We start from the raw sequence: 55901 nt of genomic DNA, 5'->3' as shown, positions 1-55901 counted from the left end.
GGCCAGCGTCGCGGCCGCCACACCCACGACCAGCGTGCCGGTGCCCTTGAACGAAACCGCTGCCAGCACGCCCAAGCCGTTGCCGGAAACCGCGTCCGCGCGGCCGGCCGCGACGCCGGCACCGGCCAGCACTGCTGCGGTCACCACGCCGGCAGCCGCAAGCGCCGCCAAACCGGCGGCCAGCGCGGCCGCCGCACCGGCCGTGGCCGACACCACCCGTTACATCCTGCAGGCCGGTTCGTTCGGCGCCTCGGGCGATGCGGAGTCGACCAAGGCCAAGCTGGCGATGATGGGCCTGGCCGCACGCGTGGAGTCGGCCGACATCGCTGGCAAGACGGTCTACCGTGTGCGCATGGGGCCGTATGGCAGTGCCGGCGAATTGGCCGAGGCCAAGCAGAAGCTCACCGGCAGTGGGCTGCCGGCCATCGCCATCAAGGCGCAGTAAACACCAGTGATGCGCCGGGTCGCCGCGCTGCTGCTGTGGGGGCTGATCGGCACGGCGCACGCCACCGAGCAGATTCCCGACCGCATCCAGATCGATGGCCGCGATGCAGCGCTGCTGGCCGAACCGTTATCTGCGGTGCTCGACGACCAGGCCACCTGGCAGCGTTTCGTCGCCCATGCGCACCAGGCGCTGGGCGGTTGCAGCGCCAACTGGCGTGGTTACCAGGCCTATTGGCGACTGGACGGCGTGCGCCTGCTGCTGGATCGCGTGGTCATCGGCGCCTGTGCCGAAACACCGCCGAACTTGCCGCTGCAGGTGCTGTTTCCGCAGCGCCAGGCGCCGCTGTTGGCAGACTGGGTCGACGGCGAACTGCTCATCGCCCTGCCTGATGAGCACGCACACGACGTAGCGGCGGCTCCTGCACAGGCCAGTTCGAAGTCGTTGCCGTATCTGCTGTTGCACGTCCAGCACGGCCAGGTCACCGCGCGCGAACCGCTCAGCGCGGCGATGTTGGAGGCGCGGCGCGCCGCCGCCGATGCGCAACGTGCCGCTCCCCATCCCTGACCCATGTCCCCAGGAGTTCCCCCATGTCCAAGACCGTCCTGATCACCGGCGCCACCTCCGGATTCGGCAGTGCCGCCGTCCGCCGTTTTGCCGCAGCCGGCTGGAACGTCATCGCCACCGGCCGGCGTGCCGACCGCCTGCAGGCGCTGGCCGCTGAACTCCCCGCAGGCCAGGTGCACACCGCCGCCTTCGACATGCGCGATGCACAGGCCCTGGGCGCTGCCATCGACGCGCTGCCGGCGGACTTCGCCAACATCGACGTGCTGGTCAACAACGCCGGCCTGGCGCTGGGCACCGCACCGGCGCAGCAGGCCGACCTGACCCAGTGGCAGCAGATGATCGACACCAATGTCACCGCGCTGGTGACGCTCACCCATCGCCTGCTGCCGGCGCTGATCGCGCGCCGCGGCGCCATCATCAACATCGCCTCGGTCGCGGCGACCTACCCCTACACGGGCGGCAATGTGTACGGCGGCACCAAGGCGTTCGTGCAGCAATTTTCGCTGGGCCTGCGCTCGGATCTGCACGGCACCGGCGTGCGCGTGACCTCGATCGAACCGGGCATGGCCGAAACCGAATTCACCCTGGTGCGCACCGGCGGCAACCAGGCCGCCTCGGACACGCTGTACCGCGGTGCCACACCGATGACGGCCGAGGACATCGCCGAGCAGATCTTCTATGTGGCCAGCCTGCCGCCGCACTTGAACATCAACCGGCTGGAGATCATGCCGGTGACGCAGTCGTTTGCAGGCTTCCAGGTGGCACGCGACGCGCAGTGAGGCGGTGATGCGTGCGGTCAGGCGAGCATGGTTTGCATGCCAAGCGCATTGCCGGTGATCACGCTGCCGCACTGCGCTGCGTGGGCAGAACGAACGCCGCGTTTGCGGCGTGTTGAAGCCGTGCCGGTGCATGGCCGTGGCTGCACATGCTCTCGTCCATGAACGCGACTGCTGAAGTCAGAAAGCCGCGCATTGCGCGGCTTTCTTCATTCGCGTCGATACATCGAGAGATCGGTGGGTTGGTCGATCGGTGGCCGCTGCTTGTTGGCGCGATGCGGACAGACACAGCGCACGGCTGCGCGCGTTCGGCCAACAACGGTATAGCGCATACCCAGCACAGGAGCGCCAACGCGGTGCACCTCGCTATGCCGGCTCGGCCACCACGGCCGAACTGCGCCGGCGAAGCACCCTGCCGCGCAGGCACAGGAAGGGCCGCTCCACCGCGTAATGCAACAGCGCCCCGGCCAACAGTGCGCAGACGCCGTAAACGGCAAACGCGAGGATGCCGCGCCCGTCCAGCGCCTCTCCCAGCCAGGTCTGGGTGACATGGAACACCGCCTTGTGGGTCAGGTACAGGCTGTACGAAATGCCCGCCAGCCAGGCCGCGCCCGGTACATGCAGCCTGCCAAGCGCGCTGTTGGTGGCGGTACCGGCCAACACCAAGCATGCCAGGCCCAGCGACAACACCGGCCAGCCCACTGCATTGCCGAGCAGGCCGGTTCGGTCGCGGAACAGCCACAGGGCCAGCGCCATGACCGCCACGCCGGCCAGCGCGAAGGCGTTGCCGCGCTGCTGCAGGCGCTGCCAGGTATGCGGGCGGAACACCTTCACCACCGCCAGCACCACGCCAGCCAGCAGGCCGTCCAGACGGTTCCAGGTGGGGTAATAGATGTCTTCGATAAACCAGTTGCGTTGCAGCCCGGCGCCGGCTGCATCCAGCGCGCTGTCATGCAGCCACACCCCCGCACGCAGCGCGATGCCTGCCGCGACCACCACGACGCACAGCACACCAAAGCGCAACGCCGACGGACGCCGCAGCAGTACCGTGGCCAGCAGCGGAAACACCAGATAGAAATGCTCTTCCACGCACAACGACCACGCATGCGAAAACGCGGCGTCACGGCCGTAATCGACCAGCAGATTCAGCGTAAAGGTCACAAACATCCACCACGGCGCCAGGCCCGGCGACTCGCGGAATCCCGGCCATGACAGGTACACCGCCAGCACCACCAGGAAGGCCGGCAAGATGCGGAAAGCGCGGCGCAGGTAGAAGTCGGTGAAATCCAGACGCTGCCCACTGGCCAGCGGCATCAGCACCTGCGTGCCGATCAGAAACCCGCTCAGCACGAAGAACAGATCCACGCCCATCCAGCCGTAGCGCGACAGCCATGCCCATTCCGGCCCCAGACCACCGACCACGAACGCGTGGAACAGCATCACCCACACGATGGCGATACCACGCAACAGATCGAGAGCCGGATAGCGCATGCGGTAGGGGCGGTCGGGAGAACCCCGATTGTGCCCTAACCATCGCGGCGTTACGGATGGGTGCGCATGCATTGGCGCAGACGCCCCGGCACGCAGAGGAATGCACTACCGATGTTAGCGACGCACGTGCATGTGGCAATGCGCCGCAAGTGCATGCATGTCTGGATCGGAGGACGTCTGTGCACGCTTGAAAGACACCCCAATGCGCACATCGCGCTGCCAGCGCGCATCCGATGCTGGCGATCGCGCGCCAACTGGCGGCCCAGCATGACGGGCGAATGATGCAAAGCAACGCAGTGCCGATGTCAGCGGCGCACGTTTGCTTGGACACTGGTCGCGAGCGCATGCATGGAGCAGACGGCGGATACAGAAACGTACTGCACCGCCGCATCACGCGGCCAAACATGAAGACACAGCCAGTGGCCCGATGAACCCTGATGGCTCGCAGTGCTCTCACGTTAGATGGCCTTGCCTGCGCATGGATCCAGCACGCAGCGCAGGCACACCTCCCACACCCAACAAGGAACAGAATGCGTACACGGTGGCCAATTGATGCGTGCGCTATAGCCTTGCGAACAGCACCGGCGCTTCAGCGGGCAGACAAACGTGCCTGCTGCGGCAATGCATTGCGGCACTGCTCCCATCAGCACCGCCATGCCGATTGCCATCGTGCCTCAGGCCATCGCCGGCTGCGCACTCTGCGCATCCGCACTCACGGGCGCGCCGGCCTCCAGTAACGCCCACGCCTCCAGCTGGTCCACGGCCCGGCGGATGCCGTCTTCGTCGCGAATGCGTTGGCCCAGCGCAGCTGCGGCCGCACGCATGGCCGGCGTGCTGGCCTGGTCGATGGCATCGGCCAGGGTCTGCGGCAGCAACCCGTTACGTGACAACGCCGGCGGCGCCACACCGCGCTGGGCCAGGCAATGCGCCCAGAACGGTTGGTCGTAGCCGAACGGCAGCACCACCGACGGGATCCCCGCGGTCAGCGCCGCACCGGTGGTGCCGGCGCCACCGTGATGCACGGCCACCGCCACGCGTGGGAACAACCAGTCGTGTGGCGCCTGCTCCAGATGGAAAAAGCGCGTGGCATCGTCGTCGGCGTCTTCCCCGGCCGCCAGCCCGCCCCAGCCGCTGGCCAGCAGCGCACGCTGGCCGGTCAGGCGCACCGCCGCCTTGACGGTGGCGGTGAGTTGCGCGGCATCGTTGCTGGTCATGCTGCCGAAGCCGATGTACAGCGGTGGCGGCCCGGCTTGCAGAAACGCCTGCAGCGCCGCCGGCGGTTGCCACTGCGGCTGCGGCAACTGCCAGAAGCCGCAAACCTGCGCGCTCTCCGGCCAGTCAGGCGGACGCGGACACAGGTGCGCGCTGTAGCCGTATAGCACCCGCAATGCACTGCGATCGGGCCCGCTCCACGGGTACGCCGGCAACCCCAATGCCGGGCGCACCACCTCGTTGAGCGCCGGGCGCATCAACTGCCAGCCGGCAAAGCGCACCACATGATGCAGCGCCACGCTCACCAGCCCGGGCAGGCGCACGGTGGGCATTACCATCAACGGCAGATGGCGCGAGGCGGTCAGCGGCTGCAACTGCGCGAACACCACCGGCAGGCCATACCGCTGGCCCAGGCTATGGGCCAGGAAACTGGCGCTGCCCACGCCAAGAATCAGGCCGGCATCGGCGCAGGCGGCGCGGCCTTGGTCGGCCCAATCGCGCGCCCACTCCATCAGCTGCGCACGCAATTTGCCCCAGATGCCACGCCAGCCGCCACGCATCTCGGCGATGTCCGGATGCCCCTGCAACAGCTTCTGGTGATCGCCGCTCAGCGGATAGAACTCCAGCCCGTTGGCAAGAATCAACGCGGCAAAGTTGGCGCTGGTCAGCACCCGTACCCGATAACCACGCTGCTGCAGGCCACGGCCCAGCGCGATGATCGGGCGAACATCGCCATGCGTGCCCAGCGTGGCGATCACCACCGGGCGCTGGGATGACGCTGTGGAGGACTCAGGCATATTCGGCCACCCCGTCGCTGCTGGCGGTGGTGATGCAGCCGTCGGTGCGCGCGGTTTTCGCGGTCGCCGCATGCAGCAGCGTGCTGAGCGTGGCCGAGTGCGCAGGCGACAGCATCGAGTGGTGATCGCTCTCCAGGGTGTGCAGCTGCAGGGTGCGCACATACGGGCGCCATGCCTGCGGCCGGTAGTCCACCCAGAGCGCATCGTCGCCGCCGGAGGTCATGCGCACGCTGGCTTCGACGAACAGCACATCCTGCGCCAATGCACGCGGCTGGTAGCGCCGTGCCAGGTGCAGGTGATGCTGGGTCACCGCGCCCAGATCATCCAGCAGCGTGGGGCGTTGATCGAGCAGCTGGCGCACCGCCGGCACCGACATCAGCCCGTAGTGATCGCACAACAGGCTGGCGAGTTCGGCCACCGTGGTCGGCATGGGTTGTCCGTGCGCCAGGTTCAGATTGAGCGCATGCACCGAGGCACGCACGCCTTCGGATTCCGGCAGCGCGGCGGCCTGCTGGCGATGCGGGTAACTGTCGAGCATGGCCAGCACCTCGACTTCCTCGCCAAGCGCATGCAGCTCGGCGGTGATCGCATGGGCGATCAGCCCACCCAGCGACCAGCCCATCAGGCGATAGGGCCCGTGCGGCTGCACTGCGCGTAGCCGCGCCAGATAATCGCGCGCAATCGCCTCGATGCTGTCCGGGCGGTGCAGCGGGTCGCTCAGGCCAGGCGACTGCAGCGCATACACCGGCCACTGCGGGTCGAGCTGCCCCAACAAGGTCAGATACGACCAGCCAAGCCCCACCACCGGGTGGATGCAGAACAACGGCGTAACGCCTGCGGTGCCGGCACGCAGCGGCAGCAGCACGCCCAGTGGATCGTTCGGCGTGTGCGTGCTGCGCCGGACCACCTCGGCCAGCCCTGCAATGGTCGGCGCATGGAACAGCGTCCCCAGCGGCAGTTCCACCCCAAACAGCTGCGGAAAGCGTGCCGCCATTTCCGCAGCGCGCAGCGAGTCGCCGCCAAGCTCGAAGAAGTTGTCGTCCACGCCCACCACGGCAATGCCCAGCACGTCCTGCAGCATCGCTGCCAGCTGATGTTCGAGTGCATCGCGCGGGGCCAGATGCGCACGCTGCGGCACAGCGCCCGGCGCCGGTAACGCGCGGCGATCGAGTTTGCCATTGGCCGTGAGTGGCAGCGCCTGCAACTGCATCCACAGCGTGGGAATCATCGATGCCGGCAGGCGCTGCTGCAGATGCGCGCGCAGCAGCTCGGTGGACGGTGCGGTGCCGTGCTTGCCAACCACGTAGGCGAGTAGCTGCAACGCGTTGGCGCCATCGTGATGCCCCACCACCACCGCCTGCGCCACCTGCGTATGCAGCAGCAGTGCGTTTTCGATTTCCGCCGGCTCCACGCGGTGACCACGGATCTTCAATTGCCCGTCCGCACGGCCGATGAATTCCAGCAGGCCGTCGCGGCGCTGACGCACGCGATCGCCGGTGCGGTACATGGTGCTGCCGTCATCGGCAAACGGGTCGTGCACAAACCGCTCGCTGGTGAGCTGCCGCTTGCCGCGATAGCCCTTGGCCACGCCCGCGCCCCCGATGTACAGCTCGCCGACCGCGCCGGTCGGCAACGGCTGCCGCTGCGCATCGAGCACGTACACGCGTGTATTGAGCAACGGCCGGCCGATGGGCGGCGCCGCCGCGTCGCTCAGCTGCAGCGGCATGATGGTCGACCAGATGGTGGTTTCGGTGGGCCCGTACAGCTGGGTCAAACGGCCCACGCGGCTCAGCAGTTGCGCGGCCAGTTCGGGCACTAGGGCCTCGCCGCCGACCAGCGCATGCACGCGGTCCAGCGCCAGCTCCTGGTTGGCCAGCAGGATGCGCCACAACGACGGCGTGGCCTGCACCACGCTGATCTGTTCGTTGGCGATCAGGCGCGAGAGGCTACGTGGATCGTGCGTAATCCCCGCAGGTGCAATGACCACGCGCGCGCCGGTCAGCAGCGGCAAATACAGTTCCAGCCCGGCGATATCGAAGGTGATGGTGGTGACCGCCAGCACGCGATCGCGCGGGCGCAATGCCAGTTCCTGCTCCATCGCATGCAGGAAATTGGCCAGGTTGCGATGGCTGACTTCTACACCCTTGGGCACACCGGTCGAGCCGGAGGTGTACAGCACGTAGGCGGTGCCATCCGGCTGCGCCAGCGGGGCGATCGCGGCGGGCAAGACGGCCGGGCGCGGGTCAAGCCAGACCATGCCGCCGAGCAGATAGCGCTCGCACAACGCAGGCTCGCAGACCAGCGCGATGGCACCGGAATCGTTGAGCATCTGCCGGTTACGCGCGGCCGGGCTTTCCGGGTCCAGCGGCAGATACGCCGCCCCGCTCCACATCACCGCCAGCAATGCCACCAGCAACTGCTCGCTGCGTGGCAACGCGATGGCGACCACATCGCCCGGGCGCACACCATCGTCCACCCATTGCGCGGCGATGCGCGCGGCCAGCTCGCACAGCGTGGCGTAATCCAGCGTGCGGTTGTCGTACTGCACCACCACCGCAGCGGGCATCAGCTCGGCACGCTGCAGCATGCCGTGCAGCAAGGTGCTCGGCTGCGGCAATGGCGCGGCAGTGGCGTTCCAGGTGTGCAGCAGACGCTGGCGCTCGGCATCGCCCAGCACATCGACCTGACCAAGCGCGCACTCCGGATCGGCGAGCACGGCATCGGTCAGATGGGTCAGGCGGCGGCAATGTTCGGCCAGCTCGTCGCTGTCATACAACGCCGGGTTGGCATCCAGATCAAAGCGTAACGCTGCACCGTCGCCACGCTCGTAGCAGAAGATGGTCAGATCATCGGCCGGGCCATTGCACAGGTTATGCGGCACCGCGTAGGCCTCGCCAAAGCGCAGTGCATAGTCGAAGGCTTCGATATTCACGGCCAGGCGTGCGAACTTCTGCTCGATGCCGAACAGGCCCAGATCGCGGCGCACATCCTCGAAGCGATATTGCTGGTGCCGCAACGCGCTTCTGACCACGGAGGCCACCTGTGCGAACAGTGCATGTACCGGCTGCTGCGGGTCCATCTTCAGACGCAGCGAAATGACATTGGCCACCAACCCGGCGGCCTGCCGGTAGCGTGCATTGATCCGGCCAGTCACCGGCATGGCCAGCACCAGGTCTTCTGCGCCGGTGCAGCGGTAGTAATACGTGGCAATCAGCGCAATCAACATCTGCGGCAGGCTTGCACCGTAGTGCTTGCCCAGCGCACGCAGCTGCACCACCTGCTGCGGGGAGAATTCCCCGGTACCACGCAACAACCCGGTGGACAGGTGGTTGCCCGGGCGCGCCAGGGTCGCCGGCGGTGGCAGGTCGGCCAGCTGCTCCATCCAGTAATTGCGATCACGCTGAAAGCGATCAGAGTCGCGGTACTGCTGCTCCAGCTCGATCAACGACAGCGCGCTGCCGTACTCGGCAGGTGCCGGCTCGCACCCGGTGGCGTAGGCGGTATACAGCACCGCCATGCGCTGCATCATGATCGAAGCGCAATAGCCGTCCATCACCAGATGGCTCACGCATTGCACCCACATGTGATGGTCTTCACCCAGACGGAAGACTGCACATCGCCACAACGGCCCGTTCTGCAGCTCCTCCGGCTTGCGGATCTCCTCTTCCACCCAATGCTCGGCCGCATTCCGTGGCGCAGGATCGTCGCTGAAGTTGAAATAATGGATCGGCGCGGTGTACTCGGGCATCACCACCTGACTGGGCACGCCGTCGTGCTCGACGATGCATAGCCGCAGCGTGTCGAACTCGCGCGTGAGCTGCAGGCTGGCACGGAGCAACACTTCAGGATCGAGCGGGCCGAACAACTCCAACGCTTCGGACAACATCAAGGTGTTGTCAGTATGCAACTTACTGGCCACCCACAGCCCGCGCTGCGCTCTGGTCAGGGGATACACCGGGGACGAGTCAGCGTGCATTGACGTGCATTCCTTGTTGTTGGCGCGCAGTGATGCAGCGCATCCTCACCGCAATGCGGTATCAGGACGCGGGCAAGACCGAGCCGCCTTTTAAGAATCGTGGGGTAAGCAACACCACCGATCACCAGCATCTGCCGGCAATACGCGATGGAAACGCACAATAGAGACGCACACTGACGCGACGCACAGTCGCTCGCATGACAGCTGACTGATAAAGCCCCTTGCGTCGCTGCAAGTTAATAAACACTAACAATCTGCGTGCACAATGAACCGTGCAAAAATCACGATTTTCGCGTCGTGCGCAAATATTTTTACCGAAGCGTGATTTGAACTAGTGTTCTTGATGCATAGGTAGCGCGCGCGCATATCGCGATGGCTGCTGCCGCAGAAGCGCTTGATAAAGGCCGCATTCGTGCATTTAAGCGTCTAAGCACACTCGGAATCTTCATCCATCGCAACGCATCGAATGCAGGCGCTGATAAGACCACTTTGCGTAAAGCTATTGGTATAACTGCGCCGCAGACCGAATCACTTACCGAAATCGGACTGGCTCCAGAGAGCGGCGAACGTTTTTAGCAAGCACGGCGTGTCCTCGCACGATCACCACAGTCGCCGAACTGTCATCAGCAGGCAGCAGCCTTCGGGAACAACGCGCAGCGATTGTCTACGCCTTCTCGGCACACGCATGCGGCCAATGGCAGGCCTTACGCACAAGAAAGTGCGGCCTTGGTCACTCTAATCGGTCGATGCGCATCGCGCGTGGCGCGGGCGTTTGAATGCATTACCCGGCTTAGAGAACGCTGACAAGTGCACCCCGCTCCGTGACAGGCCTGCGCACACACCACCCCACTGCGCTGCGGCACTGGCCGCAGCGCAGCTGCCCATCAGCCCAACGGTTCGTCGGACAGATAGGTGTAGCCGGTCAGGCCGGCTTCCAGGGCGTCGTGCAATTCCTGCGCGCGCTCGGGTGGCAGCTGTGCCGCGGCGATACGTTCGGCGTAGGTGGCACGCAGGGTGTCCAGCTGATAGCCCACGTAATCCAGCATCACATCGGTGGTATCGCCACGGCGCTGCTGCGCAATGCGGTAGCCGGTGCCGTCCACCGCCACTTCCACCGCATCGGTATCGCCGAACAGGTTATGGATGTCGCCCAGGATTTCCTGGTAGGCACCCACCAGGAAGAAGCCAATGCGATAGCTCTCGCCGGGGTTCAAGCCATGCAATGGCAGCGAGCTGTCCAGGCTTTCGTTCTCGACGTAGGTCTTGACCATGCCGTCGGAATCGCAGGTCATGTCGGCGATGATGCCGCGCCGCTGCGGCGCCTCGTTCAGGCGCTCGATCGGCACGATCGGGAACACCTGATCGATCGCCCACACATCCGGAATCGATTCGAACACGCTGAAGTTGACGAAGTACTTGTCCACCAGCCGCTCGTTGAGCTCGTCCAGCACCGGGCGGTGGCTCTTTTCGTCGAAACTCAGGCGCGCACGCACGCCGTGGGCGATGGCGTAGAACAGGTCGTCGATGCGCGCACGGTGGGTTAGATCGATCTGGCCCAACGCGTAGGCGCTCAGCCCTTCGGCATGGAAGTGCTGCGCTTCCTGGAACAGTTCCACCGCCGGGCGCACATCGAGCTCGTCGTGGATCTCGCGCAGGTGACGGATCGCCGCCGGCTCGTCGTCGTGCGCATCCGGCACGCGGCCTTCCGGCGCCTGCTCCACTTCCGAGACATTGGCGATCAGCACCGCATGGTGCGCGGTCATCGCGCGGCCGCATTCGGTGACAATGCGCGGCGGGGTCAGGCCGTGTTCTTCGCAGGCGCTGGCCAGCGGCTGCACGATGTTGCTGGCGTACGAATGCAGGCCGTAATTGATCGAGCAATAGCTGCGCGAACGGGTGCCTTCGTAGTCGATGCCCAGGCCGCCGCCCACGTCCACATGGCTGATCTTCGCGCCCAGGCGCGAGAGTTCCACGAAATACCGGGTGGCCTCGCGCATGCCGTTGGCGATGTCGCGCACGTTGGAAATCTGCGAGCCCATATGGAAATGCAGCAGGTTCAGGCTGTCTGCGTATTCGGTGTCGCGCAGCGACTTCCACAGGTCCAGCACCTGGCGCGGCGACAGCCCAAACTTGGCCTTGTCGCCACCGCTGTTCTGCCACTTGCCCGCGCCCAGCGACGCCAGCCGCATGCGCACGCCCAGGCCCGGCTTGACGTCCAGCGCGCGCGCCTCTTCCAGCACCAGGTTCAGCTCGGAGGGCTTTTCGATGACGATGAAGGTCTGCAGGCCGAGCTTGCGGCCGATCAGCGCCAGGCGGATGTACTCGCGGTCCTTGTAGCCGTTGCAGACGATCAGCCCACCCGGACGCGACAGTGCCAGCACCGCCATCAGCTCGGGCTTGCTGCCCGCTTCCAGGCCGAAGCCCTCGCCATGGTGGCTGGCCAGCGTGCCGGCCACGCCACGGTGCTGGTTGACTTTGATCGGGTACACCGCGGTGTAACCACCGGCGTAGTCCCAATCGGCCTGGGCCTGGGCAAAGGCTGCCTGCAGCTTGCCCAGGCGCTGGCCCAGGATGTCGGGGAAGCGCACCAGCAGCGGCAGCTTGGCGCCCGCCGCACGCGCGGCATCCACCACTTCGGGCAGCGACACCGCAGGGCCGTCGGCGGTCGGTTTGACCACCACATGGCCGGCGTCGTTCACATCGAAATACCCATCGGCCCAATGCGGGATCGAGTAGGTCTTGCGGGCTTGGTCGAGGGACCAATCGCTCATTTCGTTGTCTCGGCTGGGGCAAAAGGGCGTGAATTGTAACGCCTGGCATGCCGAGGGTCCGTTACAATCCGCGCCGATCTGACGCCCTGTTCCCGATGGAAACGGGGCTGACGAGGGCTCGGACCTGGCCATCAGCCGCATGGCTGCACCAGGCTGCGCCCCGACCCTCACCTGGCGCCGTGCGCCACCTTCTCCTGCCGGGAGCAGGAACAGCCCGTTTCTTTTCGATTAGGACGTCCGCATGAGCACCAACGACAACTGGTACATCGAACACTTCCAGCCCACCGGCTCGGCCATCGGCTACCGCATCAGCGGCAAGCTGGACGAGGTGCAGTCCCCGTTCCAGAAGATCGAGATCTACCAGACCACCGATTGGGGCAAGCTGATGATCATCGACGGCGCGGTGATGCTCACCAGCCGCGACAACTTCTTCTATCACGAGATGATCAGCCACCCGGCGCTGTTCACCCATGCCGCCCCCAAGCGCGTGGTGATCATCGGTGGCGGCGACTGCGGCACGCTGCGCGAGGTGCTCAAGCACCCCGGCGTGGAAAGTGCCACCCAGTGCGATATCGACGAGCAGGTCACCCGCATGTCGGAGAAGTACTTCCCCGAGCTGTGCGACTCCAATGACGATGCGCGCGCCGAGCTGCTGTTCGACGACGGCGTGGCCTACATGGCCAATTGCCCGGCCGGCAGCGTGGATATCGTAATCGTGGATTCCACCGATCCGGTGGGCCCGGCCGAAGGCCTGTTCAACAAGTCCTTCTACGAGAGCTGCTTCAAGGCACTCAAGGACGACGGCATCCTGGTGCAGCAATCCGAATCGCCGCTGGCGCTGCTGGACCTGATCAAGGAAATGCGCACGGAAATGGGCAAGGCCGGCTTCCAGTCGTTCAAGACCCTGCCGTTCCCGCAGCCGTGCTACCCCACCGGCTGGTGGAGCGTGAACATGGCCAGCAAGCAGGCCAACGCGGATTTCGCCTTCCGCCAGGCCGACGCGCAGGCCAAGGGCTTCGACACGCTGTACTACACCGCACATCTGCACACCGGCGTGCTGGTGGCACCGCCGTTTGTGGCCAAGGCGCTGGGCGAGTAAGCGTCATAAGCGCCGGCAATGGAGTACGCGCTTGCCGGCGTCGTGTGAAACGAGAACGGGGCGGATGTTGTCATCCGCCCCGTTGCCACATCTGCAGTTCCGACGCGCGTCTGATCAGAAGCGCACTTCGGCACCAACGTTCAGCACTTCTGCGCGATTGATGGTGATGTCTTCATCCGAGTAGTAGTAATCGTTGGCGTACACATAGTTCGTATAGAGCACGCTCAAGCTCGCGTGCCGGCCGAGGTCGACGCCAACGCCCGCACCGGCATAGCCGCCGGAAACGCGCTCGTTCGAGTCGCCCTGTGAATTAGCCGACCAGTATCCCAGCCGCACGACGGCAAACAGTGGGCTGTCGCCGAAGTTGAAGCGCGCCATGCCGCCCAGACTGCCGAATTCCACGCTAGGAACGTAGTAGCCGTCGTGATCACTGATACGGGCCAGCTTTCCAACTGCGGCCTCGAGGCCGATCAACGTCACCGGACCTGCCCGCCACCGATAACCGGCGTTGAGGCCAAGCATGTCCTGGTCGATGCTTTCGTACACCTTGCCCTGGCCGCCCTGCACACCAATAAACGCACCACTCTTCAGGCGTTGTTCTTCCTGGCGTGGTGGCGGTGGTGCATACGCTGGTGCTGGTGTCGGGTCCACGACCGGGTACGGCGCAGTGGCGGTAGTCATTCCATCGCTGGCGGTCCCGCTCGCATCGGCAGACTGCGCCGACGTGCCGCGTGTTTGCTGCGTACTTGAGGCAGGCGCCTCCGCACTCTGCGTACCGGCCTGCTGCTGCTTTTGCTGCTGGCGGTAGCTGTCCCAGCCGCGCGATAACGATTGCGCCGAGGCCTGTGCCGTGACGCCAAGCGCCGTGCAGGCCAACAGCAGTGTTGCGGTCCTTTTCATCGCATCCCCATGTGTGGAACTCCATCGTCTTCCGCATCCTTGCGCGCGCAGGCATGGCCCAACGGCGTCCGGAAGTGGCGCAGTTGCCGTCAGTAGCTGGAGGCGTTCCCCACATCACCGCATGGCACGCGGCGCGCACGCCTTCGCATGCGCGCGGGTGATGCAGCCCCCTGACCGCAGCGGCACAGTGCCTGGAGTCTCATTTGCGGTCAAGACGTTAAGTGACCGGTTTCCGATGGACGGTTGAGGCGCGATGCCGCTTCTGCCTGGCTGTCAGTTGTGCCTCGTCTCAACATAGCCGTTGTGCTGCGCCTCCTCGGCATTTACTGCCAGCAACCGCCTGCACCTGCGCGATCGCCCAAGTGACTGATCTGGCAGAGCGTTCCACCTCCGGAACATTTCATTTTTTTAACAAATCTAATTTCAGAACTTGGAAGTTCTAAAATTGTCCGGTCCCGATCTAATGATCACCGTGGACCTGCAGACGCGTGACCACTCCCGCGCCCTCAGGGTCCGGAGAGCCGTCATGCACTACCAAGCGCTGGATACCGCCAGCCTGACCATCGCCACCCCCGTGCTGCTCAAGCAAGGCACCCGCCTGCTCGAGCCCACCGTCTACCGCACCCATCTGGATGGGCAGCTGGCGGTGGTCAAGGACTACAGCCGCTACCGGCGCACCCTGCTCGCGCCGATCGCGCGGCTGATGGTGCGCCACGAGGCCAACATGCTGCGGCGCCTGCAGGGCTGGAAGCATGCGCCGGCCTTGCTCGGCACCTTGGGCGGCCTGGCGCTGGGCATGGAGTTCATTCCCGGCGACACGCTCAGCGCCAGCGCGGTGGTAGGGCAGGAAGTCTTTCAGCAGCTGCAGCACGCCTTGCGCCGCCTGCATGCAGTGGGCATCACCCATAACGACCTGCACGGCACCAACGTGGTGGTCAGCGCCGGGGTGCCGGTGCTGATCGATTTCACCTCGGCGTGGCGGTTCCCGCGCTGGTTACGCCGCAGCACGCTGTCGCGGCAGCTGCAGCGCAGCGATGTGGCGAACTTCCAGAAGATGCGTCGGCGCCTGGTCGGCATCGCGCCCAGCGACGCCGAAGCTGCGCTCACTGCCGAACCGGGCTGGGTGCGCGGCGTGCGTAACGGCTGGAAGCGGCTGTATCGGCGGCTGAAGGGTGGCGCTGCCTGAGACCCGGCAGGGGTGGGCTTGCGGTGCGTTGTTGATCGCAGGCTGGTGGGATCCACAGGATTGGCCGTGGACTGCGGACTGCGGACTGCGGACTGCGGACTGCGGACTGCGATAAGTATGTGCCCGTAGATAAGTCGGGCTGCTGCGGTCGTCCGCCGACGCTCACATCCAGATGCACGTGCATGCGCGCATGGCAGCGCCGTCGATCACGTCGTGGCGAGGTCCACCAGCGCCTCCACCCACTGCTCAGCACCAAGCACTACTGGGAGCGTGGCATTCGCCTTACGGACGAACGTGCCTTACAGCGCGTCGCCGTCCAGTTCGCCGGTGCGGATGCGCACCACGCTGCCCAGGTCGTAGACGAACACCTTGCCGTCGCCGATCTTGCCGGTGCCGGCCGCCTTGACGATGGCTTCCACCACCTGCTCGGCCTGGTCGTCGGTCACCGCCACTTCGATCTTCACCTTGGGCAGGAAGTCGACCACGTACTCGGCGCCGCGATACAGCTCGGTGTGGCCCTTCTGGCGCCCAAATCCCTTGACCTCGGTCACCGTGATGCCCGCGACGCCGCAGCCGGCGAGTGCTTCGCGCACATCGTCCAGCTTGAACGGTTTGACGATGGCCATGATCATTTTCATCGGGGGCAAGTCCCAGGAATGACGGGCGCGCAGCATACCGTGGACCGCCGCAACACTCATCCCATCCGATGGCAGGGGCCGCCACGGCCGACAGCCGAATGGGACTATCCTTACCACCTGCCGACTGCCCTGCCGATGTCCCGTATGTCCGGCCTGCACTAGGCTTCCTACGGACCTGCGGAGAACTGCCATGATCGATTTCAACCAACTCGACGACCTTGCCCGCCGCCTCAGCGACCTGGTGCCGCCGGGCCTGCGCCAGTCGCGCGAAGAACTGCAGAGCACCTTCAAGGGCGCGCTGCAGGCCGGCCTGGGCAAGCTGGACCTGGTCACCCGCGAAGAGTTCGATGTGCAGCGTGCGGTGCTGCTGCGCACACGCGAAAAACTCGACGCGCTTGAGCAGACGGTCGCAGCGCTGGAAGCGCGCAGCGGCACCGCGCCGCCCACCTCCCCAACCCCCTGACCCAAGGCCGCCCCCATGAGTCTGGCGCTGGTGCACAGCCGTGCCCGCGTGGGAGTGCACGCGCCTGAAGTCCGGGTGGAAGTGCATCTCTCCGGCGGCCTGCCTTCCACCCAGATCGTGGGCCTGCCCGAGGCTGCGGTGCGCGAGTCACGCGAACGGGTCCGTGCCGCCTTGCTGTGCGCACAGTTCGAATTCCCCGCACGCCGCATCACCATCAACCTGGCGCCGGCGGATCTACCCAAGGACGGCGGGCGCTTCGACCTGCCGATCGCGCTCGGCATCCTTGCGGCCAGCGGGCAGATCGACCGCCAGGCCCTGGCCGACTACGAATTCCTCGGCGAGCTGGCCCTCACCGGCGAGCTGCGCGGCATCGATGGGGTGCTGCCTGCGGCCCTGGCCGCCGCGCAGGCCGGGCGGCGCCTGATCGTGCCGCTGGCCAACGGCGCCGAGGCGGCCATCGCCGGACACGTGCAGGCCTTTACCGCGCGCACCTTGCTGGAAGTGTGCGCCGCACTCAACGGCACCCAGCCACCACCGGCCGCCGAACTGGCGATCGTCGCGCTCGGCGCCCGCGCGCTACCGGACATGGCCGACGTGCGCGGACAGCCGCATGCGCGCCGGGCGCTGGAGATCGCCGCGGCCGGCGGCCATCACTTGCTGCTGGTCGGCAGCCCTGGCTGCGGCAAGACCTTGCTGGCCTCGCGCCTGCCCAGTCTGTTGCCGGACGCCAGCGAGGCCGAGGCGCTGGAAACCGCCGCCATCACCTCCATCAGCGGACGCGGCCTGGACCTGGCGCGCTGGCGGCAACGCCCTTATCGCGCCCCGCACCATACCGCCAGCGCGGTGGCGCTGGTGGGCGGTGGCACCCATCCGCGCCCGGGTGAGATCTCATTGGCGCACAACGGGGTGCTGTTCCTGGACGAGCTGCCCGAGTGGCAGCGACAGACCCTGGAAGTGCTGCGCGAGCCACTGGAGTCCGGTGTGGTCACCATCTCGCGGGCCGCGCGTAGCATGGACTTCCCGGCGCGGTTCCAGCTGGTCGCCGCGATGAATCCCTGCCCGTGCGGCTGGGCCGGCGATGCCAGCGGGCGATGCCGCTGCAGTGGTGACGCCATCCGCCGGTATCGCAGCCGCATCTCCGGGCCGCTGCTGGATCGCATCGACCTGCACGTCGACGTGCCGCGCCTGCCGCCGCAGGCACTGCGCAGCGGTGCGACCGGCGAGGACAGTGCCAGCGTTCGCGCACGCGTTGCCGCTGCACGCGAACGCCAGCAGGCACGTGCGCAGGTGCCCAATGCCCGCCTGGACCAGGCCGCCACCGACCGCCACTGCCGGTTGGGCAATGACGATCAGCTGCTGCTGGAACGCGCCATCGAACATCTGCAGCTGTCCGCACGGTCGATGCATCGCATTCTGCGCGTCTCGCGCACCATCGCCGATCTCGACGACAGCGCCGACATCGCCACCCGTCACCTCACCGAAGCCATCGGCTACCGCAAACTCGACCGTGCCCTTGATACCTCCAGCGCCGCATGACGTGTCTTGATGGATGGCTCTGGCAACGCGACCGGCGGTATCAGTGTGCGGGACTCATGGTGCAGGCAGATGTGTGGTCGCTGCGGTGACGCTGCTGGGCGGGTAGCCAGGCTGTTCTGCGCTGCTAGAAGTCTGCGCTGCCTGACCACACGCCTGCGTTGCACCTGGCTGCGTTGATCTGCTCGGCACGCGCACTGCGCGGCGCCTGCTCGAAAACAGCCCGCTGCGGTCAATCGCAGGAGCCCGCAACGGGCGCGTAACGCCACCCCGCACCACATGCCGACACCCGATTCATGGCGGTGCGCGTACAACTGCGGCGATCCCACTGCACAGAGGCCGCCATGAGCCGACATCCCGACCTGTCCACCGTCGCATCGTTGGACCTGAGCCGTTATCTCGGCACCTGGTACGAGATCGCCCGCCTGCCGATCCGTTTCGAGGATGCCGATTGCACCGATGTGTCTGCGCATTATTCGCTGGACGCCGACGGCGGCATCCGCGTGCAGAACCGCTGCTTCACCGCCAAGGGCGAGCTCGAGGAAGCGGTTGGGCAGGCACGCGCGATCGATGAAACGCACGCACGCCTGGAAGTCACCTTTTTGCCGGAAGGCTTGCGCTGGATTCCCTTCACCAAAGGCGACTACTGGGTGATGCGCATCGATAGCGACTACACCGCTGCGCTGGTTGGCAGCCCGGATCGCAAATACCTGTGGTTGCTGGCGCGCTTGCCGCAGCTGGACGAAAACATCGCGCAGACCTATCTGGCCCATGCACGCGAGCAGGGCTTCGATCTGGCGCCGCTGATCCACACCCCGCATACGGGGCGGCTGACCGAGCAGCCGCTCCCGTAGCGCGGCACCGCTAGTTGTTGAGGGTGCCCAGGTCCTTGGCGGCGGCCTGCGCGCCCTCCAGGCTGTCGAAGGCGACGCCGGTGTCGCCCACCACGTACTTGGTCACCTCGCCGTCGCGGGTGGCCTCCTGCATCTTGAAGATCGGCACTGCATCGGTGCCGCCGACGCGTTCTTTCTGTTGGGTCATGGGTCGTTCTCCATCGAGGGCGCCAGCATGGCGCCGAGGTGTCGGATCAGTGCAGCACTGCCGACCACCTGACCCTACCCGCTGCCCCGACGCGGGTGCGTGAACCTAACAGGGCCGGACCTCTCAACACCGACACAAGCGGCCGCGAGCATAAAAACGCGACCGCTTCGCCGAAACGCTGCCCGCAATGCACGTGTGTGTCGTACATTCGTGACGTGCAGCCTCATCTGTCACCGCCGCCCGCCATCTCCGTCCCCATGCGGCGGTGCTGCGTGGCCGAACATACGCCACAGCGCAGACCACTCTCGAGCGCGCCGTGCGCGGCTGCCCACCCTGCCATCGGCCAGCCGGCAATGCTGGCCACCCATGTCAGGATCTGAAGTGAAGCGGCACCGCATCATCAGCGTCACCGTGCTGCTTGCCCTGCTGTGTGCGGCGCTTCCCACCGGCGTGTCGTATTACCTGGCGTGGCGGTTGGCGCTCACGCGCGAGCAGGCCGAGTTGAGCAGGCTGGCCGAATTGTCGATCCGCCGCACCGACACCGCCTTCGACGAGGCGCATGGCGCGCTGCTGAGCATGGCCGCATCGACGCTGCCCTCCTGTTCGCCCGCGCACCTGGCGCAGATGCGCGCGCTGGTGCTGAGCAGCCACCACATCGTTGAACTCGGCCATTTCCAGCAAGGTCAGCTGCGCTGCACCTCGTGGGGCACGCTGGACGCGGCAGTGCCACAGACGCCTGCGGACTTCACGGTCGCGCGCGGGATCGCCGTAACCACCCGCCTGCTCCCGCTGGCCAGCCCGCAGCACCCGGTGATGGCCCTGCACCTGGGCGACTACAACGTTCTGATCAACCCCTCCACGCTCACCGACATCAACGTCCCACCCGGCCTGCAGTTGGCGATCGGCACGCCGGCCGGGCAGATCCTCAGCAGCACCGGCACCGCCGCCGAACAGTTGCTGCAGGGGCAGGCGCTGGCGGCCACCTCGCATGCCGCACCGGCCTCGGAAGTGCTGTCCGGGCGGGCGCGGCGCGGCGATTGGGTGGCCGTGGTCACCGAGCCGGCCGCCTATCTGCGCGGGCCGCTGGCGGCCTTGCGCCTGCAGCTGCTGCCGGTCGGCATCCTGGTGGCGCTGTTGCTGGTGGGCGCGGTGGTGTGGGTGTCGCGGCGGCGCCTGTCCCCGCTGGCGCGGCTGGAGATCGCCGTGCAGCGTGGCGAGTTCGTGGTGCACTACCAACCGATCATCGCGCTGGACAGCGGGGACTGCGTGGGCGCCGAAGCCCTGGTGCGCTGGCAGCAGCCCGGCGGCGCGCTGGTGCCGCCGGATGACTTCATCCCGTTGGCCGAGCACAGTGGGTTGATCCTGCCGATCACCGACCTGGTGGTGGCCGAAGTCATCCGCGACCTCGGCCCGATGCTGGCGGCCGACCGCTCCCTGCACGTGGCCATCAATGTCTCGGCCGGCGATATCAAGAGCGGCCGCGTGCAGAGCGTGCTGGCCGATGCATTGGCCGGCACCGGCGTGGACAGCGGGCAACTGTGGGTAGAAGCGACCGAGCGCAGCCTCATGGATATCGATGCGGCGCGCACCACGATCATGCATCTGCGCGGCGCCGGCCACACCGTGTCCATCGACGACTTCGGCACCGGCTATTCGAGCCTGCAATACCTGCAGGGGTTGCCGCTGGACGCGTTGAAGATCGACAAATCCTTCGTGGACACCATCGGCACGCACTCGGCCACCAGCGCGGTGACCTCGCACATCATCGAAATGGCCAAGACCCTGCAGTTGCGCACCATTGCCGAAGGCGTGGAGCGGCAGGAGCAGCTGGATTATCTGCGCGCCCACGGCGTGGACCTGGCGCAGGGCTGGCTGTTCTCGCGCGCCTTGCCGGCGGCGGGGTTCATCGCCTATCGCAATGCGCTGCGACGGGCTGGCTGAGCGTCGGATCGCTGATCTGCGCAGTGGGTCGTTGGCTCGCCAATCAGCGGACAGGCTGTGCGCTGCAAAGCCATCGCGTGCGCCTCATGCACCTGCATGCGCTCCGCAACCACCGGTTCGTACCTCGCCAAACCCATCACGCCGTCGCTTCCAGCTACTCACCAGATGACGGTGACGGCGCAGGGCTGGCTGTTCGCGCGCGCATTGCCGGCGGCGGATTCATGGCCTACCGCAATGCACTGCAGCGGACTGGCTGATCGCTGTAGCGCTAATCGGCTAATGAATTGTTGGGTCGTTGGGTCGCGATCAGCGGACATGCTGCGCGCTGAAATAGCGACACGACAGTTGTTACGCATTACCGCATGCACTCCAACGCAACCGCCCTTCCGTCCCGGCGACATCGCATCACATCGCGGTTCCAAGCAAAGCCGACAGCGATGGCGCGAGCCCTGCCACACCTGTTTCTGTTGTACGTGCCAACGAGCGCAGCTGCTCCTCAATACGGTCAGCCAAACAGTTGCGCACCCCACAAACATGATCGGCCTGCCGCACGCGCGACAGGCCGATCATTTGTATCAGGTCGCAAGCCTCAGGCGCGTTGCAGTGCGCCGTCGTTCTGCCGCACCGGTGCCGGGCGGCTCGGGAAGGCGTGCCGCACGATCCGCCACATCACCTGGCCGAACTGACGCGGCAGCGAGCCGGTGTTGTAGTGCTGGCCGTAGCGCGCGCAGATCTGCTTCACGTCGACCGCGATCTGCGCATAGCGATTGGCCGGCAGGTCGGGATAGAAGTGGTGTTCGATCTGGTGGCTCAAGTTGCCCGACAGCACATTCATCAGCTTGCCGCCGGTCAGGTTGGACGAACCACGCAGCTGACGCAGATACCAGTGACCACGCGACTCGTTGCGGATCGATTCCTTCGGGAACACTTCCGCATCGGCGGTGAAGTGGCCGCAGAAGATGATCACGAAGGTCCAGATGCTGCGCAGCATGTTCGCGGCCAGGTTGCCCAGCAGCACGGTCAGGAAGAACGGGCCGGCCAGCAACGGAAACACGATGTAGTCCTTGAGCATCTGGCGGCCCATCTTGCGGCCGACCGGCAGGAACGACGCGCGCAATTCGGCGGCCTTCATCTTGCCGGCGAACCAGCGGCCCAGGCGCAGGTCCTGGATTGCCACGCCCCATTCGAACAGCAGCGCGAACACCACCGCGATGAACGGCTGCAGCAGGTAGAACGGGCGCCAGCGCTGCTCGGGGAAGATGCGCAGCAAGCCGTAGCCGATGTCGTCATCCATGCCACGCACGTTGGTATAGGTGTGGTGCTTGAAGTTGTGGGTCTTGCGCCAGTTGTCGCCGGTGGCAACGATGTCCCACTCGTAGGTGTTGCCGTTGAGCTGCGGGTCGCCCATCCAGTCGTACTGGCCGTGCATGACGTTGTGGCCCAACTCCATGTTCTCCAGGATCTTGGACAGGGTCAGCAGCACCACGCCGGCGATCCACGCCGGGATCAACACGCTGTGTACGAAGGCGCCCAGGAACAGCAGCGCCCGGCCGGCCACGCCGGTCCAGCGCACGGCCGCAACGATGCGGCGGATGTAGCGCGCGTCGGCGGCGCCGACCTGGGTCAGCACGCGGGCACGGACGGCATCGAGCTCGTCGCCGAAGGACTGCAATTCGGCGGCGGACAGGGCGCGGTTATGGACTCGGCTCATGAGGGTTCCTTACAGATCCAGGATCAGGTCGGTGCTGGCGGCGCTGATGCACAGGCGCACCTGTGCGGTAGGTTCGCTGCTGCGCTCGCCGGTCAGCAGGTGCCGCGTGGTGCCGAACTGGCGCGCACACGCGCAGCTATTGCAGATGCCCATGCGGCAGCCGTGTTTGGGACGCAGGCCCTGGGCTTCCAGCCCTTCCAGCAGCGACTGGCCGCGCGGCAGGGTCAGCGTACGGCCGCTGCGTGACAGCTGGACCTGCACCTGGCCGGCTTCGCCGTCGTCCAGTGCCGGCACGCTGAAGGCTTCGGCCTGGAACCGGGCAACACGGTCCTGCAAGCGCTCGCGTGCGGCCTGCACGAAACCGCCCGGCCCGCAAGCCATCACATGCCGGTCCTGCAGGGCGGTGATCTGCTCCAGCGGGAAGGTGTCGATACGCGGCGCAGGCGCGGCGCCTTCGCGGGTGGTGAGCAGTTGCACGCGCAGGCGCGGATGCACGGCCGCCAGCGCTTCGAATTCGTCCAGGAAGCAGGCCTCGTCGCGCTGGCGCACCCAGTACATCAGGTCCACGTCCATCGGCATGCCTGCCGCCGCAGCGGCCTGCAGCAGCGCGCGCATCGGCGTGATGCCGCTGCCGGCCGCCAACAGCAATAGAGGTGCGGGCGTTGTGGGCAGCAGCATGTCGCCGAAGGCCGGATCCAACGAGACCACCGCACCCAGCGGCGCCTCACTGGCCAGATACGTGCTGACCAGCCCGCCGGTGATGGCCTTGACGGTGATCGCCAGGCGGCCGTCGGCCAGCACCGTGGGGCTGTAGCTGCGCAGCAGGCGGCGGCCGTCGATTTCCACGCCGATGCTGACGTGCTGGCCGGCGTGCAGGCCCTGCCAATGCCCATTGGGCTGGAACAGCAAGGTCACTGCATCCCGGCTGGCCGGCGTGCGTGCGACCAGCCGCGCCATCGGGCGCTCCAGGGTCCACAACGGGTTGATCCGGGTCGCCCAGAAGTCGAACAGCTGGGGCGACACCAGCCGGCGCGCCAGGCGCGTGGGCAGCGGGGACTTGGGCATGCGAGCAGGAGCCGAGTTCATGGGGTGCACTATACGCACGCATGCACAGGCGTGTATACAGTTGTATATCGGCCAGAGGGGCTATGATTCAGGCCCACGCCCGGCTGCCGCCTCATGACCTCCATCGCCCTGCCATCCCACGACGCGCCGCCGTCACGCAAGCCGGCGATTTCACGCGAGGACCTGATCGCCGCGGCACTGTCGTTGATTGGCCCCCACCGCAGCCTGTCCACACTGAGCCTGCGCGAAGTGGCCCGTGAGGCCGGCATCGCGCCGAACAGCTTCTACCGCCAGTTCCGCGACATGGACGAGCTCGCCGTGGCGCTGATCGATCTGGCCGGGCGCTCGCTGCGCACCATCATCGGCCAGGCACGGCGGCGGGCCACCTCCACCGACCGCAGCGTGATCCGGGTGTCGGTGGAAACCTTCATGGAACAGCTGCGCGCCGACGACAAGTTGCTGCACGTGCTGCTGCGCGAGGGTGCGGTGGGCTCGGATGCCTTCAAGCAGGCGGTGGAACGCGAGCTCAGCTATTTCGAAGACGAGCTGCGCGTGGACCTGATCCGCCTGGCCGCTGCCGATGGCGCCACGCTGCATGCGCCGGCGCTGGTCTCCAAGGCGATCACCCGGCTGGTGTTTGCGATGGGCGCCACGGCGATGGACCTGCCACCGGAGAAAGATCCCGAGCTGGTCGAACAGATCTCGCAGATGCTGCGCATGATCCTCACCGGCGCCCGCACGCTGGGCTCGCACGGCCACTGAGTGTTGCGGGACGGCGGGTGGTTCCTTGTCGGCACGCTGGATTGCGTGCGCCATTGCCGCTGTGGTGCGGCACCGGTATCCCTGCGCGAATGCGTCTTTAGTCGCCTGCAAACCGTTGATGCGTACTGGTGCATGCATTAAAGCGGCACCGCGATGCGTTGCTCACAGTGCGACCAGCTGTCGCGATTGAGCTGCGTTGAGAGCGCCCTCAGCGCGTTTTTCGCGCGCCTGCCGAGGCCGCCGTTGCAGCAATGGCCGAACACGCACGCGCACCATCGCCACCCCGTGAGCATGCCCGCACACACCGCTGGGTGATTCACGGCGTCTCCGCGGGCCGCGCCCTAGCGTCGGCTACCCGCTTGCCTTGCCGCTGCCCATGCCTGCGCACCGCATCCCTTCTGCGCCCACCACTCCATTAGCCAAGCCGGTGGACACCGTGCCCAGCGGCACCTTGACCGCGCTGCGAGCGCAGGCACAGCACTGCCGTCGCTGCGATCTCTGGAAGCCGGCCACCCAGGTTGTATTTGGCGCCGGCCCTGCCCGCGCGCCGTTGATGATCATTAGTGAACAGCCCGGGGACCAGGAAGACCAGCAGGGCCGCCCGTTCGTGGGCCCGGCCGGCCAGTTGCTGGGCACGCTGATGGCCGACGTGGGCCTGGATCCGGCGATGGCCTACGTCACCAACACGGTCAAGCATTTCAAGTTCGTCCCGCGCGGCAAACGCCGGCTGCATCAGCGCGCCACCGCCGGCGAACAGGCCGCGTGCCGGCCATGGTTGGCCGCCGAACTGTTACGGATACGCCCACGCATTGTGCTGGCGCTGGGCGCGATGGCGGCGCAGACCCTGTTCGGCAACGCGTTTCGATTGACCACCGAACGCGGGCAATGGCGCGCGCTGGATGACCGCACCACTGCGCTGGCAAGCTGGCACCCGTCCGCCATCCTGCGCATGCGTGAGCCCGAGCGCACCGCCACGCACGCGCTGCTTCGTGAGGATCTGGCCCAGGTCGCGGCCGCACTGGATTACCTCCGATGATGCCCGGAGATAATCGGCCCGATTATTTTTTTTGCATAAAGTCCTTGCACAAGAAAAACAACGCGAGTAATGTTCGCGCCCTCGGCAGGTACGCCCTGCACTTTTTGGATTCCCGCGCAGATGACCATTCATCTCCCCAGCAAACAGGACCGACTGCAACGCGCCAACCGCGTTCCGCAGACGCGTGTCGCCGTGCTGGCAGCGCGGATGCACACCTTCGATTGATCTTCAGCCACAGGAGATCGGTCACCCGATCTCCGAGGCTTGCGAACGCCCTCGGATGCTGCATCCGGGGGCGTTTTCGTTATGCGTTCGCTCAACAGGTTGGTGCGGCTGATCGCCGAAGACACCCGGGCAGGGAACGCCCGGCAACACGGAAGTTGCAGTGCTGCGAGGCGCGCAAGTGCTGTGCCCAGGTGTCGGGCACGGGCGGCAGGCGATCATGCGTACACATGGATTATCGTTCCTAAAGAACGGTAATCAGAAACAATGCAGAAAGGTTTCCAGCGGTCTGGAGTTTATTCCAGCTGGTGTGCGCGGCGTGCCGTGGCATATACCGGAAACTCCGATGCAGTTTCTGACATCGGATGTCGGCTCCTGGTGGGAGCGGTGGCGTCAGCCATAGGGTCGGTTCGATTCCGGCACATCCACCACTGGATAGCTCAGTTGGGTAGAGCAGCGGAGTCACCTCCGTGAGTCGCGGGTTCGAATCCCGCTCCACCATGACCTTTCACGTCATGCACCACGGGACGCATGTCCCAACCCCAGGAAATGCCCTTGCCTGGTGTAAGCGCATAGCCGTGCGCGGCCACCAGACAGCGGCGCTGTCGCCGGGCCTGTGGCCTGACGCTGCCTTCCCTGCAGTGCGCCTGGCCGTGCGGTTCGCCGTGTTGGTCATGTGCGGTGCGGCGGCAGCGCCAGCCCACCATGCTCCGCCACCGCGCTGTCACGGGCGTTTCCTTCTCTTTCCGCTTGCGCCGCGTTGCGTCGGCAATGGCTTCGTCCCGGTTCCGATCCGGGGGACGAGGCGTGTGTGTGTGCCCGGATCGGATCACCAGAGCCAACCCAAGGAGACATGCCATGTTCTGGACCAAGAAGGTCGTGATCGGTGACGGCGAACGCGGCCTGGTGTATCGCGACCGGCGCTTTACGCGCCTGCTCATGCCCGGCGTCTATCGCCTGTTCGACCCGTTGCATCGCCTCACCATCACGCTGCATGCGGTGGGCAATGGCGCCCCGGTAGGGGCCGAGGCCGAGCGGCTGATCGAGGCGCTGGGCCCGCAGCTGGAGACGCACTGTGTGCTCGCCGACATCCGTGCGCATCAGGTCGGCCTGCTGCTGCGCAACGGCGTCCTCGACGGCGTACTGCCGCCGGGCTCGCGCACGCTGTACTGGCGTGGGGCCACCCCCCTGTCCGTGCAGGTGCTGCCGCTCAGCGATGGGCTGCAGGTGCCAACGGATGTGCAGCGCCGGCTGCGCCAGCTCGGCACGCTGTCGAAGGTAGCCAGCTGCGTTGAGGTGCCGGCCGATTCGGTCGGCCTGGTCTCGGTGGATGGCACGCTCGCACCACCGCTGCCACCCGGGGCGTATGCGTTCTGGAATTTCCAGAACACCGTGGTGACCGAAGTGATCGACCTGCGTGTGCAATCGGTCGAAGTCTCCGGCCAGGAGCTGCTGACCCGCGACAAGGTGTCGTTGCGGGTCAACCTGGCTGCCAGCATGCGCATCACCGATGCGGTGGCGATGCGCACCCGCGTGGCCAAGGCCGGCGATTTGCTGTATCGCGAACTGCAGTACGGGCTGCGCCGTGCGGTGGCCAGCAAGACGCTGGACGAGTTGCTGGGCGACAAGGCATCGCTGGACGCCGACATCGTGGCGCATGTGCGTAGCAGCGTGCACGGCTTCGGCATCGAGGTGCTGGGCGTGGGCGTCAAGGACGTGATCCTGCCCGGCGAGATGCGCGCCATCCTCAATGCCGTGGTGCAGGCAGAGAAGCAGGCGCAAGCCAATGTGATCCGCCGACGCGAAGAAGCCAATGCCACGCGTTCACTGCTCAACACTGCAAAGTTGATCGAGGAAAGCAGCGTGCTGATGCGGTTGAAGGAACTGGAGGCCTTGGAAAAGGTCACCGAAAAGATCGACACGCTCACCGTGTTCGGCGGCCTGGATGGCGTGCTGAAGCAGCTGGTGACGCTGCGCTGATGATCGCCGTGTGCGGTGGACGGATCCGCCGCGCACGGCCCCAAAGGAATGAGAACAATGAACACACACACCTATGAATTTCTGCATGCCGAAGGCACCTCCACGCCGATCAAGGGCTGGGTGCGCGGCGTGCCGCTGGAAGAACAGGCGCATGCACAGCTGCGCAACATCGCCGCCGTGCCCTTTGTTGGGCCGTGGGTGGCGGTGATGCCCGACGTGCACCTGGGCAAGGGTGCAACCGTGGGCTCGGTGATCCCGACCCGCGGCGCCATCATCCCGGCCGCGGTCGGAGTGGACATCGGCTGTGGCATGGCCGCAGTGCGCACCACGCTGCGTGCCAACGATTTGCCCGACAACCTGGCCCAGCTGCGCTCCAGCATCGAGCGCAGCGTGCCGGTGGGCAATGGCCGTGGTGGCGAACACCGTAATCTTCCGGACAGCATCGCCACGCGCATTGCACAGTCCGGGCTGGTGCCGCGCCTGGAAGCGATCAAGCAGACCCATCGGCGCATCCGTACCGACAAGCTGGAGTGCCAGATCGGCACGTTGGGCAGTGGCAATCACTTCATCGAAATCTGCCTGGACGAAACCGATGCGGTCTGGGTGATGCTGCACAGCGGCTCGCGCGGCACCGGCAACCTGATCGGCACCTATTTCATCGAGCGGGCGCGTGAGCAGCTGGCACACCGCGTGCTGGGCTTTCATTTGCCCGACAAGGACCTGGCCTTCTTCATGCAGGGCGAGCCGTTGTTCGATGAGTACGTGGAAGCGGTGTCGTGGGCGCAGGATTACGCCCGCGAAAACCGCGAGGCGATGATGGCGCGGGTATTGGCGGAAATGCGCCACCGCCTGCCGAAGTTCCAGCTGGAAAAGCTGGCGGTGAACTGTCACCACAACTACGTGCAGAAGGAAACGCACGGCGGTGAGGAACTGTTGATCACCCGCAAGGGCGCGGTCAGTGCGCGCACCGGCGAGTTGGGCATCATTCCCGGCAGCATGGGTACGCGTAGCTACATCGTGCGCGGGCTCGGCAACGCGGAGAGCTTCCACAGCTGCAGCCATGGTGCGGGCCGAGTCATGAGCCGGACCGCCGCGCGTCAGCAGATCACGCTGGCGCAGCACCGCGAAGCCACTGCGCACGTGGAATGCCGCAAGGATGCGGCGGTCATCGACGAATCGCCGGCGGCGTACAAGTCGATCGATGCCGTGATGGCCGCGCAGCAGGATCTGGTGGAAGTGCTGCACACGTTGCGCCAGGTGGTGTGCATCAAGGGATGAGCAAGGGCCGCGCAAGCGGCCCTTTTTCATTGCGCGCGCGAAGGCAGCGAACTCATCTGTGTCTGCGCGTGCACAGTTCAGTCATGTCGTGGCCGCACTCACATCCACGCACACACGTTTCACTCCTGCGACGCCATCGTGACGCCACATTCGCGGACCTGCAGTATCAGGACGCGTCCTTGAAGCAACCCGGAGGCGACATGACCAGCTACGACAAGCAGGAACGCAAGGCAGAAGCGCAAGATCTCAACCGCGACCCGATCTCCGGCACGCCCGGCTCCCATCCGGTGGGCGTGGGCGTGGGCGGCATTGCCGGTGGCGCGGCCGCAGGCGCGCTGGCGGGCACGGTGTTTGGCCCGCTGGGCACGCTGATCGGCGCCGCGGCAGGTGTGGTGGCTGGCGCTGCCGCAGGCAAAGGCGTCGCCGAACGGCTAGACCCAACGGTGGAAACCGAATATTGGCGCCAGGAGCATCGCAACCGCCCGTACTACAAGGAAGGCACCGACTACGATCGCGACTACGCCACCGTCTACGGATTCGGCCTGCAGGCGCGCGAAACCCGCCCCACCAGCACCTGGGAAGAGACCGAAGCCACGCTGGCAGGCGAATGGCCGCGCAACCGTGGTGAATCGCGCCTGGAGTGGGACGAAGCCCGCCTCGCCGCGCGTGATGCCTGGGACCGTGCGGATCGCACTCATACCGTGTACCGCGACAACGACACCCACTACCAGAGCCGCTTCGACAGCGCGGGCTACCGCGAAGCCGATTACTCCTACGATGACTATCGCCCTGCGTACCGCTATGGCATGCAGGCGCGCCAGCAGCATGCCGGCCGCCAATGGGATGACCATCTGGAGCGCGACCTGGGCGACGGCTGGGACCGCTTCAAGGCCGATTCGCGCCTGAGCTGGGAAAAAGCCAAGCATGCGGTGCGCGAGGCCTTCGACTCGGATCGTCACGACGGCTCGGTGCGCCGCACCGATGACACCCGTCTCTAAAGGAGCGCGCTACGTGCAGCGCAATGCGTTGCACGTGGATGGCTAACAACAACGGGCCCAATGGGCCCGTTGTTGTTTTCAAGTCTTGCGAGGCTGTCTTGCTGCGCGGCGACGTGCGTGTTTTGAACCGCCTCGGCAAGTGCAACTTAGAGCGGCTAACAAAACGTAGCGAGCAGTCGTCAGGTGGGTGCGGACAGCGCGGAGAAACCGGAATGTACGTGGGTACATGCCGATTCCGAGCACCGGCCGCGCCCGCCTGACGGCTGCGCAGTAGTTTTGATAGCTGCTCTTATCCCGACGTCTTTTCCACCGCACGAATATCGCCACGAAATTCGCGCGAGCCCTGCCCCGGCAACGACACCGCGTCGCCCTGCTGTTCCTTGAGTAACTGCTTGCGTGCGGCCACCACTTCCTTGGCCAATGCGATGCGACGCCCCACCACCATCTCGGTCAGCCAATCGATCAATGCACGGGTGTATTCCTGCTGATGCTCTTTCACGCTCAACGCATGATCGGCACCGGCAATGACACGCGAGGTCAGGGAGCGCGCATTGGTGAAGGCAGTTGCATAGTTGCGCATCACCGGATGCGGCACGATCACATCGTTCTCGGCCTCCACCAGCAACACGTCGCCCTTGTATTGCGCGCACGCGGCAAGCGCCAGATTGTCACCGGGCGCAAGCGCACGCCGGCGATAATCCATCAAGTCCGGGTCGGCATTCAGGCTCACTTTCGGCTGATCCCAATGCGCATCCTTGTAGAGCGCAGGCGAGCGCAGCGCCAGCCATTCCACCGGGCGCTCGCGCGTCAGCAATGCCGAGAGATAGCCCCCATAGCTCAGGCCCACCACCGCAATCGAATGCGCATCCACATACGGCAGGCTTGCCAGCTGATCGTAGGCGGCCTTGATATCGTCCAGGTTTTGCGCACGCGTCACGCTCTGGCGCATCGAGGCATAGCCTTCGTGGCCACGCAAATCGAAAGTCATGCAGATGCAGCCCAGGCCCACGGCTTCGCGCGCGCGCACCAGGCTGTGATGCTGGCTGCCACCCCACCCGTGCACGAACAACACACCCGGCATGCCGGTCGGCGTGAGCAAGGTGCCGCTGAGTTCATCCTGGCCAACGGGGATTTCGATACTGGATAGTTTGGCTTCCATCAGTCCGTAGACACCCTCCGGTATTTGACGCGCGGCCCGGGCCCGGGCCGCTGCGCGCGGTAGTAGATCTGTGCGTCGTCCGGCGCATCGCCCTCATACAGTTCATGCGTGGAGGCGGTCACCCACTGCAGCGCCGGGTCCTGCTGAAAACTGGCAATGGCAGCGAGCTCTGCCGGCGTGGCACCACCGACGCGCCAGGATTGCTCCAGCACACCACAGACCGGGCCGGCCTGCGCGTCCTGCCCACTCACGACATCGTAATTGCGACGCGAGATCTGCAACGCAGGATACGCGGCAGTGATGAATCGATCGTACATGCAGGCCTGCGCGACCACCTGTTTTTCAAGCGGGGGCAACGCGCTGGCGGCAAGCGCTTCGAGCGAGCCGCGGTAGACGCGCAAGCTGGAACCGCCATACACCTCTGCACCATTACCATCGCGCACGCTGCACTGGGTGCCGTAGTAGGCGATTTGGATGCCGCCGATGCACAGCTCGCCCACGCTATGGGTGTGCGGCTGCACAACATTGCGCTCCAGCACCGCACCATGGGTGGCGAGATACGCAGGCGGCAAGGCGTCCAGTGCGGCATCCAGCTGCGCGGCATCGTCGATCCGCCACTGGCCGTTGCCACCCACACCGGTAGGAAGTTTCAATCGCACGCCACCGCCTGCACGCAACGCCGCTGCTGCCTGCGTGGCATCTGCACGCGAGAACACCGTGTACCCCGGCAACGTGGCGGGCATCAAGGCCGTGGCCAGGGCTTGATTCCAACCGTCCGCACGCTGCGCCGCCTCTGTGATCAACGGATGGCCGATGACCTTGGTGGCCAGAAAGGCGTAAGGCACCACGCCGCCCAACACGTCACGCGTGTCCTGAATGCCCAGCGTGCGTGCTTGTGCAATGGTCAGGGTTTCGTCGGGGATATGCAGCGTGTGCGCTGCCGCGCCGCCATCGTGTTGAACGCGCTCATTGCTGTCGGCGTGCATGGTGCGCACGCCCAGCAGGCGCGCCACTTCTGCGCACACCCAGGCATGGGTGGCACGCTCGTGACCATCGTCAGGTACGTCGCGCAGCGTGTGCCCCAGCACCTGCCGGTAGTGCGTGTGTTGCATGGCGTTCCCCTCATGGCAGGTTGATGCACGCATCGCATGCCATGCCCGCTGTCTACCGCGCCGTGTCAGCTACTTCAGCAACAGGTAGAACCCGAACACGATCAGCAGGACAACGACCAGGCTGACCAACATGCGGCCGCCACGTAGCTCCAACAGTGCGTGCCACCAGACGCGTGCTTCGGGGGTGCCGCTTGCGTGATGCGGCTTTGAACTGCGGTTATTGCTGTCCTGCATCCTGAGTGCTCTCTCCATCGCTCCAAGCGTCCACCTTAACGATCAGACGTTACACAGGTGTGGAGCGGTTCAGAATCTTCCGTGAAATGGCGCAGTGCGCGCGCTATTTCGCGCAATCAATGCAGGCGACGCGACGCTGTTGCTCCACCGCGCAGTGCGCAGTTCATCGATGCGCCGTAACGTGGCTGCAATCGGCACTGAAACGCCGCAGTGCCTGGTGGATGGTGCGGCACATGTGCACGCAAGGTGTTCGCAGGTGAGTTGCGTTGGCACGCTGTGCAGGCGCGGCGCAAAAAGCTGACCAATTAAGCAAACCCTGGCAAACGCCGCGCTGAATTGTCGCGTTCGATGATCATTTGTTGACATACCTGCAGTTACTCTGCGCGTCAAGTTTGTTTAACCCGGAACATGCAAGTCATGAGCAGAGATCCCTCCGTCATCGATGTACAAGCCGAAATCGCGCATTGGCAGGCGCGGCATGCCCAAGGCAATCTCGGCGCCGGCAAGTTCAGCGAATTGTCGCCGGTTGTGAAGATGGCCTGCGACATCTATCTGCAGGCACCGCGTTCCAGCGACCAGGAACGTTTGAGGCTGTTTCGCGACCGTCTGGAACATCACTTCATTTCGTCAAGCACGCAGTCGAACTACGAACAGTTGGCCACTGACTGCTGGCAGCGTCTGGGCAATCGCACAAGTTGATCGCAATCGTTGAGCAAGACCTGTAATCCAATGGAGATCGTCATGAAAACCCCGTATCAAGTGCAGCAGGAGCTGGAACGACTGGAGCGGCTGGTGCCGCACATCATCAGCGACCAGGGCGACCGCGCGGAGGAGATCCTTGGCTTCCATGTGGCCAGTTTGTTGGGCAGCGCACCGGCGAGCGAACACGCGCTGATCCGTGAGCGCACCGCGCACATGGCGCGGATGTGCCGGACCGGGCAGGCTGCAGCACGTGCACCTGTACCACCTCTGGGCATGCAACCCGTCGCCCAGCCGCAGTGGGCCTGATCCATGCGACACCGGAGCCGCTCAGCGGCTCCTTTGCATTTAGAGCAGCTATCAAAACTACTGTGCAGCCGCTCTTATAGGCCCATCGACGGCCGCCGCCATTCCCCCGTTCCCAGGACTTTCATGAAACTCACGCTTATTGCTGCTTCCTTGTTGGCCGTGCTCTCCCTCAGTGCCTGTGATCGCCCCGGTGGCGACGCCTCGCGGACCGCGCCGGCGGTCTCGCCCGAACCCACCGCTGCTCCGGTGAGCGGCACTGGCGCAACCGAGTTGGCCAAGGGCGACGGCGGCGCGCTGGGCGTGCTTGCGGCGATCGACGAGAACGAAATCGCATTGGCCAAGCAGGCCATCGCACAGGATCTGGGCGGCGCCAACGACGAATTCGCCAAGCAGATGCTGCACGACCACGAGGCCAATCTGGAAAAGACCAAGGCCCTGGGCGCAACCGATTCGCCGCGCGCCGATGCGATGCGTGCCAAGGGCAAGGCCGCGGTGGACGCACTGGAAAAGACGCTCACCCTGCCGGACGGCAAGGACGCGTACCGCAACGCCTTCATGCGCACGATGGTCACCGACCACGCCGACACCATCAAGATCCTGGATGCGGAGCTGATCCCGGCCGCGGAGACCGACCCGGTCAAGGCGCACCTGGAAGAGACCCGCCGCGTGGTTTCGGCGCATTTCGAGCGGGCGCATTCGGTGTCTTCTTCGCGCTGACGCGCCAGGCGGTACCTGCATCACGACGCGCCGGCTTGTCCGGCGCGTTTGCGTTTCAGGCGTGCCGCGCTTCTAGTGCATCACGCAGCCGCAGTGACAAACACGCCCCCGCACGGCTTCACTCCACTCGCGCCCGCCATCGCCTATGGTGCGGCATCGATACGGCGCACTGGAGCCTGGCAATGCATCTGCTCATCACTGGCGGCACCGGTTTTATCGGCCAGGCACTGTGTCCGGCGCTGCTGGAGGCCGGCCATCAGGTCAGCGTGCTGACCCGCGACCCGCCACGTGCGGCGCACACACTCCCCGGCGTGACCACGGTCGCCACGCTCAGCAACAGCTTGCGCGCCGATGCAGTGATCAACCTGGCCGGCGAACCGCTGGCGGCCGGGCGCTGGACCGACGCGCGCAAGCAGCGCTTCCGTGCATCGCGGATCGGCACCACCGAGCAGCTACACACCTGGATCGCCCAGCAGCCGGCCGAACAACGCCCGCGCGTGCTGGTGTCCGGCTCGGCGGTGGGCTATTACGGCGAACGCGACGATGCCGTGCTGACCGAGGCCGATGGCCCCGGCGATGACTTTTCTGCAGCGCTCTGCCGCGACTGGGAAGCCGCGGCCATGGCGATTGCCGCGCTGGGCCCGCGCGTGAGCTGCGTGCGCACCGGCATTGTCCTGGACCGCGATGGCGGCGCGCTGGCGCGCATGCTGCCGGCGTTCCGGCTGGGTGGCGGCGGGCCGTTCGGCAATGGGCGGCACTGGATGAGCTGGATCCATCGCGCCGATATGGTGGGCCTGCTGCAATGGCTGCTGGAGCACGGCCAGGCCGGCGCCTACAACGCCACGGCACCGACGCCGGTGACCAACGCAGAATTCGCGCGCACGCTGGCAAGCACGCTGCACCGCCCCGCGCTGCTGGCGTTGCCGGCTGGCGTGTTGCGACTGGGCTTTGGCGAAATGGCCGATCTGCTGCTGGTCAGCCAGCGTGTGCTGCCGCAACGCGCGCTCGATGCGGGTTTTCAGTTCCAGTACGTGCGCCTGGACGCGGCCTTGCGCGCCATCCTGCAGCGCTGAGCGCGCGTACGCGGCCACACGCGGCACCCAGCAGTGCGCGTCGTCGCGTTACTGCGCAGGGGCCAGCGCGCGCGCCAGGGTCGGCCAGAGCTCGGAGACTGTTGGGTGGATCGGCACCGCCCATTCCAGGGTGTCGATCGGCTGGTCGGCGTTGATCAGGTCGATGATGCCGTGGATGGCTTCGTCGCCGTGCAGACCCAGAATTGCGGCGCCCAGCACGCGCCGGGTCTGCGCATCGGCCACCAGTTTCATCATGCCGATGGTTTCCCCGTTCTCGCGCGCACGCCCCACCTGCTGCATCGGGCGCTGCGCCACCAGCAAGGGCCGCCCGCTGGCACGCGCCTGGGTTTCGCTCATGCCCACCCGGCCCAATGGCGGGTCGGTGAACAGCGCATAGGCCGGCACCCGCTGGCTGAGCCGGCGCTCGGCACCGTCGAGCAGATTGGCGGCCAGGATCTCGTAATCGTTGTAGGCGGTGTGCGTGAACGCGCCGCGGCCGTTGCAGTCGCCCATCGCCCACACGCCGGGCACGTTGGTGGCCAGTTGCATGTCGACCTGCACATAGCCTTGCGCATCGGTGGCGATGCCGGCGGCCTCCAGCCCCAGGTCGTCGGTGTTGGGCTGCCGCCCGAGGGCCAGCAGCACGTGGCTGGCCACGATCTGCGGCGCACCCTGCGCGCACTCCAGTTGCACGGCCGCACCATCGGCATGCGCCGCGAAGGCGATGCAGCGCGCGTCGGTGCGCACCGCGATGCCCTCGTCTTGCAGCATCTGGGCGATGGCCCCGGAGATGTCGGCATCCTCGCGCCCGATCAGGTGCGCGTGCTGCTCCACCACCGTGACCTGCGCCCCCAGGCGGCGAAAGATCTGCGCAAATTCCAGGCCGATGTAGCTGCCGCCGATCACCACCAGATGCTGCGGCAACGTGCGCAGCTGCAGGATCGAGGTGTTGTTCAACGTATTGATCTGATCAAGCCCGGGCAGCTCCGGGGTGCGTGCGCGTCCGCCCACGTTGAGGAAGATGCGCGGTGCGGTGAGTTCTTGCGCGCCGACGCGCAGCCGATCCGGCGCGACAAACCGGGCATGGCCGCGGATCAACTGCACACCCGGCGTATGCGCCAGCCACTGCTCCACGCCGGTGCGCGCCGCATCGCTGATCGCGTGCGCACGCGCCATCACCTGCGGCAGGTCGACCTCCACCGGGCCGGCAATGCGCACGCCATAGTCCCCCGCGCGCCGGGCCAGGTGCGCCACGCGCGCGCTTGCCACCAGGGTCTTGGTCGGCATGCAGCCGGTATTGACGCAGGTGCCGCCCACCAGGTGCCGCTCGATCACCGCCACCCGCTGGCCACGTTCGGCCAGGCGCACCGCCAGCGACGGGCCGGCCTGGCCCGCGCCCACCACGATGGCGTCGTAGCGCGTGGCGGTCATGGCAGCAGCACCAGGGCCACACCGCCCAGCAGCAGCGCAATGCCGTCTTCGAGCAGCCCGGCGGGACGGTCGCGCCCCAGCCGCTGTGCCGCGGCGGCGCGTGCGGCAGCGCCGCCATAGGTGCCCAGCACCGCACCGACCACACCGGCCGCTGCGCCGAGCATCCACTGCCCGGCCTGCAGGCCAATTGCCCCACCGCACAGCGCACCGCTCAGCAGCCGGGTCAGGAACTGCACCGGCACCTTGCGGCTGGGCGTGTTGGGCAATTGATCGGTGATCAGCTCACCCAGCGCCAGCAACGAGACGACCCAGGGGGTGTAGCGCCAGCCCAGCCAGCCCAGCGGCGTCCCGGCCAGGTGCACGTGGCCCAGGGCCGCGGCCCAACTGAGCAGGGCGGGCGCCAGCATCGCGCGCAGCCCGGCCACCACACCCAGCAACAACGCAGCAGGGAGAAGGTCCATGCAACCACTCCTCGTGAAATCAGCGGGATGCCGCGTCGGTGCGAGCCAGGCTCGGACACGGCCGCGATCGCCGCGAGTATAGGCAGCCCAGGCGCGCCCTCTCGCGGATGAGCCCGTTACTGCGCACGTCGATACCACTGGCCGGGCCGCCTCTGGTCTGCTGCCCAGGTTGCCCGCGGTGGCGATGCACTAATATTTGCCTAACGACCACAACCGACAGTGCTGCGGAGATCGGACTGGCCCCAGTGCCCGGCGGACCCACCATGCACCTGCTCCTCGTTGAAGACGACACCATGCTTGCCGACGCCATCTGCGACGGCGTCCGCCAGCAGTCCTGGACCATCGACCATGTCGGCACCGCCGCTGCGGCCAGGACCGCGCTGGTGGAACACCACTACACCGCGGTGTTGCTGGACATCGGCCTGCCCGGCGATTCCGGGCTCACGGTGATCCGCTACATGCGGGGCCATTACGACCCCACCCCGGTGATCGCGCTGACCGCGCGCGGCCAGCTCACCGACCGCATCCGCGGCCTGGATGCCGGCGCAGACGACTACCTGGTCAAGCCGTTCCAGTTCGATGAACTGATGGCACGCGTGCGCGCCATCGCCCGGCGCAGCCAGGGCCGCGTGGTGCCGTTGCTCACCCAGGGCGAAGTGTCGGTGGACCCGAGCAGCCGCAAGGTCACCCGCAACGGCAAATGGGTGGCGCTAAGCGCGCACGAATACCGCCTGCTGCTGGCCTTGATGGAACGCGCCGGGCGCGTGGTCACCAAGGACCAGCTCGAAGAAGGCGTGTATGGCGGCCCGTCGGAAGGCGGCAGCAACATGATCGCGGTGTACGTGCACCAGCTGCGGCGCAAGCTCGGCGATGAGGTCATCAGCACCATCTATGGCCAGGGCTACATGATCGGCCAGGCGCCCGAATGAGATCCCTGCAGGCGCGCATGCTGGCGACGCTGGGGGCAATCGTGGTGCTGAGCTGGGCAGCCTCGATCTGGATCATCGTGGCGCTGATGTTCCATGGCAAGGACAGCGCGCTCGAACACGAACTCACCCATTTCGGTGCGCAGCTGCTGGCGGCGCTGCCGGACCCGATCGAACGCCAGATCGCCACTGTCGATGCAGCGCATCTACGTGCCAGGCGCAATGCCCGCGCCCACGACCAAGCTGCCGTCGATGCCGAATCACCCCGCGCCGAACTGGAACGCACGCTCACCGCGATCGTGCTCAATACCAGCCAGCTGGCGATCCTGGGCCTGCTGATGTGGCTGGCGGTGCGCACCTCGCTGCGCCCGCTGCGCGCCATCTCGCACGCCATCGCGCAACGCAAGGGCCTGGACATGGAGCCGCTGCCTTTGCAGCAGGTGCCCGACGAAATCCGCCCACTCGTGACATCGTTCAACACGCTGCTGGCACGCGTGGAAAAGGCCGTGCAAGCCGAACGCGATTTCGTTGCCGACGCCGCACACGAACTGCGCACACCGCTCTCCGCGCTGCATGCCTACGCCGAGGTCGCCCTGCGCGCCACCACGCTGGAAAGCAAGGACGCCGCGCTGCAACGCTTGCTGGAAACCGCACGTCGCAGCAATCGCCTGGCCGAACAACTGCTGGATCTGGCCCGGCTGGATGCCGGCATGAGCTCGGCGGCGTATCACCAGGTGGAAATGGCCGAACTCATCACGCATGTGCTGGACGAATTCAGCGTGCAGGCCGAGGCACGCCATATCAATCTGCAGGTGGAAGCCGCACCGTGCGTGCTGCGCTGCGACGTGGACGCGGTAGGCATCCTGATCCGCAACCTGGTCGACAACGCCATCCGCTACGGGCGCCTGCACGGCACGGTGGAAGTGAGTTGCGGGTATTGCCTGCGCGCAGATCAGCTGCACCCATTCGTGCAGGTCAGCGACGATGGCCCCGGCGTGCCGGAGGAGGCCCGCGCCGCGATTTTCGAGCGGTTTTACCGTGTTTCCGGCAACGCGGTGCAAGGCAGTGGCATCGGGTTGTCGCTGGTGGCCGGCATTGCGCGGCTGCACGAGGCGCGCATTGAAACCTGCGAAGGCGGCGACGGACGTGGCCTGTGCATCCGCGTGCTGTTCCCGGCCGGCACCACCAGCGGCCCCGCTGCGCGCTGAACACGCAAGCACGCACGGCGCCCTCGGCGCGCGCACCAATACCGTCCCAAACAGTGCTGCCTACAGTGCCTGGAACCGCTCGCATCCAGGATGCACGCCCATGTTCCACTCCATCCGTTCTACCCCGCCCGCTCCCGCTCCGCTGGTGCTGCACGTCCCCGCAGTTGCCGCCAACGATAGTGCGCCGGCCGCCACCACCGGTCTGCACCCGGCACCGCCGTATCGCTGCCCCCGCACCGGCATCTGCAATCGCGACATCTGGAGTGCGCTGCCGGACATCCGCAGCGCGCGCGATGCGCGTCGCCTGCAGCACCGCCACTGCGGGCTGCTGTGCCTGGCGGCCACTGGTGTGCTGGTGATGGCTGCCTGTCGCTTGCTGCTGCATTGAATCCGCGTGCCAGCCGCGCTGGTGCTGTTGATCCATTCGTTGTCTCCTTCCAATCAGGTACCCCTGTATGTCGAGCTCTCCTGTTGTTCGCTGGTGCGCAGTGGCATCGGTCGGCCTGCTGCTATGCAGCTGCGCCAGCACCCGGCCACTGCCGTATAGCCAGTTGCCCTCGTCCAGCTATCTGCGTCCGCATGACGGGAGCCGCGGCGACCGCATGCCCTACGCGTATCAAGGCGATGCCGACTGGAGCCGCTACCGCGCAGCGATCGTGGAGCCGGTCAGCATCTATCGCGGACCGGATGCGCAGTTCGAAGACGTACCCGAGCAGGACAAGCGCATGCTGGCCGAGTACATGCAACAGGAATTCAGCGGCGCCATCACCCAGCGCTGGCAACGCGCCACCACGCCCCTGGCCGACACCGTGCGCATCCGCATCACCCTCACCGGTGCCAAGCCCAACAAACGGGTGATCGGCACCATCATGAAAGTGGATATCGGTGGCGGCTCCTACAACGCGGTGCAGGCCGCACGCGGCAAGGAAGGTGCGTTTTCAGGCTCGGTCAGCTACGCGGTGGAAATCTTCGATGCGCAGAGCAATCGCCTGCTGGCCGCCTACGTCGAAAAGCAATATCCAAGCGCCTTGAACATCAAGGCCAGCCTGGGCGCATACGACGCCGCCAAGGCCGGCATCCGCAAAGGCGCCGACCAGTTTGTGCAAGGCCTGCAGTGAGTGATGCCGTGACTGCGCTGCGCTGCGCAGCGCGAGGCGGCTAACGTCGACGGCGGCCTGCGCAAATGCAGTGGCGTGCCGCATCCAAACGTAGCGCTTACCTAGGCTCCGCGGCCGATGTGCGCGCAGCGTCTTGCACACCGATCAATTGGTGCGCCGCTGTCACCGCCGCCACTGACAATGAAACAGGCCGGCGCTACTGCAGCGCCGGCCTGTGGTTTTCAGCGCGTGCCGCGCGGAAGGGCCTTCTTGACCGCGGCCTTGCGCGCAACGCTGTTCTTGGCGACCACGCGCTTGGCCGGCGATGCGCTGGCGGTGGCGGCTTTCTTCAGTGGCGCCTTTTTCACCGCCACCTGGCGGGTGGCGGTCTGCTTGGCCGCGGGCGCCTTCTTGGCGATCTTCTTGGCGATCGCCTTCTTCACCGCTACCGACTTCACCTGCGCCTTCTTGGCGGCCGAGCGGGTGCCGGCCGTGGCAACCGCCGCCTTGCGCGCGGCCTTGCTGGCAGCGGTCTTGGTGCTCAGTGCCGCCGCTTCGGCCTTGGCATTGGCCTTGGCGGTTTCCAGCTTCAACTTGGTAGTGGCCTTGGTGCTGGCGATCTTCTGCTTGGCCGCGGCCTTGGTAGTGGCGATTTTCTTCTTCGCCGTGGCGGTGGTGCCAGCGATCTTGCGCTTGGCCGTGGCCGCGGTGGTTTCGATCTTGTGCTTGGCTGCCGCCGTGCCGGTCTCGATCGACTGCCGGGTCTTGGCCACGCTGCGCTTCACCGCGCTGGCGGCGGCGCCGGCTTTCTTGACCACGCGTTTTTCGACCTTGACCACGGCCTTGCGCGCCTTGCTGACCCGCTGCTTGACCTGCGTCACCGCGCCATCGGCGGCGTCCTGCACGCTGGCGACCGCGTCACTGGTGGTGCTGGCGATGCTTTGCCCCAGTTCGGTGGCCGTACTTTTCACGCTGTCGACGGCGTCGGACAGGGTTGCCGTCACACCATTGCCATTGCTCATAAGCCCTCCTTCGGGGCGTCAGTGTGGAAACCCGGGGCGGTGCGCACAGGCACGCCGTATTGCTGAATGTGGGGCTGTCCGAGCGGACGCTACGCCGGGCTCAAGCGGCTGTCAACGCAATGCCCACAAGGCCTGCGCGCAACTTTCACCAGCGGTTAAATCGCGCACTGGCATCTTCGTTCAGCTTGATTTACGCAGTCAGACGCCCTATTCCTCTTCCACCGCGTAACCCGGAATCCGTTGCATGCGACCGCTGCCCACCCTGCTGTCCCTCTCGCTGGCCGCCGCGTTCGGCGGTTTCGCTGCCAGCGGCATCAATGCCTGGCTGGACAACCGCGCCGAAGCCGCGCCCACTGCCGGTGCGGCGTTCACGCTGCCCACCGCCGCCACGTTGCCGGCGGCGGTCGCCGGGCAGCCGGTGCCCTCACTGGCGCCCATGCTGCAGCAGGCCATGCCGGCGGTGGTGAGCGTCAACACCAAGCAGGTGGTGCGCGTACGCAACCCGTTCTTCAATGATCCGATCCTGCGCCGGTTGTTTCCGGAAATTCCGCAGGACCGCATCAACGAGTCGCTGGGCTCGGGGGTGATCATCGATGCGCAAAAAGGCTATGTGCTGACCAACCACCACGTCATCGAAAACGCCGACGACGTACAGGTGACGCTCGGCGACGGGCGCACGGTCAAGGCCGATTTCATTGGCTCCGATGCCGATACCGACATCGCGCTGATCCGCATCAAGGCCGACAACCTCACCGACATCAAACTGGCTGACAGCAACGCCTTGCGCGTCGGCGACTTTGTGGTGGCGATCGGTAACCCGTTCGGCTTCACCCAAACGGTCACTTCGGGCATCGTGTCGGCAGTGGGCCGCAGTGGCATCCGTGGGCTGGGCTACCAGAACTTCATCCAGACCGATGCGTCGATCAACCCCGGCAATTCCGGCGGTGCGCTGGTCAATCTGCAGGGCCAGTTGGTCGGCATCAATACCGCCAGCTTCAATCCGCAAGGCAGCATGGCCGGCAACATCGGCCTGGGCCTAGCGATCCCGTCCAACCTGGCGCGCAACGTGGTCGAGCAATTGGTGACCAAGGGCGTGGTGGTGCGCGGCACGCTTGGCCTGGAAACCCAGAACCTCACCCAGCAGATGCTGCAAGGCCTGGGCGTGGATTCGCTGCGCGGTGCGCTGGTGACGCGCGTGCTGCCGGGTTCGGCGGCGGCAGCGGCTGGCGTGCAGCCCGGTGATGTGATCGTGGCAGCCAACGATCAACGCGTGGACAGCGCGCAGGCGCTGCACAACTACGAAGGCCTGCAGGCAGTAGGCAGTGCGGTCACGCTGGACATCCGCCGCGACGGCAAGCCGCTCAAGCTCAAGGCCACCTTGAAGGAACAGGACCGCGCAGTCACCGGCGACATGCTCGACCCGCGCCTGGGCGGCGCCACCTTCGTGGACCTGCCCGAATCGCTGCGTCAGTCCGGTGTCACCGGGGTCATGGTGAGCGAGGTCAAACGCGGCGGGCGCGCGGCTGCCAACGGGTTGGTGAGCGGCGATGTGATCGTGGCCAGCAGCGTGGGCGAGTTCGCCGACCTGGCCAGCTGGCGGGCCAATTTCCAGCGCAAGCCGCAACAGTTGGTGCTACGCATCCTGCGCGGAAACGCCCAGTACGACGCGCTCATGCGTTGATCCGGCGTGCACTGGCGAGCGCCTGCCCTAACACCCCCTACACCCTGCCGATGCTATTGCTACCGCACGACCGCACGCTTTCGCGGCTGCCCTCAACGACCGTAGGAGATATCGCATGAGCCCCACCAATACCGAACAGCTGAAGGACAACCTGAGCGAAGCCGGCACCCATTTGAAGTCCGCCGCCAGCGCAGCAGGTGAAGCGGTCAAGGGTGCCACCAGCGCCGCGGGCGATGAGCTCAAGCTGGGCCGTGCCAACGTCAAGGCCGAACTGTCCGACACCGCGCTTGCGGGCATGGCCGCTGCCGAGTTCGGTGGTGCCGCTGCCAAGGAACAGATGGACGTGCTGGTCAGCAAGGGTAACGACCTGCTCGACAGCGCCACCGATCTGATCCGCGAGCGTCCGCTGGCCGCCTTTGGTGTGGCATTTGCTGCTGGCTGGATCATCGCCAAGCTGGCCCGTAGCAACGACAACTAAGTCGTGAGCGATCAGGCCTCTACTGCTGGCGGCCCGGACGCGCACGACGCACGTCCGGAAACGCCAGGATTGGACGAAAGCGTACGTCAGGTCGGTGCTGCCGGCCGGGCGACGCTGGGATCGGCCAGAGACACCAGCCGTGCCTTGCGCCGGCTGGTGTCGGCCGACCTGCAACTGGCACGCAGCGCCTTTGGCCGCGGCCTGGCCTGGGCATGTGTGGCGGTGGTGTTTGGCGCCTCGTCCTGGTTGCTGCTGGCCGGTGCCATCATCGCGCTGCTGCAACGTGCAGGGTTGTCCTGGTTCCAGGCGATGTTCTTTACCGCGCTGGCCAGCCTGCTGGTCACCGGCCTCGCCGCATGGCGGGTGTTCTTCTACTTCGACCACACCGGCATGAATGCCACGCGCCGACAACTGGTGCGCCTGGGCATCTTCGATGACGGCAATGACGATGAGACCAGCCCGGCCTCGCCGGCAGCGCCATCGTCCACAACCGGAGGCCGCCCATGAAATTCGGCGCCATGCGTCATCGCGTTGAACGCGCCGAACTGCTGGTCGAGGGCCGCAGTGACGAAACCCGCCAGCATTGGGCGGAGCTGCGTCAGGCATGGACCAGTGGCTGGTCACCGGTGCGGATTCTGGTCGCCGGTTTCGGGCTGGGCTTTGTCGTCGGCCGCAACGAACCGCAGGCCGCGCTGGGCAGCATTGCCAGCAAGTTGGGCGGCATCCCCAAGATTCTGCAGATGATCAGCACCATCTCGGCGCTGTTTACTGCGCACCGCGCGCAGGAAGCCTCCGAGCAGGCCGAGCGCGCTGCCGACAACGCCGAAGAAGTTGCCGCCGACAACAGCGCAGGTGCTGCCATGGGCCCGGTGCCTGTAGACGAACGCACGCTGGCCACGGCCACTGTGGCGCCGGCCCAGGCGACCTACCCGCGTGGCGCACCGCGTGCGGCCGAGGCCGCTACCGAGCTCTCCGAGCATTGAATTCCCGCGCACAGTTCTGTGCGCGGCGTTGACACGTTCTGCTGATAATGGCCCACCGCCGGCACCTCGCCGGCTGCTGCCAGGGCGCGCATGAACTTCCCCGTTGACTCACTGGATGCCGCCGAACCGGCAGACTCGCTTCCGCCACCACCGGCGCCACGCCCGCGTGCACCCGCCTCGTTGGTGGTGTTGGCCACGCTGGCAGTGGGCTACACGCTCTGGGCCGCGCAAACGATCATCCTGCCGGTGATGCTGGCGGCGTTTTTCGCGCTGATCGGCAACCCCATCCTGCGCGGTCTGCGCAAGCTGTACATCCCGCGCTTTCTCGGCGCCTTGATGATCCTGTGCCTGGGCCTGGCCGGCACCGTGGCACTGGCTGCGCAATTGGCGGGCCCGGCGGCCGAATGGGTGCAGCAGGCACCGCGGCAGATGCGCCAGATCGCCCGCGATGTGCGCGACTTCACCAAGCCGGTGCAGCAGGCCAATCAGGCGGCGGAAAATTTTGCCCGCGCCGCCGGCGGTGAAGGCGCACGCGGCATCCAGATCGTGCGCACGCAGCTGGATGACCCGTACAAATCACTGACCCGCACACCCAAGCTCGCCGCCTCGGTGCTGGCGGTGGTGCTGCTGACGTTCTTCTTCATGGTGTATGGCGAGAGCCTGCAACGGCATGCGATTGCCTTGCTGCCCAATCGTCAGCAGCAACGCTTCACCACCGAAATCATGCTGGATATCGAGCGCGAGGTCTCGCGTTACGTGCTCACCATCAGCGTGATCAATATGCTGGTGGGCCTGGTATTTGCCGGCATCCTGTACGTGCTCAAGATTCCGCTGCCCGAAGCGCTGCTGTGGGGCACCGTGGTGGCGCTGCTGAATTTCGCGCCGTACGTGGGCCCGCTGATCGGCGTGATGCTGATGTTGCTGATGGGCTTTGTGGAATTCCGCACCACGTTGTCTTCGCTGCTGCCGGCCATCCTGTATCTGGCGCTGCACACCATCGAAGGCCAGGTGGTTACCCCGATCGTGCTGGGCCGGCGCATGGCGATCTCGCCACTGATGTTGATCCTGGCGTTGATGCTGTTTGGCTGGCTGTGGGGCATGGTCGGCCTGCTGCTGGCGGTGCCGCTGCTGGTCTGCATCAAGATGGTGCTCAGCCGGGTGGAAGGCATGCAGCGCTGGGCGCGGTTGTTGGAGTAGCCGGGAATCGGGAATCGCAAGAGCAGTGGCTGCGCTCTACCCATTCTCGATTCCCGACTCCCCATTCCCGGCATTACAATCTCGCGATGAGTTTCCAAATCAGCGCCATCACCATCGACCTCGACGACACGTTGTGGCCCTTCGCTCCGATCGGTGCGCGCATCGATCAGGTGTTGTACGACTGGATGTGCGAGCACAGCCCGGTCACCGCAGCGCGGTTCCCGGTGGAGGCGATGCGTGAGTTGCGTGAGCGCAGCTTTGCCGACAACCCGCATCTGCATCACGACCTGAGCGCGCTGCGCAGGCTCACCCTGGAGATGGCCTTGCGCGACAGCGGCGGCGATCTGGCGCTGCTGGAGCCGGCCTATGACGTGTTCTATGCCGCGCGCAATCAGGTGGAATGCTATCCGGATGCGCTCGATGCCTTGGCACGCATCGCCGCGCACGTGCCGGTGGCTGCGCTGAGCAATGGCAATGCCGATCTGGAACGCATCGGCCTGATGCACCATTTCGCCTTCCAGCTTGGCTCGCGCGAACACGGCAGCGCAAAACCCGACCCGAGCATCTTCCTGGCCGCATGCGCGCGCCTGCAGGCGCCGCCCGCGCAGGTGCTGCATGTGGGCGACCATGTGCGCATGGATGTGCTGGGCGCGCTCGATGCCGGCCTGCGCGCGTGCTGGATCAACCGCGAGCAGGCGCAGTGGTCGCACTCCACCCAGCAGCCGGACCTGGAGTTCGACAGCCTGACCGGGCTGGCCGATTGGCTGGACGTGCACCACACACCGGCGGCGCACGCTGGCGTGTGCGTGCCCGGCTAAACCCGGCGCCTTCTTTCCGCAGCTTTTGCGCGGCATGCCGCGCCGCATTCGAGGATTCCCATGTCCCACCTCACCGGTTTCACCGACCCCAGCGCGGCGGCGTTGCCGCTGCATGTCCTCGACCGCGAAGGGTTTGCCAGCTGGTGTGCCGACCAGCCCACCCAGGTGCTGGCATGGGCGCAGGCGCAACGCTTCGACGCCACACCCGGCAGCGTGCTGCTGCTGCCCGGTGAGCAGGGCCTGGCCGGTGCGGTGCTGGGCATTGGTGACCGCGCCGACGCCTATGCGTATGCGCATGCACCGATGGCGCTGCCGCCGGCCAGCCGCTGGATGCTGGCCACGCCGTTGAACGAAGCCGAACAGGCGCTGCTGCAGCTGGGCTGGGGCCTGGGGGCCTACCGTTTTGCACGCTACCGCAAGGTGCCGCGTGCGCCGGCCGAACTGGCCGCCGCGCCGTCTGCGCATACCCGCGCGCTGATCGAGGCCTGCCTGCAGGTGCGCGACTGGGTCAATACACCCACCGAAGACATGGGCCCGCAGCATCTGGAAGACGCCGCACGCGCGTTGGCGCAGACGCACGGCGCACAGGTCGAGGCGATTGTCGGCGAGCAGTTGCTGACGCAGAACTTCCCCACCATCCATGCAGTGGGCCGTGCCTCGCACCGGGCGCCGCGGTTGATCGTGCTGCGCTGGGGCAAGCCGGAACACCCGCACCTGATGCTGGTCGGCAAGGGCGTGTGCTTCGACACCGGTGGGCTGGACCTGAAACCGGCCGACGGCATGCGCAACATGAAAAAAGACATGGGCGGCGCCGCGCATGCACTGGCGCTGGCCGGGCTGGTGATGGCGCAGCAGCTGCCGGTGCAGCTGACGTTGCTGATTCCGGCGGTGGAAAACGCCGTGGGCCCGGATGCATTCCGTCCTGGCGAAGTGATCATCACCCGCGCCGGCGTGAGCGTGGAAGTGGACAATACCGATGCCGAAGGCCGCCTGGTGCTGTGCGATGCGCTCAGCTACGCCAGCGAGCAACGCCCGGACCTGATCCTGGATTTCGCCACGCTCACCGGCGCGGCGCGCATTGCGCTGGGCCCGGACCTGCCGGCGCTGTTCGCCAACGACGAAGCAGTGGCGCAGGCCTGGTTGGGCGCTGGCGAACGCACCCGCGACCCGGTCTGGCGCATGCCCTTGTGGCGCCCGTACCTGCGGTATCTCAACAGCCATGTCGCCGACATGGCCAACGCCGGCTCGCGCATGGCCGGCGCGGTGACCGCGGCACTGTATCTGGAACGCTTTATCGCCCCGGGCCTGGCGTGGGCGCATCTGGACGTCTACGCCTGGAACGACAGCGACCGCCCAGGCCGCCCTGCCGGCGGCGAAGCACTGGCGTTGCGCTCGGCCTTCGCGATGCTGCAGCAGCGTTACGGCGGCTGAGGCACACGGCCGGCGCGGCGCGCGCCCGGCATCGTCGGATACCGCGCTGAGACGTGCGGGACGCAGTGCAGGCGCACGCGTTGCAAGCGCCGGTCACACCGGCACTTGTCCGCGCGTTGCCAACATCACACGCTACAAGCAGCGCCCTGCGGATGATGCGGCGCAGGCGTCCTCTGCCGCGGCCATTGCGCGGCCGACCCGGGCGACCGCCACATCACCTCTCGCATCACCCGGAGCCAGCCATGTCGTTGCCACCTCCCTCGCCACACCGCGCACGCAGCCCTGTGGTGCCCTTGCTGGGTATCGCAGCGATTGCCGGCGGCATCGCCATCACGTTCGCCTGGACCGCCGGCTGGATTGGCGGCGACCGGCTCACTGCCGCACGCATGACCGACACCATCGAATCCAGCGGGCCGCCGCATCCGGGCTTCCGGCGTGCGCATACCAAGGGCGTGTGCGTGAGCGGGCAGTTCCAGTCCAGTGGCAAGGCCACCTGGCTGTCGTCGGCACGCATTTTCAGCCAGCCCAGCACACCGGTATTGGGCCGCATGTCGATTGGCGGCGGCGACCCGCATGGCGCCGACGGTGCGGCGCGCGTGCGCAGCATGGCATTGCAGCTGCGCAGCGATGACGGGCAGGAATGGCGCACCGCCATGAACAGCTTTCCGTTTTTCGTGGTGGCCACACCGGCCGGGTTTCAGGCGCTCAACGTCGCCTCCAAGCCCGATCCGGCCACCGGCAAACCCGATCCGGCCAAGCTGGCGGCGTTCGGCAAACAGTACCCGGAGGCGGCAAAATTCCAGCAGTGGGCCAAGACCGCGCCGTGGTCGGACAGCTGGGCCAATACCCAGTACAACGGCGTCAACGCCTTCCGCGCGGTGGCCGCCGATGGCCGCGAGCGCTACATCCGCTGGTCGATGCGCCCGCACACGCCGTTCAAGGGCTTGAGTGCGGAACAACGCGCGCAGGCCGATGGCGATTTTCTGGCCACCGATCTGGATGCGCGCCTGGCGCAGGGGCCGTTGCGCTGGGACATGGTGCTGACCGTCGCCGAGCCCGGCGACCCGGTGGATGACCCCTCCCAGCCATGGCCGGCGAGCCGCCGCCAGATCGTGGCCGGCACGTTGTCGCTCGACCACGCGCAGCCGCAGGCCAGCGGCCCATGCCGCGATCTCAACTACGACCCGCTGATCCTGCCCAAGGGCATTGCCGCCTCCAACGACCCGATCCTGGCGGCGCGCTCGTCGGTGTATTCGCAATCGTTCAATCGACGCGAGCGCGAGATCGCCAACGGCAAAGGCAGCGCCGCCACCGGCCAGGGAGCCCACCCATGAGCAGCCGTACCCACTTCAATCTGCCCGCACGCGTGCTGCATTGGCTGATGGCCGCGATGATCCTGACCATGCTGTTTGTCGGCGTGGGCATGGTGGCCTCGGTGACGCAGCGGCCGTGGTTGATCGACCTGCATCGCCCGCTGGGCATCGCCATTTTGATTCTCGCCGTGCTGCGGTTGATCAACCGCCTGCGGAACCGCCCGCCGCCGCTGCCCTCCGATCTGCCGGCCTGGCAGAAGGTGGCAGCCATCGCCTCGCACTGGCTGTTGTACGCGTTGATGCTGGGCATGCCGCTGATCGGTTGGGCAATGCTGTCGGCCGGTGCGTATCCGATCGTGTTGTGGCCGGGCGCGCAGTTACCGCCGATCGCGCCGCATGACCCGGCGCTCTATGCCTGGCTGCGCAGTGCGCATGGCTGGCTGGCGTATCTGTTGTTCGCCACCGTGCTGGGGCATCTGAGCGCAGCGCTGTTCCATGCCTGGGTACGCCGCGATGGCGTGTTTTCCAGCATGGCACGCGGGGAGCGCTCGGCGCGTTGATGGATGGGGGGCGCTCCCTTCTCCCGCCGGGAGAAGATGCTCCGCAGCAGGGGCGGATGCGGGTACGGGCGAAGCATCGGGTTCGCCGCCGTCTGGAGTGGCTTTGCCGCGTACCCTCTCCCCAACCCCTCTCCCGACGGGAGAGGGGCTAGCGCTGGCGTTTTGTCTTGGCCTCTGGCGCAGATGCGTCGATGCCCTTGCCGGTCGCGGCCCAGTAAATCCCGCCGTACAGATGCTCCAGATAGCGCGGGTCGTTGTAGGCCTCGGCCAGATGGCCCAATGCCGTGGCGAAGACGCGGCCGCCTTCGAAGTGGTGGTACCACGCCACCGGGTGCTGTTTGCCCATGCCCTTGGCGACCTGGCCGGGCCAGATCAAGGTGGGGTCGTAGCTGGATTCGTCCACCGTCATCAGCGTCACTAACTCATCGCTGTAAGGCGGGTCGTATTCGTACCACTCATCGGTCCACACCCAGCGCGCAGGCAAGCCGGCCGTGGCGGGGAAATTGGCGTCCACCACATCCACCATGGCGGTCTGCATGTAGGGATGGGTGCGGAACGACCGCCCGATCAAATGGTCGTACCACTCCCAGTCACCGCGCTTGATCGCAAACGCCTTGTGCACGGCAACCACACCGCCGCCGTTACGCACGTACTTCTGAAAGTTGGCGCGCTGGGCGGGATCCAGATCGGTGGCCGGTGTGTTGAGCAAGACGATCGCCGCGTACTGCGACAGATCGCCATCGAAGGCCTTGGCATTCCAGGCCCACACCAGTTCGACATAATGCTTGCGCGCCATCGCTTCGAACTGCGGCTTGGCGACGGGAATGTAGTCGTGGTGATACTGGTTGGGAATGGCCGCCACCAGAATCTTGAATTGCTCGGCAGATGCGTTGAATGCGCAGGCCAATAGCAGACCCAACAGCCACAGATGTTTCATGCAATGCGCTCGCGTTGATCACCCATCAACGAGTGTACCTGCGCACGCGTGGCATGCCTTTCCCTGCGTTTTGGAATAGGTGTCCATGCGTGTTCTGCACCACAGACGTCACCGCATTACATCGCGCGTGCAACGGCCAAACATCGCGCATGCATGCACGCGTATCAGCGCATCACTTGCTCACAACCAGCCTTTTTGCCGCGCCAGGCGATACGCTTCGATGCGATTGGCCACGCCCAGTTTGCCGATGCATTCGGACAGGTAATTGCGCACGGTGCCGTGCGACAACTGCAGCTGTTGTGCGATCTCGCTGGCCGAGCGGCCTTCGCCGGCCAGCCGCAACACGGTGCGCTCGCGCTCGCTCAAGGGGTCGGCTTCCACCCAGGCATCCATTGCCAGTTGCGGGTCGATCACCCGCCCGCCGCGCTGCACCGTGCGCAAGGCGCTCACCAATTGTTCGGCCGGCGCATCCTTGAGCAGGTAGCCGGCCACGCCGGCATCCAGGGCGCGGCGCAAGAATCCGGGGCGCGCAAAGGTGGTCACGATGATCACGCGCACCGGCAACGCCTGCCGCTGGATGCGCTGCGCCAGCTCCAGGCCGGTGAGGGCCGGCATCTCGATGTCGGTGACCAGCACGTCCGGCTGCAGGCGTTGCAGCTCGCGCCAGGCGCTTTCGCCATCGGCAGCGCTGCCGACCACCGTGATGTCGTCTTCCAGGCCGAGCAAGGCCACCAGCGCACCGCGCAGCAAGGCTTGGTCTTCGGCCAACAGGACACGGATCATCGCTCGCGCTCGCATGTATGCAACGGCTGCGCACGATAGCAGCCGGGCGCCTGGCGTGTATGCGACACGCGCACCGACCGATGCGCCGTCAGTGCGACTGTGGCATCAGTGGCACCGGCAGCGGCGGAGTGGCCGGCGCCAGCGTGGGGCGCGGCAGCGGCACGCTGGCACGCAAGCGCATGCCACGCGGCAGCGCTTCCACATCCAGTGCACCGCCCAGGCCTTGCAGGCGCGTACGCATGCCGTCCAGGCCGTTGCCGGGCACGATCACGCCACCGCGCCCGTCGTCGGTGATTTCCAGCACTGCCTGCGCGTCCTGTGCCTGCAGGCGGACCCGCACGCGTTTGGCCTGCGCATGGCGCTGCACATTGGTCGCGGCCTCGCGTACGACTAGGGCGAGCGCGGTCTCGTGTTCGGCTGGCAAGGCCAGCGTTTCCAGGTGCTGCTCCAGCACGATGCCGTCCAGGTCCAGCAACACCCGCGCCGAGGCCAGTTCGGCCACCAGCCCGGCCGCACGGATGCCAGTAACCGCGCGCCGCACCTGTGCCAGCGCATCACGCGAGATCTGCGCCACCGCATCGATCTCGCTGCGCGCCGCCTGCGGATCACGCTCGATCAGGCGCGCGGCCAGATCCGACTTGAGTGCCACCAGCGACAAGGTGTGCCCGAGCAGATCGTGCAGATCGCGGCCAATGCGCTCGCGCTCGGCAGTGGCGGCCAGCCGCCGCACTTCATCCTGCGACAGCCGCAGCAGCATGTCCTTGCGCTCGTTGACGCTGTACACCGCGCCAACCGCCGCCATGCCCAGCACCGAAACCGGCAACCACACCAGCGATTGCCAGCCCAGCCCCAGCCAACGCGCCCAGGCCAGGTAGAGCAGGTTCATCAGCACCAGCATGCCGAAGTGCCGCCACAGTGCGTGCCGCGTGGAGGGGCGCAGGCTCAGGCAGGCAAACACGAAATAACTGATGCCGGAGGAATACACCGGCAGCAAGGCCGCGCTGAGCACGCCCATGGCCCAGGCGTAGCGATACAACTGGCCGCGCGGGGCAAGCAGCATGCGCGCGTACAACAGCAGGAACACCGGATACGACAGCAGCGTGCACAGCAGCCAGGTGGCATCGTATCCACGCGAAGAAAACACCGGCACCACAAAGATCCAGGCCGACCACAGCAGGTGCACGCAATCCATCCAGGGCGACTGCCCTTGCGCAAGGCGTGCGCTGACCTGCGAGTTGGCGGCGGGGCGTAACCAGGCAGGAAGCGGAAAGCGCATCTGGATGAGTCCGGTGAGGAAGCTGGAGTCTGCCACTGCGGTGCGCGCAGTGGACTGGAACAGTTGAGCACGCAGCCGGTCTGTAAGGCACGGCCCGCTTGTCGCGTGCGCCAATGCGTACACCTGCGATGCGACGGGCGCAGCGCTGGCACCGCATGCCTGGCGAACACGACAGCCTGGCACGCGCCCAGCATCGCCCACTGCCACCGCCGCGCCCAGTTGCCGCTGTCATGTGCGGCAGGTGACAGCTGTCACTGGCGGGCACGATGCAGCGGTTGCATGCTGCGCGGCACCAACCCCGTTGGTCGCCTTCGTATTGCTGGTGACTTCCGGCAGCTTGCGGCACGGCGCCCGGCCGGTCACATTTCGCGCAGCACCCCGTCACGGTCAACGATGAACACTTCCGCCGATCTGCTCAAGCAACTCCGTATCGATCGCCAGACCCCACCACCGGCCCCGTCCCGGCGTGGGCTGTGGATCGGCCTGGCCATCGTGCTCGTCGTCATCGTTGCCGCCGCGTTGTGGTGGTTCAACCGGCGCCAGGTCATCGAAGTGCAGACCGCACCGGTGGTGGCGATCAGCGCCGGCAGCAGCAGCGCCTCGGTGCTGGATGCTTCCGGTTATGTGGTGGCACGGCGCATGGCCACGGTGTCGGCGCAGGTCACCGGCAAGGTGCGCGAGGTGATGATCGAAGAAGGCATGCGCGTGGAAGAAGGCCAGGTGATGGCCACGCTCGACCCGCTGGACGCCGATGCGCAACGCACCTTGTCCGCCTCGCAACTGTCGGCCGCACGCAGCCAGGTGGACAACATGCAGGCGCAGCTGGCAGTGGCCAATGCCGATGCCTCGCGTCTGCAATCGCTGGTAGGGGCGCAACTGGTCTCGCGCTCGCAGTACGAGCAGGCCACCGCGCAGCGCGATGCCTTGCGTGCGCAGCTGCAGAATGCGCAGCGCAATGTGCAGGTGGCCTCCAATCAACTGGCGATCTCGGCGATCCGCTCGGACTTCAACGTGGTGCGCGCGCCGTTTGCCGGTGTGGTCACTGCCAAGGCCGCGCAGCCGGGCGAAATCGTCTCGCCGCTGTCGGCCGGCGGCGGCTTCACCCGTACCGGTATCGGCACCATCGTCGACATGGAATCGCTGGAAATCGAGGTGGAAGTGGGCGAGTCCTACATCGGCCGGGTGCAGCCGAAGATGCCGGTCGAAGCGGTGCTCAATGCCTACCCGGAGTGGAAGATTCCCGGCGAGGTGATTGCCATCATCCCCACCGCCGATCGCGGCAAGGCCACGGTGAAGGTGCGCGTGGCATTGAAGGTCAAGGACCCGCGCATCGTGCCGGAAATGGGCGTGCGAGTGAGCTTTTTGGAACCGGCCAAACCGCAGGAAGCGGCCACGCCGCAAGGTGTGCGCGTGCCCGCCGCCGCGCTGGTGGAGCGCAATGGCGCCACGGTTGCCTTCGTGGTCGATGCGAAAAACCGCGTGCAGGCGCACACCGTCACCCCCGGCATCACCCTGGGCGAGGACAGGCAGGTCAGCAAGGGCCTCGCCGCCGGCGACAGCGTGGTGTTGCAGCCGCCGGCGCAGTTGAAGGATGGCGACACGGTGGCCGAGGTGGCCGCCGAGAGCGAGTGACGCACGCGATGGCGCCTTTGCACTAAGAGCGGCTAACAAAACGTAGCGAGCAGTCGTCAGGTGGGTGCGGACGGCGCGGAGGAACCGGAGTGTACGGGGGACATGCAGATTCCAAGCACCGGCCGCGCCCGCCTGGCGGCTGCGCAGTCGTTTTGATAGCTGCTCTAAGCAGACGCAACCTGGTTGCAGCGCAGCGCTGCGGCGTTTGTCGAAATCAGCAGCTGCCGAACGTGGTGTGCTGTGTGTCTTGCTGTGTCGTGCCCGCCGTTGAATTGCTGGATCGCGCTGTGCGCCGTGTTTGCCGTTGTGGCGCTGCATCGCGGCCACCGTGTGTAGCACCAGTTGGCCGCAGCGCGTAGCCGCGGTGTTGCACCGTCGTCCTGCCATGCGTTGTCGCTTTGCCTTGCCGTTTCATTCCCGCCATTGCCCCGTCAGGAACCGTCATGACCGCCCTTGTCACCCTGCGCAACATCACCAAGACCTACCAACGCGGCCCGGAAAAAGTGCAGGTGCTGCACGGCATCGACATGGAAATCGCCCGCGGCGATTTCGTCGCCATGATGGGGCCCTCCGGCTCCGGCAAGACCACCCTGCTCAACCTGATCGGCGGGCTGGACACGCCTAGCGGCGGCGAAATCGAGATCGAAGGCGAGCGCATCGACCGCATGAGTGGCGGCCAGCTCGCCACCTGGCGTAGCCACCATGTCGGCTTCGTGTTCCAGTTCTACAACCTGATGCCGATGCTCACCGCGCAGAAGAACGTGGAGCTGCCCTTGCTGCTCACCTCGCTCAACGCCGCCCAACGCAAGCGCAATGCGGAAATCGCCCTGACCCTGGTCGGCCTGCAGGAACGCCGCAACCACAAGCCCAGTGAATTGTCCGGCGGCCAACAGCAGCGCGTGGCGATTGCACGCGCAATCGTGTCCGACCCCACCTTCCTGATCTGCGACGAACCCACCGGCGACCTGGACCGCCACAACGCCGAGGAAATCCTGCGCCTGCTGCAGGAACTCAACCGCGAACACGGCAAGACCATCGTGATGGTCACCCACGACCCGAAGGCCGCCGAATACGCCACCCACACCATCCACCTGGACAAGGGTGAGCTGGCCGACGCGCCCCTCGCGCTGTAAAGGAGCGCTGCCATGAAGTATCTCTCGCTGGTGTGGGCGCAACTGTTCCGCAGCAAGACGCGCACGTTGCTGACGCTGCTGTCGGTGGTGGCGGCGTTCCTGTTGTTCGGCATGCTCGATTCGGTGCGCGTGGCGTTTACCTCCGGTGGCAATGTCAGCGGCGTGGACCGGCTGGTGGTGGCCTCGCGGCTATCGATCACCCAATCGCTGCCGATCCGCCTGGAAAACCAGATTCGCAGCGTGCCGGGCGTGCGCGATGTGACCTCGGCGATGTGGTTCGGCGGCATCTACCAGGACCCGAAGAATTTCTTCCCGAACTTTTCGGTGGCGCCGAACTTCTTCGACG

At 66.2% G+C, this 55901-nt stretch carries 53 protein-coding genes, 2 other RNA genes and 1 pseudogene (2 of these 56 running past the window's edge); 35 read left to right on the top strand and 21 right to left on the bottom strand.

The genetic code is table 11. The features are described from left to right. The 3 genes in view from QRM89_RS00995 to QRM89_RS00985 are tightly spaced (at most 23 nt apart) and all read left to right on the top strand, a layout consistent with a single transcriptional unit that may run on beyond the window. A protein-coding gene (locus QRM89_RS00995) for an SPOR domain-containing protein (RefSeq protein ID WP_228443081.1) crosses the window boundary here: on the top strand, positions 1-445 show its 3' portion. The gene continues 416 nt to the left of window position 1, outside the view; the window shows 445 of its 861 coding nt (coding positions 417-861); its start codon lies off the left edge, out of view; its stop codon occupies positions 443-445. Between the two features lie 6 nt (positions 446-451). Further along, positions 452-1009, top strand: coding sequence for a hypothetical protein (locus QRM89_RS00990; protein ID WP_285447081.1), 558 nt, complete (start codon positions 452-454; stop codon positions 1007-1009). A gap of 23 nt (positions 1010-1032) precedes the next feature. Next, a complete protein-coding gene (locus QRM89_RS00985; RefSeq protein WP_012439460.1) occupies positions 1033-1788 on the top strand; it encodes an SDR family NAD(P)-dependent oxidoreductase in 756 nt (251 codons plus the stop codon). A gap of 363 nt (positions 1789-2151) precedes the next feature. Here the strand turns inward: QRM89_RS00985 and QRM89_RS00980 are convergent, their stop codons facing one another. The 3 genes from QRM89_RS00980 to QRM89_RS00970 all read right to left on the bottom strand — a co-directional run bounded on the left by QRM89_RS00980 (position 2152) and on the right by QRM89_RS00970 (position 9261). Continuing rightward, complete coding sequence (locus QRM89_RS00980; protein WP_285447080.1) at positions 2152-3276, bottom strand: acyltransferase; 1125 nt, start codon at positions 3274-3276, stop codon at positions 2152-2154. A 674-nt stretch (positions 3277-3950) separates the two neighbouring features. Continuing rightward, on the bottom strand, positions 3951-5285 hold the full coding sequence (locus QRM89_RS00975; RefSeq protein ID WP_285447079.1) for a glycosyltransferase: 1335 nt from the start codon (positions 5283-5285) through the stop codon (positions 3951-3953). Then, positions 5278-9261 (bottom strand): amino acid adenylation domain-containing protein, encoded by a 3984-nt coding sequence (locus QRM89_RS00970; RefSeq protein ID WP_285447078.1) that lies wholly within the window; start codon positions 9259-9261, stop codon positions 5278-5280. The genes QRM89_RS00975 and QRM89_RS00970 overlap by 8 nt, the downstream gene beginning before the upstream one ends. Before the next feature lie 372 nt (positions 9262-9633). Here QRM89_RS00970 and QRM89_RS00965 point away from each other — a divergent pair, with 372 nt between their 5' ends. Then, positions 9634-9837: a hypothetical protein gene (locus tag QRM89_RS00965; RefSeq protein WP_285447077.1), complete on the top strand. Its 204-nt coding sequence runs from the start codon at positions 9634-9636 to the stop codon at positions 9835-9837. 308 nt (positions 9838-10145) lie between these two features. On the opposite strand, the gene speA is transcribed toward QRM89_RS00965, so the two are convergent. Continuing rightward, positions 10146-12032: an arginine decarboxylase gene (gene speA / locus QRM89_RS00960; RefSeq protein WP_285447076.1), complete on the bottom strand. Its 1887-nt coding sequence runs from the start codon at positions 12030-12032 to the stop codon at positions 10146-10148. A 241-nt stretch (positions 12033-12273) separates the two neighbouring features. Between speA and speE the strand changes: the two genes are divergently transcribed. Next, a complete protein-coding gene (gene speE / locus QRM89_RS00955; RefSeq protein ID WP_285447075.1) occupies positions 12274-13131 on the top strand; it encodes a polyamine aminopropyltransferase in 858 nt (285 codons plus the stop codon). A 114-nt stretch (positions 13132-13245) separates the two neighbouring features. On the opposite strand, the gene QRM89_RS00950 is transcribed toward speE, so the two are convergent. Next, entirely contained in the window at positions 13246-14031 is a 786-nt protein-coding gene (locus QRM89_RS00950; protein WP_042595601.1) for a hypothetical protein, read from the bottom strand. Positions 14032-14557: 526 nt separating this feature from the next. Here QRM89_RS00950 and QRM89_RS00945 point away from each other — a divergent pair. Next, positions 14558-15217 carry an RIO1 family regulatory kinase/ATPase gene (locus QRM89_RS00945; RefSeq protein WP_014506282.1) on the top strand — a complete coding sequence of 220 codons (660 nt, stop codon included), beginning with the start codon at positions 14558-14560 and terminating at the stop codon, positions 15215-15217. Positions 15218-15516: 299 nt separating this feature from the next. Here QRM89_RS00945 and QRM89_RS00940 read toward each other — a convergent pair whose 3' ends face one another. Beyond that, positions 15517-15891, bottom strand: coding sequence for a P-II family nitrogen regulator (locus QRM89_RS00940; protein ID WP_200900803.1), 375 nt, complete (start codon positions 15889-15891; stop codon positions 15517-15519). Positions 15892-16045: 154 nt separating this feature from the next. On the opposite strand from QRM89_RS00940, the gene QRM89_RS00935 reads away from it, so the two are divergent. The 3 genes from QRM89_RS00935 (at position 16046) to QRM89_RS00925 (ending at position 18705) form a co-directional block, all read left to right on the top strand. Further along, positions 16046-16318 (top strand): accessory factor UbiK family protein, encoded by a 273-nt coding sequence (locus tag QRM89_RS00935; RefSeq protein ID WP_040941985.1) that lies wholly within the window; start codon positions 16046-16048, stop codon positions 16316-16318. 15 nt (positions 16319-16333) lie between these two features. Continuing rightward, positions 16334-17854 (top strand): YifB family Mg chelatase-like AAA ATPase, encoded by a 1521-nt coding sequence (locus tag QRM89_RS00930; protein WP_116670835.1) that lies wholly within the window; start codon positions 16334-16336, stop codon positions 17852-17854. Between the two features lie 341 nt (positions 17855-18195). Beyond that, a complete protein-coding gene (locus QRM89_RS00925; RefSeq protein ID WP_014506278.1) occupies positions 18196-18705 on the top strand; it encodes a lipocalin family protein in 510 nt (169 codons plus the stop codon). 10 nt (positions 18706-18715) lie between these two features. Here QRM89_RS00925 and QRM89_RS00920 read toward each other — a convergent pair whose 3' ends face one another. After that, on the bottom strand, positions 18716-18892 hold the full coding sequence (locus QRM89_RS00920; RefSeq protein ID WP_012439469.1) for a hypothetical protein: 177 nt from the start codon (positions 18890-18892) through the stop codon (positions 18716-18718). A 381-nt stretch (positions 18893-19273) separates the two neighbouring features. Between QRM89_RS00920 and QRM89_RS00915 the strand changes: the two genes are divergently transcribed. Then, on the top strand, positions 19274-20833 hold the full coding sequence (locus QRM89_RS00915) for an EAL domain-containing protein (RefSeq protein ID WP_050911777.1): 1560 nt from the start codon (positions 19274-19276) through the stop codon (positions 20831-20833). A gap of 405 nt (positions 20834-21238) precedes the next feature. On the opposite strand, the gene QRM89_RS00910 is transcribed toward QRM89_RS00915, so the two are convergent. From QRM89_RS00910 to QRM89_RS00900, 3 genes are read right to left on the bottom strand one after another with little or no spacing between them, the layout of a single operon-like run. Further along, positions 21239-21403 carry a hypothetical protein gene (locus QRM89_RS00910; protein ID WP_161960963.1) on the bottom strand — a complete coding sequence of 55 codons (165 nt, stop codon included), beginning with the start codon at positions 21401-21403 and terminating at the stop codon, positions 21239-21241. Positions 21404-21422: 19 nt separating this feature from the next. Further along, on the bottom strand, positions 21423-22544 hold the full coding sequence (locus tag QRM89_RS00905) for an acyl-CoA desaturase (protein ID WP_115531235.1): 1122 nt from the start codon (positions 22542-22544) through the stop codon (positions 21423-21425). 9 nt (positions 22545-22553) lie between these two features. Further along, the gene (locus QRM89_RS00900) at positions 22554-23630 is read right to left on the bottom strand and encodes a ferredoxin reductase (protein WP_285447074.1); all 1077 of its coding nucleotides are present in this window, start codon (positions 23628-23630) and stop codon (positions 22554-22556) included. Between the two features lie 93 nt (positions 23631-23723). On the opposite strand from QRM89_RS00900, the gene fabR reads away from it, so the two are divergent. From fabR to QRM89_RS00875, 5 genes are all read left to right on the top strand, one after another. Further along, a complete protein-coding gene (gene fabR / locus QRM89_RS00895; protein WP_011038955.1) occupies positions 23724-24371 on the top strand; it encodes an HTH-type transcriptional repressor FabR in 648 nt (215 codons plus the stop codon). A gap of 376 nt (positions 24372-24747) precedes the next feature. Beyond that, positions 24748-25407, top strand: coding sequence for a UdgX family uracil-DNA binding protein (locus QRM89_RS00890; RefSeq protein WP_285447073.1), 660 nt, complete (start codon positions 24748-24750; stop codon positions 25405-25407). Positions 25408-26487: 1080 nt separating this feature from the next. Then, on the top strand, positions 26488-27609 hold the full coding sequence (locus QRM89_RS00885) for a slipin family protein (protein ID WP_285447072.1): 1122 nt from the start codon (positions 26488-26490) through the stop codon (positions 27607-27609). 57 nt (positions 27610-27666) lie between these two features. Then, on the top strand, positions 27667-28887 hold the full coding sequence (locus tag QRM89_RS00880) for an RtcB family protein (protein WP_285447071.1): 1221 nt from the start codon (positions 27667-27669) through the stop codon (positions 28885-28887). A gap of 200 nt (positions 28888-29087) precedes the next feature. Continuing rightward, a complete protein-coding gene (locus QRM89_RS00875; protein WP_285447093.1) occupies positions 29088-29885 on the top strand; it encodes a hypothetical protein in 798 nt (265 codons plus the stop codon). 153 nt (positions 29886-30038) lie between these two features. Here QRM89_RS00875 and QRM89_RS00870 read toward each other — a convergent pair. The 4 genes from QRM89_RS00870 to QRM89_RS00855 form a co-directional block, all read right to left on the bottom strand. Further along, positions 30039-30113, bottom strand: a non-coding RNA gene (locus QRM89_RS00870) — sX9 sRNA. A gap of 61 nt (positions 30114-30174) precedes the next feature. Then, entirely contained in the window at positions 30175-31044 is an 870-nt protein-coding gene (locus QRM89_RS00865) for an alpha/beta fold hydrolase (protein WP_116903408.1), read from the bottom strand. Then, a complete protein-coding gene (locus QRM89_RS00860) occupies positions 31044-32156 on the bottom strand; it encodes a DUF3182 family protein (RefSeq protein ID WP_285447070.1) in 1113 nt (370 codons plus the stop codon). The genes QRM89_RS00865 and QRM89_RS00860 overlap by 1 nt, the downstream gene beginning before the upstream one ends. Before the next feature lie 69 nt (positions 32157-32225). Beyond that, entirely contained in the window at positions 32226-32390 is a 165-nt protein-coding gene (locus tag QRM89_RS00855; RefSeq protein WP_014506264.1) for a hypothetical protein, read from the bottom strand. A gap of 417 nt (positions 32391-32807) precedes the next feature. Between QRM89_RS00855 and QRM89_RS00850 the strand changes: the two genes are divergently transcribed. The 4 genes from QRM89_RS00850 (at position 32808) to QRM89_RS00835 (ending at position 35188) form a co-directional block, all read left to right on the top strand. Beyond that, the gene (locus QRM89_RS00850; RefSeq protein WP_014506262.1) at positions 32808-33089 is read left to right on the top strand and encodes a hypothetical protein; all 282 of its coding nucleotides are present in this window, start codon (positions 32808-32810) and stop codon (positions 33087-33089) included. A 42-nt stretch (positions 33090-33131) separates the two neighbouring features. Continuing rightward, a complete protein-coding gene (locus QRM89_RS00845) occupies positions 33132-33398 on the top strand; it encodes a hypothetical protein (RefSeq protein ID WP_285447069.1) in 267 nt (88 codons plus the stop codon). A 123-nt stretch (positions 33399-33521) separates the two neighbouring features. Further along, the gene (locus QRM89_RS00840) at positions 33522-34115 is read left to right on the top strand and encodes a DUF4142 domain-containing protein (protein ID WP_042595621.1); all 594 of its coding nucleotides are present in this window, start codon (positions 33522-33524) and stop codon (positions 34113-34115) included. A gap of 182 nt (positions 34116-34297) precedes the next feature. Next, a complete protein-coding gene (locus QRM89_RS00835; protein WP_285447068.1) occupies positions 34298-35188 on the top strand; it encodes a TIGR01777 family oxidoreductase in 891 nt (296 codons plus the stop codon). A gap of 48 nt (positions 35189-35236) precedes the next feature. Here QRM89_RS00835 and QRM89_RS00830 read toward each other — a convergent pair whose 3' ends face one another. Together QRM89_RS00830 and QRM89_RS00825 are read right to left on the bottom strand one after the other, a co-directional pair. Continuing rightward, positions 35237-36619 (bottom strand): FAD-containing oxidoreductase, encoded by a 1383-nt coding sequence (locus tag QRM89_RS00830; RefSeq protein WP_285447067.1) that lies wholly within the window; start codon positions 36617-36619, stop codon positions 35237-35239. Further along, the gene (locus QRM89_RS00825; RefSeq protein ID WP_285447066.1) at positions 36616-37080 is read right to left on the bottom strand and encodes a DUF4126 family protein; all 465 of its coding nucleotides are present in this window, start codon (positions 37078-37080) and stop codon (positions 36616-36618) included. Before QRM89_RS00825 ends, QRM89_RS00830 begins: the two co-directional genes overlap by 4 nt. Positions 37081-37343: 263 nt before the next feature. Between QRM89_RS00825 and QRM89_RS00820 the strand changes: the two genes are divergently transcribed. The 4 genes from QRM89_RS00820 (at position 37344) to QRM89_RS00805 (ending at position 40332) form a co-directional block, all read left to right on the top strand. Next, positions 37344-38009, top strand: a complete 666-nt coding sequence (locus QRM89_RS00820; RefSeq protein WP_050911917.1) for a response regulator transcription factor — start codon at positions 37344-37346, stop codon at positions 38007-38009. After that, complete coding sequence (locus QRM89_RS00815; RefSeq protein WP_285447065.1) at positions 38006-39214, top strand: ATP-binding protein; 1209 nt, start codon at positions 38006-38008, stop codon at positions 39212-39214. Before QRM89_RS00820 ends, QRM89_RS00815 begins: the two co-directional genes overlap by 4 nt. Positions 39215-39314: 100 nt before the next feature. Beyond that, positions 39315-39602, top strand: a complete 288-nt coding sequence (locus QRM89_RS00810) for a hypothetical protein (RefSeq protein WP_115557357.1) — start codon at positions 39315-39317, stop codon at positions 39600-39602. A gap of 67 nt (positions 39603-39669) precedes the next feature. Further along, positions 39670-40332, top strand: coding sequence for a DUF3313 domain-containing protein (locus QRM89_RS00805; protein WP_115007527.1), 663 nt, complete (start codon positions 39670-39672; stop codon positions 40330-40332). Between the two features lie 221 nt (positions 40333-40553). On the opposite strand, the gene QRM89_RS00800 is transcribed toward QRM89_RS00805, so the two are convergent. Beyond that, on the bottom strand, positions 40554-41333 hold the full coding sequence (locus QRM89_RS00800; RefSeq protein ID WP_040941995.1) for a hypothetical protein: 780 nt from the start codon (positions 41331-41333) through the stop codon (positions 40554-40556). Between the two features lie 244 nt (positions 41334-41577). Here QRM89_RS00800 and QRM89_RS00795 point away from each other — a divergent pair, with 244 nt between their 5' ends. The 9 genes and pseudogenes from QRM89_RS00795 to QRM89_RS00755 all read left to right on the top strand — a co-directional run bounded on the left by QRM89_RS00795 (position 41578) and on the right by QRM89_RS00755 (position 49794). Next, positions 41578-43014 (top strand): Do family serine endopeptidase, encoded by a 1437-nt coding sequence (locus QRM89_RS00795; protein WP_014506251.1) that lies wholly within the window; start codon positions 41578-41580, stop codon positions 43012-43014. A gap of 115 nt (positions 43015-43129) precedes the next feature. Beyond that, entirely contained in the window at positions 43130-43492 is a 363-nt protein-coding gene (locus QRM89_RS00790) for a hypothetical protein (RefSeq protein ID WP_011038974.1), read from the top strand. Positions 43493-43495: 3 nt separating this feature from the next. Then, complete coding sequence (locus QRM89_RS00785; RefSeq protein WP_042595630.1) at positions 43496-43999, top strand: phage holin family protein; 504 nt, start codon at positions 43496-43498, stop codon at positions 43997-43999. Continuing rightward, positions 43996-44334, top strand: a pseudogene (locus QRM89_RS00780) (hypothetical protein); the annotation flags it as partial. The gene QRM89_RS00785 and the pseudogene QRM89_RS00780, both read left to right, overlap by 4 nt. A 231-nt stretch (positions 44335-44565) precedes the next feature. Then, entirely contained in the window at positions 44566-45672 is a 1107-nt protein-coding gene (locus tag QRM89_RS00775) for an AI-2E family transporter (protein WP_011038977.1), read from the top strand. 86 nt (positions 45673-45758) lie between these two features. Beyond that, positions 45759-46490: an HAD family hydrolase gene (locus QRM89_RS00770; protein ID WP_285447064.1), complete on the top strand. Its 732-nt coding sequence runs from the start codon at positions 45759-45761 to the stop codon at positions 46488-46490. Between the two features lie 60 nt (positions 46491-46550). Next, entirely contained in the window at positions 46551-47921 is a 1371-nt protein-coding gene (locus tag QRM89_RS00765) for a leucyl aminopeptidase family protein (RefSeq protein WP_285447063.1), read from the top strand. Positions 47922-48163: 242 nt separating this feature from the next. Next, positions 48164-49255, top strand: a complete 1092-nt coding sequence (locus QRM89_RS00760; RefSeq protein WP_285447062.1) for a catalase family peroxidase — start codon at positions 48164-48166, stop codon at positions 49253-49255. Continuing rightward, positions 49252-49794 (top strand): cytochrome b, encoded by a 543-nt coding sequence (locus tag QRM89_RS00755; RefSeq protein ID WP_115531250.1) that lies wholly within the window; start codon positions 49252-49254, stop codon positions 49792-49794. Before QRM89_RS00760 ends, QRM89_RS00755 begins: the two co-directional genes overlap by 4 nt. A 148-nt stretch (positions 49795-49942) precedes the next feature. Here QRM89_RS00755 and QRM89_RS00750 read toward each other — a convergent pair whose 3' ends face one another. The 3 genes from QRM89_RS00750 to QRM89_RS00740 all read right to left on the bottom strand — a co-directional run bounded on the left by QRM89_RS00750 (position 49943) and on the right by QRM89_RS00740 (position 52790). After that, entirely contained in the window at positions 49943-50731 is a 789-nt protein-coding gene (locus tag QRM89_RS00750; protein ID WP_076057139.1) for a ThuA domain-containing protein, read from the bottom strand. A 180-nt stretch (positions 50732-50911) separates the two neighbouring features. Next, positions 50912-51514, bottom strand: a complete 603-nt coding sequence (locus QRM89_RS00745; protein WP_014506244.1) for a response regulator transcription factor — start codon at positions 51512-51514, stop codon at positions 50912-50914. 88 nt (positions 51515-51602) lie between these two features. Further along, positions 51603-52790, bottom strand: coding sequence for a sensor histidine kinase (locus QRM89_RS00740; RefSeq protein WP_285447092.1), 1188 nt, complete (start codon positions 52788-52790; stop codon positions 51603-51605). A gap of 393 nt (positions 52791-53183) precedes the next feature. Between QRM89_RS00740 and QRM89_RS00735 the strand changes: the two genes are divergently transcribed. Further along, the gene (locus QRM89_RS00735; RefSeq protein WP_285447061.1) at positions 53184-54422 is read left to right on the top strand and encodes an efflux RND transporter periplasmic adaptor subunit; all 1239 of its coding nucleotides are present in this window, start codon (positions 53184-53186) and stop codon (positions 54420-54422) included. 30 nt (positions 54423-54452) lie between these two features. Here QRM89_RS00735 and QRM89_RS00730 read toward each other — a convergent pair. Further along, positions 54453-54526, bottom strand: a non-coding RNA gene (locus tag QRM89_RS00730) — sX9 sRNA. 339 nt (positions 54527-54865) lie between these two features. Between QRM89_RS00730 and QRM89_RS00725 the strand changes: the two genes are divergently transcribed. Continuing rightward, a complete protein-coding gene (locus tag QRM89_RS00725; RefSeq protein WP_011038986.1) occupies positions 54866-55555 on the top strand; it encodes an ABC transporter ATP-binding protein in 690 nt (229 codons plus the stop codon). 12 nt (positions 55556-55567) lie between these two features. Then, on the top strand, positions 55568-55901 hold the beginning of the coding sequence (locus QRM89_RS00720; protein WP_070693771.1) for an ABC transporter permease. The gene runs 827 nt beyond the window's last position; 334 of the gene's 1161 nt are visible here — the first part of the coding sequence; it begins with the start codon at positions 55568-55570; its stop codon lies beyond the right edge, outside the window.

The sequence above is a fragment of the Xanthomonas sp. LMC-A-07 genome (genome assembly GCF_030208825.1).
Lineage (GTDB): Bacteria > Pseudomonadota > Gammaproteobacteria > Xanthomonadales > Xanthomonadaceae > Xanthomonas > Xanthomonas campestris.
This window is presented reverse-complemented; position numbering and strand designations above follow the sequence as displayed.

Bases quoted from the DNA above. Each gene is read 5' to 3' on its own strand.
- QRM89_RS00725 (WP_011038986.1), top strand. From the start codon at position 54,866: ATGACCGCCCTTGTCACCCTGCGCAACATCACCAAGACCTACCAACGC.
- QRM89_RS00775 (WP_011038977.1), top strand. From the start codon at position 44,566: ATGAACTTCCCCGTTGACTCACTGGATGCCGCCGAACCGGCAGACTCG.
- QRM89_RS00760 (WP_285447062.1), top strand. From the start codon at position 48,164: ATGTCGTTGCCACCTCCCTCGCCACACCGCGCACGCAGCCCTGTGGTG.
- QRM89_RS00815 (WP_285447065.1), top strand. From the start codon at position 38,006: ATGAGATCCCTGCAGGCGCGCATGCTGGCGACGCTGGGGGCAATCGTG.
- speA (WP_285447076.1), bottom strand. From the start codon at position 12,032: ATGAGCGATTGGTCCCTCGACCAAGCCCGCAAGACCTACTCGATCCCG.
- QRM89_RS00735 (WP_285447061.1), top strand. From the start codon at position 53,184: ATGAACACTTCCGCCGATCTGCTCAAGCAACTCCGTATCGATCGCCAG.
- QRM89_RS00950 (WP_042595601.1), bottom strand. From the start codon at position 14,031: ATGAAAAGGACCGCAACACTGCTGTTGGCCTGCACGGCGCTTGGCGTC.
- QRM89_RS00770 (WP_285447064.1), top strand. From the start codon at position 45,759: ATGAGTTTCCAAATCAGCGCCATCACCATCGACCTCGACGACACGTTG.
- QRM89_RS00925 (WP_014506278.1), top strand. From the start codon at position 18,196: ATGAGCCGACATCCCGACCTGTCCACCGTCGCATCGTTGGACCTGAGC.
- QRM89_RS00810 (WP_115557357.1), top strand. From the start codon at position 39,315: ATGTTCCACTCCATCCGTTCTACCCCGCCCGCTCCCGCTCCGCTGGTG.
- QRM89_RS00985 (WP_012439460.1), top strand. From the start codon at position 1,033: ATGTCCAAGACCGTCCTGATCACCGGCGCCACCTCCGGATTCGGCAGT.
- QRM89_RS00935 (WP_040941985.1), top strand. From the start codon at position 16,046: ATGATCGATTTCAACCAACTCGACGACCTTGCCCGCCGCCTCAGCGAC.
- QRM89_RS00875 (WP_285447093.1), top strand. From the start codon at position 29,088: ATGACCAGCTACGACAAGCAGGAACGCAAGGCAGAAGCGCAAGATCTC.
- QRM89_RS00755 (WP_115531250.1), top strand. From the start codon at position 49,252: ATGAGCAGCCGTACCCACTTCAATCTGCCCGCACGCGTGCTGCATTGG.
- QRM89_RS00855 (WP_014506264.1), bottom strand. From the start codon at position 32,390: ATGCAGGACAGCAATAACCGCAGTTCAAAGCCGCATCACGCAAGCGGC.
- QRM89_RS00745 (WP_014506244.1), bottom strand. From the start codon at position 51,514: ATGATCCGTGTCCTGTTGGCCGAAGACCAAGCCTTGCTGCGCGGTGCG.
- QRM89_RS00800 (WP_040941995.1), bottom strand. From the start codon at position 41,333: ATGAGCAATGGCAATGGTGTGACGGCAACCCTGTCCGACGCCGTCGAC.
- QRM89_RS00805 (WP_115007527.1), top strand. From the start codon at position 39,670: ATGTCGAGCTCTCCTGTTGTTCGCTGGTGCGCAGTGGCATCGGTCGGC.
- QRM89_RS00795 (WP_014506251.1), top strand. From the start codon at position 41,578: ATGCGACCGCTGCCCACCCTGCTGTCCCTCTCGCTGGCCGCCGCGTTC.
- QRM89_RS00790 (WP_011038974.1), top strand. From the start codon at position 43,130: ATGAGCCCCACCAATACCGAACAGCTGAAGGACAACCTGAGCGAAGCC.
- QRM89_RS00830 (WP_285447067.1), bottom strand. From the start codon at position 36,619: ATGACCGCCACGCGCTACGACGCCATCGTGGTGGGCGCGGGCCAGGCC.
- QRM89_RS00835 (WP_285447068.1), top strand. From the start codon at position 34,298: ATGCATCTGCTCATCACTGGCGGCACCGGTTTTATCGGCCAGGCACTG.
- QRM89_RS00930 (WP_116670835.1), top strand. From the start codon at position 16,334: ATGAGTCTGGCGCTGGTGCACAGCCGTGCCCGCGTGGGAGTGCACGCG.
- QRM89_RS00905 (WP_115531235.1), bottom strand. From the start codon at position 22,544: ATGAGCCGAGTCCATAACCGCGCCCTGTCCGCCGCCGAATTGCAGTCC.
- QRM89_RS00970 (WP_285447078.1), bottom strand. From the start codon at position 9,261: ATGCACGCTGACTCGTCCCCGGTGTATCCCCTGACCAGAGCGCAGCGC.
- QRM89_RS00945 (WP_014506282.1), top strand. From the start codon at position 14,558: ATGCACTACCAAGCGCTGGATACCGCCAGCCTGACCATCGCCACCCCC.
- QRM89_RS00900 (WP_285447074.1), bottom strand. From the start codon at position 23,630: ATGAACTCGGCTCCTGCTCGCATGCCCAAGTCCCCGCTGCCCACGCGC.
- QRM89_RS00845 (WP_285447069.1), top strand. From the start codon at position 33,132: ATGAAAACCCCGTATCAAGTGCAGCAGGAGCTGGAACGACTGGAGCGG.
- QRM89_RS00850 (WP_014506262.1), top strand. From the start codon at position 32,808: ATGAGCAGAGATCCCTCCGTCATCGATGTACAAGCCGAAATCGCGCAT.
- QRM89_RS00740 (WP_285447092.1), bottom strand. From the start codon at position 52,790: ATGCGCTTTCCGCTTCCTGCCTGGTTACGCCCCGCCGCCAACTCGCAG.
- speE (WP_285447075.1), top strand. From the start codon at position 12,274: ATGAGCACCAACGACAACTGGTACATCGAACACTTCCAGCCCACCGGC.
- QRM89_RS00975 (WP_285447079.1), bottom strand. From the start codon at position 5,285: ATGCCTGAGTCCTCCACAGCGTCATCCCAGCGCCCGGTGGTGATCGCC.
- QRM89_RS00910 (WP_161960963.1), bottom strand. From the start codon at position 21,403: ATGATCGGCCTGTCGCGCGTGCGGCAGGCCGATCATGTTTGTGGGGTG.
- QRM89_RS00820 (WP_050911917.1), top strand. From the start codon at position 37,344: ATGCACCTGCTCCTCGTTGAAGACGACACCATGCTTGCCGACGCCATC.
- QRM89_RS00940 (WP_200900803.1), bottom strand. From the start codon at position 15,891: ATGCTGCGCGCCCGTCATTCCTGGGACTTGCCCCCGATGAAAATGATC.
- QRM89_RS00860 (WP_285447070.1), bottom strand. From the start codon at position 32,156: ATGCAACACACGCACTACCGGCAGGTGCTGGGGCACACGCTGCGCGAC.
- QRM89_RS00765 (WP_285447063.1), top strand. From the start codon at position 46,551: ATGTCCCACCTCACCGGTTTCACCGACCCCAGCGCGGCGGCGTTGCCG.
- QRM89_RS00750 (WP_076057139.1), bottom strand. From the start codon at position 50,731: ATGAAACATCTGTGGCTGTTGGGTCTGCTATTGGCCTGCGCATTCAAC.
- fabR (WP_011038955.1), top strand. From the start codon at position 23,724: ATGACCTCCATCGCCCTGCCATCCCACGACGCGCCGCCGTCACGCAAG.
- QRM89_RS00840 (WP_042595621.1), top strand. From the start codon at position 33,522: ATGAAACTCACGCTTATTGCTGCTTCCTTGTTGGCCGTGCTCTCCCTC.
- QRM89_RS00965 (WP_285447077.1), top strand. From the start codon at position 9,634: ATGGCTGCTGCCGCAGAAGCGCTTGATAAAGGCCGCATTCGTGCATTT.
- QRM89_RS00980 (WP_285447080.1), bottom strand. From the start codon at position 3,276: ATGCGCTATCCGGCTCTCGATCTGTTGCGTGGTATCGCCATCGTGTGG.
- QRM89_RS00880 (WP_285447071.1), top strand. From the start codon at position 27,667: ATGAACACACACACCTATGAATTTCTGCATGCCGAAGGCACCTCCACG.
- QRM89_RS00885 (WP_285447072.1), top strand. From the start codon at position 26,488: ATGTTCTGGACCAAGAAGGTCGTGATCGGTGACGGCGAACGCGGCCTG.
- QRM89_RS00825 (WP_285447066.1), bottom strand. From the start codon at position 37,080: ATGGACCTTCTCCCTGCTGCGTTGTTGCTGGGTGTGGTGGCCGGGCTG.
- QRM89_RS00890 (WP_285447073.1), top strand. From the start codon at position 24,748: ATGCCTGCGCACCGCATCCCTTCTGCGCCCACCACTCCATTAGCCAAG.
- QRM89_RS00920 (WP_012439469.1), bottom strand. From the start codon at position 18,892: ATGACCCAACAGAAAGAACGCGTCGGCGGCACCGATGCAGTGCCGATC.
- QRM89_RS00865 (WP_116903408.1), bottom strand. From the start codon at position 31,044: ATGGAAGCCAAACTATCCAGTATCGAAATCCCCGTTGGCCAGGATGAA.